We start from the raw sequence: 48,282 nt of genomic DNA on the forward strand, positions 1-48,282 counted from the left end.
GCGCGGGTCATCGCCTTTTCGATGGTCTCGCCCAGCACGAAATTGCGGCCCATTTCCTTCATCGCGCGGGAGACGGCGGTGCGGATCACCGGCTCGCCCAGCCGTTTCACAGCGGCGCGGAGGTGGCCGACGATACCTTGATCAGTGTCGTCCAGCACCTTGCCGGTCAGCATCAAGGCCCAGGTCGAGGCGTTGACCAGGCTGGAGGCGGAGCGGCCCAGATGGCGGCCCCAGTCTGACGGGGCGATCTTGTCTTCGATCAGCGCATCCATGGTTTCGGCGTCGGGCACCCGCAAGAGCGCCTCAGCCAGACACATCAGTGCTACGCCCTCGTCGGTCGACAGCCCGTATTCGGCAAGGAACACCTCCATCAGGCCGGGCTTGGCGCTGCTGCGGATCCGGCGGACCAGATCGGCGCCCGAGGCGGTGATGCGGGCGCGGGCCGGGCCGTCGAGGGCGGCTTCAGCGATCAGGCGATGGATCAGCGTCGCCTCATCGGCAAGGCTGCCGGCTTCGATGACGGACCAGGACGTGTCTTGCAGATTGCGCGGCATCGAAAGCTCCTCTTTTGGCCAGCATACACTGGTTCTGCCGGGCTGTTTTCCTGATTGAAGCGTGATATGCGGGCGGAATGCTGTGAATTACGGGGGTTGGCATGGCGATTAATCTGGACAGGTTTGATCTGGCGATCCTGCGGGTGCTGGCCACCGAAGGGCGGATTAGCGCGGTAGAACTGGCACGGCGCATCGGGCTGTCGAAATCGCCGGCACAGGCCCGGATGAAACGACTGGAGGAGGCCGGGGTGATCGCCGGTTACCGTGCGATCATCGACCGGGTTCGGCTGGGCGAGGCGCATGTGGCTTTTGTCGAAGTGCGCCTTTCAGACACCCGCGAGGCGGCGCTGCAGTCGTTCAACAAGGCGGTGCTGGGGGTGGCAGAGGTGGAGCAATGCCACATGATGGCGTCAAGCTTTGACTACCTGCTGAAGGTGCGCACCGCGGATATTCAGGCGTACCGGCGGGTGCTGGGCGAAGTGATCAGCACCCTGCCGCATGTCGCCTCCACGTCAACTTATGTGGCGATGGAGGCGGTGAAGGAGGTGTTCTGAGCCTTAGTCCTTCGGCTTGCCGGCGGAGATTGTCACCTTGGCATTGGTCGAGGCCACGGAAACCGACGGTTTCGCCGCCTCTTTCTTTGGTTTCTTCACTTCCTTGCGTTTGTTCATGCCCTTGGCCATGACCGTATTCCTTCTGGCTGACGGCCCGTGCTGGGCCTTGGGGGCAGTTTAGGCGATTGTCGGGGCCTTTGCACGGCAAATGCGGGGGGTCGTCTGGGGCTTGCGACAGCGACCTCGGGCGCCGGACGATTTCACCGTAGGGATGCCCCCTGCGCGACGATCCGGGCAGGTTGGAACGCCGGTAGCGCGGGCCTGGATCAGCCCTTTGCATTCCCGGTCCATGGTCGTGGCGCGATGGCCGATCTCGACTGCGACGTGTCATGCGGGAAAGCAGCTCCAGCACGATGCAGTTGAGAAACAGCGGTGATTCAATGCCGCCTTGGGCGGATTTGCGCACCGGGTCCGTCCGGCGCACGGGCGATGCCAAGATGTGTCGGCGCCTGCCCCTACGGTAAGCGCCTTTCAATGTCAGCACTTGATGCTTACACCGACAAACGTGGCGGTGGAGATGAAGGCTGGGCCAGACCAGCGGGCGCCGCTTTGCTTCAGATAAGCGTTCGGAAAATCAGATACGTAAATGCCGCCTTCGACCTTCGGCTTGTGGTTATCGGGCGTGCCGTTCAACTGCCCCTCGGTCAAGACCTGCGACGGGGCTGCTGCAGCGATTGCTGCCACGCCAAGGGATATGGTCGAGGCAAGGGTGGTGCCCGCGGCCGGACTTGAACCGGCACGGCCTTACGGCCAAGGGATTTTAAGTCCCCAGTGTCTACCATTTCACCACGCGGGCGCGTCGGCGGGCTGTGGCTGCAAGCATAGCGGTTTTGCGGAGGGCTGAAAGGGCCACACGACAGCCGCAGAAGGTTATGGCGAACAGAGAATTGACCAAAGGCTGCGCCGAGCGGCACAGTGCGGCGAGCTTACATAAGGGAACAGCGCATGGGCGACCTTCACCCGACTGCCGACGCTTTAGCGGCAGAGATTGTCACCCTCAGCTTTTCCCATCTGGCGGGTCTGGTGCGCCCCAATGGACGATTTGTCTATGCGCACCCGGCGGGCCACCCTGAGACGCCACTGGATGGCTACAACATGCTGCGCCATTGCGGGACGCTGTGGTTCATGTTGCGGGCGGTCAACGATCTTGGGCTCGATCCGGGGCCAGTTGGGTTGCGGGCGCTGGAACGCGCAGTGCGTTATGCGGGTGGCAAGTTGGATCGCCCTCACTGGATCGCCACGCCAAGCCTTGCCATTGTCACGCGCGGCGCTGTCAAGACCGGTGGCGTCGGGCTGATGCTGGTGATGCTGTCGGAGTACCGCCTGGCCTTGCCCACGGGCTTGTCGCCCGATGTCATGCCGCTGCCGTTTGATGATACCATCGCAGCGCTGCAGGCCTATGCTCTGGCGCAGATCGAGGGCGACGACTTTCTTCACAAGCGCGGCTTTGCGGACGGCGCTGTCCTGCCGTTCCGCAGCGATTACTACACCGGAGAGCTGCTTTTGGGGCTGTTTGCCACTGGTTGCACCGATCCCGCCGTGCTGCGGGTGGCAGAGGCGCTGATGGCGCGCGGCTATGGGATTGCCGAACAAAGCCACTGGATGGCCTATGCCGCCTGCGAAGCCGCTGAGCGGGGTTTGACCGATCCGGCCATGGTGCGGGGCTACATAATACGGCTGATGACCGACATCGTCACCAACGATGCCTACCGCGCACGCCGCCATTCCACCCCCATTGCCTGCCGCAGCGAGGCGTTGACCCGGTTCCTGATGCTTAACACCCGCCAACCCGGCCACTTTGACCCTGCCCTGGTGACCGCCTGCAAAACCGCCCTTCACCAGAACCTTGCGCTGCAACTGGGCTGGTATTCCGACGGCCAGTTCTGGAAAGGCGACGAAGATGACAAGGTGCAGATCGATTACATCCAGCACAATGCAACCGCGTTCCTGAACCAGTGGCTTGCCCAAGGGGGAAAACCGTCCGCGGTGCCGCGCCGCGGCAATTGACTTCCCCCGCCGCCGTTGCCCATATGACGCCACATGTCAGATGACACTGCACCCGGGGGGCACATGCACAAGGTCTATCCATCCGCAACCGCAGCGCTTGAAGGTATCTTGCATGACGGGATGCTGATCGCCTCGGGCGGCTTTGGCCTTTGCGGCATTCCCGACCTGCTGATCACCGCGATCCGCGATGCGGGAACCAAAGATCTGACGGTTGCATCCAACAACGCGGGTGTCGACGGCGCCGGTCTGGGGATCTTGCTGGAAAGCCGTCAGGTGAAAAAGATGATGTCGTCCTATGTCGGCGAGAACGCCGAATTCATGCGCCAGTATCTGAGCGGCGAGTTGGAGCTGGAGTTCAACCCGCAAGGCACGCTGGCCGAACGGATGCGGGCGGGTGGCGCGGGCATTCCCGGCTTTTACACCAAGACCGGCGTCGGCACGGTGATCGCCGAGGGCAAGGAACATCACGATTTCGACGGCCAGACCTATATCCTTGAACGCGGCATTGTCGCCGACCTTGCCATCGTCAAGGCATGGCGGGCCGACCCGTCGGGCAACCTGGTCTTCCGCAAGACCGCGCGCAATTTCAACGGCCCCGCCGCGACTTGCGGGCGGATCTGCGTGGCCGAGGTGGAAGAGATCGTGCCCTTGGGCAGCCTTGACCCCGACAAGATCCATGTACCGGGGATCTATGTGCACCGTCTGATCGGCGGGGCGCAGGAAAACCGGATCGAGAACCGAACCGTGCGCAAGCGGGAGAATGCATGATGTGGGACCGCAACCAGATCGCCGCACGCGCGGCCAAGGAGCTGCAGGACGGCACCTATGTCAACCTTGGCATCGGCATTCCGACGCTGGTGTCGAACTACATCCCCAAGGGGGTGAACGTGACCCTGCAGTCGGAAAACGGGATGCTGGGGATGGGGCCTTTCCCCTTTGAGGGCGAGGAAGACCCCGACCTGATCAATGCGGGCAAGCAGACGATCACCGAACTGCCGCAGACCGCGTACTTCGATTCCGCGCAGTCTTTCGCGATGATCCGCGGCGGCAAGATCGCCATGGCCATCCTTGGCGCGATGGAGGTTTCCGAAACCGGCGATCTGGCGAACTGGATGATTCCGGGCAAGCTGGTCAAGGGCATGGGCGGCGCGATGGACCTTGTCGCAGGCGTCGGCCGGGTGGTGGTGGTGATGGACCACACCTCCAAGCACGGCGAATCCAAGGTGCTGCGCGCCTGCACCCTGCCGCTGACCGGCAAGGCCGTGGTGGACCGGATCATCACCAACCTTGGCGTGCTTGACGTGGTACCCAGCGGGTTGCGCATCGTTGAACTGGCTGACGGCGTGACCGAGGCCGACCTGCGCGCGGCAACCGAGGCGACGATTGTCTGACTTCGTCATCACCCGCGACCATGGGGAAACCCGGGGCCGCTATGTGATCCGCCACAATGGTGCAGAGGCGGAGCTGACCTATTCGGTCACCACCCCGACGCTGATCATCGCCGATCACACCGGCGTGCCAGACAGCCTGCGCGGCACCGGGGCCGGTCTTGCACTGGTGACGCGAATGGTGGCGGACGCGCGTAGCGAAGGCGTCAAGATCATGCCGCTCTGTCCCTTCGTCAACGCTACCCGCAAACGCCACCCTGAATGGGCAGACGTGTTCGCCGTCTGACAGGCCGCTGGCTTTGCGCCACCACATGGCCTATGCGCGCAGGCTCAGGGGGCCGATACTGGCGCCGAGCGAGGCCGCAATGCAGATCATCTCCCGCCAGATCAAACCTGTCATGCTGATCGCGGGGGTGCTGACCTTCACGATGATCTATGCCGTCTTCGCACCGCAAGCAGCCCTTCAGGGCATGTTCGGCGAAACGCTGTCCGGCCCGCTGGCCGAAATCGTGGTGCGCAACTGGGCCGCCCTGATTGCAACCGGCGGCGCGATGCTGGTCTGGGGCGCGTTCCATCCGCCGGTTCAGGGGCTGGTTCTGGTGGCGGTTGGGGCCAGTAAGCTGGTGTTCATCGCGCTGGTGCTGATCTACGGGCGCGCCTACCTTGGCGGGCAAGCGGGCGTGGTCATCGCTATGGATGCCGTCTGGGTGGCCCTGTTTGCCGCCTGCCTTGCCGGCCGGCGGGCCAGCTTGGCCGTCTGATCAGCCGCCAGCGGCAATCACCCGGAACACGCAGGGATCGGTCACCAGTTGCGGCGGGCTTTGGCACAGGCCCTGCGCCACCTGCCATGCCGCCAGCACCTTGGGCACATAATCGCGGGTTTCGGCGTAGGGCGGCACGCCGGCGTTGGCTTTCACCGCCCCTTCGCCGGCATTGTAGGCGGCCAGCACCATGATCGGGTCGTTGTCAAACTCGCCCATCAGCCAGTCCAGATAGGCGACCCCGCCCTTGATGTTGTCCACCGGGTCAGTGGAATCCTTGACACCAAACCGCGCTGCAGTGTCCGGGATCAGCTGCATCAGACCCACGGCACCTGCCGAACTGACCGCCGTCTTGTTGCCGGCACTTTCAATGCCGATCACCGCAAGCACCAGCGCGGGTGACACCTTGGTGCCTAGTGTGGCCTTAAGAATGTCGGTGCCATAGGTTTCGGCCACCTTTTGCATGTGCTGCATCCGCGGGGCCGACACCGACTTGCCGTCCGGCCCCTGCGTCAACGCCGACAATGCCAGATCGAATCGGCCATCGACATCCTTGATGCCCGGCGGCACCGTGTCCCAATACCAGGCGTAGGATGAAGACGGCGGGGCCACGGGGGCTTGCGGGTCAATGGCGGGGGCGTCCTCGGTCCGGTCGCGCACCGGGTTGGGGTCCACCTTGGGCAGGGCAGCCAGCACGCGGGCCTGTTCGGCGGGGTCGATCTGCACGGTGATGCGCTTGCCGGGCAGCGAGTCACCCACCTTGATACGCTTGAACGTAAAGCCATCCTCTGCCGCCGCGGGTAACGGGGCAAGGATGCACAGAATCGCTAGGATCGTGCCTGTGATGTTCCGCATAGGGCGGGTGCCTGCTCTTATTGTTCTTTTGCCTGAACGTTGCAGAGAATCGCCCTTCCGACCAGAGAAATGCATCGCGAATAATGGCATTTCCGCCAGAATTGACCGAAAAAGCACGCCCTATGGCATACTCCTTAAGATTCCGTTGATCTTTTTATCCATTACTTTCAGATAGTTGACCTGAAAAATCGATCCAAGCTGAAAAAAATGAAAAAGGGCCATTTGCCTCCCAACTGCCGCCACGATTGGACGGCTATATAGGGTCATACCGAACGGACCGGGACGGCAATGAGGCCAGACTGGGCAGAAGACCGAAGCGGTTGAGAAGTTTAACAAGCACCTTAGAAAGGGACCATCATGACCATGTTCACCTCCTTCCTGAAAGACGAATCCGGCGCCGTGACGGTTGACTGGGTTGTTCTGACCGCCGCTGTTGTCGGCCTCGGCCTGATCGTTATGGCTGCTGTCCGTCCGGCCGTGTCGAACCTCGCAGCAGACATCGCGACCTCGATCGACGCCGCTCAGAACAACTAAGTTCGTCTGCGCGTCCTTCAGGATGCAACACAAAAGACCGCGCTTCTACGGAAGTGCGGTCTTTCTCTTTGCTGGCTACCCGGCGCAAACACGAAATTGCTGCGGATTGACGGGCCGGACGCCCTGAAATGCCTGAACTTGGCTAAAGTTTCGCCGCAATCTGCTTGGAAACTGGCGCTGATACGAAGCAGGATGCTGCGTGAACTGATTATTGGGAGACGGACAGATGTACCACGGACGGCAATTCCTGTCTGACGAAACCGGCGCAGTCTCGGTTGACTGGGTTGTACTGACTGCCGGGATCGTGGCGATGGCACTGCTGTTCTTCGTGCCAATCCTGTTGTCGCTTGGGGACACTGCGGGGACAATCGGGGTGACGATCAGCGAATATGAAGCCTTTCTCGAGTAAGGCGTTCGACCGACGGCCGAACCACGGCCAGGACTGCCGACTTGCGAGAACGTCCGTCTGGCGTTAACTATAGCCGCGATGTCTTTCCGGGCAGCCACAGGAATTCAAAAGGGAAAAGAAGATGAGAGCAGTCTTCGGTTTGGTCCTTCTGGCCGGTTTGGCACTTGCAGGCGTTGCGGTGTACATGGCCCAGAACTTCATCGGTCAGACGCAAGCAGCGCTGATCAGAGAACGGCAGTTCAACGCCAAAGCGGGCAAGCTCGTCGAGGTGTATGTGTTCAACAAGGCGCTGTCCTATGGCGACCCGCTGGTGGTTGACGACGCGCAACTGATCTACTGGCCGGAAAAAGCCCTGCCGGAAGGCATTTTCCGCGACGCCGCCATTCTGTTTCCAGAAGGTGCCGACGGCCCGCGCTATCTGATGCGTTCTGTCGAAGCCTATGAGCCGATCCTGGCAACGCGCGTCACTGAACCCGGCGAGGTTGCGGGGTTGACCGCCAAGCTGACACCGGGGATGCGGGCTTTTGCGATCAAGGTCGGCGTGGCATCGGGGGTGTCGGGCTTTGTTCAGCCGGATGACTTCATCGATATCTACTGGACCGGCACAACCTCCAACTCCAACGGTGACGTCACCCGGCTGATCGAAAGCAAGATTCAGATCATCGCTGTCGACAATGCATCCGGCGAAGGCCAGTCTTCGGGCAACACGACGGCCCGCACGATCACGGTAGCCGGCACGCCGGAACAGATTGCGCGCCTGGCTCAGGCCCAGGCAACCGGCGGGCTGTCGATGTCGCTGGTCGGCGAGGGGGAAGAAGCCTCTACGGCGCTGGTCGAGGTCGATGGCAATTCGCTGCTTGGGATCGAGGAAAAGGAAGTCGTGCAGGTAGAGGCCGCCGAAGTTTGCACCCGAAAGGAACGCAAAGCCGGTGTGCTTGTCGAAACTCCGGTTCCCTGCAACTAGCCAGACGCGAAAATTCACGGGGCGCGGCCACATCATATGGGGCCGCGCCCTTTTCTTTTCGCCATTGCTTGCGCCCTGTTGCAAGTTATCCACATCAACAAAACCTTCCAACTGATTGATTCTTGCAAATAAAGAACAACTCCGGCATCTTTAGGCAGATATGGGCGAACAAGACCCAAACCGAGGCGTGGTCGAAAGGGCAGATCACATGAGCATGAAACGAATCCTAGTTGCCGGGTACGTCGGCGCCATTCTGGCGTCCACTGCCATGACGCCGGTCTCGGCAGAGGTCTTGCGCGTGATGCAGGGCCAGGCGTCAGAAGCACTGAACGTTCCGATGAACCGGGCCGTTGTGGTCGAGAGCGATGTTCCGTTCGCGGAACTGTCGATTGCAAACCCCGGCATTGCAGACATCTCTACACTGTCTGACCGGTCTATCTATGTCTTGGGCAAGGCACCGGGGCGCACGACGCTGACGCTGTTGTCGCCGGAAGGCAAACTCATCGCCAACGTCGATGTGCACGTCACCCCCGACATTGCGGAATTCAAGGAACGCCTTCAGCAGATCCTGCCGGGCGAAAAGATCGAAGTTCGCACCGCCAACGACGGTATCGTTCTGTCAGGCGTGGTATCCTCGACGGCCAAGCTGGACCGGGCGCTGGATCTGGCGAACCGTTACGCGCCTGATCGCGTATCAAACCTGATGAACGTCGGCGGCACCCAGCAGGTCATGCTGAAAGTGCGGTTCGCGGAAATGAGCCGCAGCGTATCAAAAAGCTTCTCTTCCTCGGTCACCTTCGGGGATGGCGGCAAGCTTAGCGGCGAAACCGGCACCTTGCTGGGCGTTGGCGCAAGCGGCGGTACGTTCACCTACAAAGACGGCATCGTTGGCGGGGTTCAGGCCGGTGGCTCCATCGGTGGTCTGGAATTCGGCGTGCTGCTGGAGGCGCTTGAAGCCAAGGGCATGGTGCGCACGCTGGCAGAGCCCAACCTGACGGCCCTGTCCGGGCAGGAAGCCAAATTCCTGGCAGGCGGCGAGTACCCGGTGCCGGTGGCGCAAGATAACGGCAGCGTCACGGTTGAATTCAAGCCGTTCGGCGTGGAACTGAACTTCACCCCGACGGTGGTGGATGGCGATATCATCAACCTTGCGATCAACGCCGCCGTGTCGTCGATCGACACGACGAACGCCTTCACCAACGGCGATTTTACCATCGACGCGTTCAAGCGGCGCGAAACCTCGACCACGGTGGAAATGCGCGACGGCCAAAGCTTTGCGATTGCCGGCCTGCTGCAGGACGACTTCCGCGATCAAAGCTCGCAACTGCCGTGGATCGGCGATCTGCCGATCCTTGGCGCGCTGTTCCGCAGTGCAGACTATCAGCGTAACCAATCGGAACTGGTGATCATCATCACCCCGCATCTGGTAACGCCGGTCAGCGGCGAGGCTTTGGCCCTGCCAACCGACCGGGTGCGCATCCCGACCGAACGCGAGCTCTTCCTGAACGGCGACGTCGCAGGTGCGCCCACCAGCGGTGCTGCGGGCGAAGTCGCCCGGCAGGATTTCAGCACCTCGTATGGCTATGTGATGGAGTGATGGAGATGACCGGTATGCTTTCGAAGCTGCTTGCTACCTCGGCCCTCCTTGCGCTGGCCGCCTGTAGCGAAACCTCGACCAGCTGGGACAAGGAGCTTGGCTCCGAAGTCGATAAAGGCCAGTTCGGCAACGCCACGATGAACAATACGCTGATCCAGTCGGGTCAGATCGAATACACCGTGGCGCTGGCGCAGCGGTTCGCGGCCGAGGTGCCAGACACGATCAACTTCGCCTTCAACAGTTCCGAGTTGTCCGAAGAGGCGCGCTCGATCCTGAACGTGCAGGCGAACTTCATCAAGCAGTTCCCCGAGGTCCGGTTCCGGGTCTTTGGCCATACTGACCTGGTGGGATCGGCCGGCTACAACCAGCGGCTTGGCTTGCGCCGGGCGCAGGCTGCGGTCAACTATCTGGCATCGCTGGGTATTTCGAAGTCGCGGGTGGAGGCAGTGGTGTCTTATGGCAAGACCCGTCCGATCATCCAGACCGATCAGCCGGAAATGCGCAACCGCCGCACGGTGACCGAGGTGTCGGGCTTCGTCGAATCCCATCCACTGGTGCTGAACGGAAAGTACGCGGCGATCATCTGGCGCGAATACGTGATTGGCCTCGGCGGCGCGGTTCGCCCGCACCCGCCAAACACCAACATCACGGTGCAGGTCGATCCGGCACAGTAACCTGCCACATCAAAGCGTTTGCAAAGGCCGGGGCGACATCCCGGCCTTTGTCGTTTCCAAATCCGTTAGAAATCCCAGATTTATGCCCTTTTAGCCCCATTATCGCCACCATTCCTGATCATCTTGGCAACTGGATGAAACTGTCAAAGCTGGCGTTAGTGCGATCATACAAGATGCTGGAAAGAAGCCACAATCTGGTGGCACTTCTGGTGACTTGGCACCGAAGTCTGAAAGGGCGAATCGAGAAATGTCGAGTACAGCAACCGTGAAACCGGACTCCGCGCCGATCCTGGCCTGCACGGTCTCGCGCGACGTGCAGCTTTTTGACCTGCTGATCGACGATATGGAGCAGGAACTGGGTGAAGCCTGGGGCGACCTCAACTTCGAGGACGCGCTGATCTTCCTCAAGCAGCCAGATTCGGCGTCGCTTCAGTTCATCGCGATTGCGGTGGATTCGGAAGACGAGGCGGAACTGACCAAGATCAACGATGTGATCAAGGCGGCGAAGGGCAAGAGAGTTAAGGTCGTGCTGATCGCCAACCAGATCAGCCCGGCAGAACTGCACAAGATGCTAAAGCTGGGCGCCGATGATTTCGTGCCCTATCCGCTGCCCGAAGGCGCCTTGCACGAGGTGTTGGAACGCCTGCGCCGGCAGCCTGAGTTGGTGGCGGGCGAACCGGGTGGACCTCATGGCGAACAAGGCACAGCCCCGGCGTTCCGCGCAAAGGGCGACCGCAATGGCGTGATCGTGCCGGTGCATGGCATGGCGGGTGGCAGTGGCGCCTCTACCTTTGCCGCGAACCTTGCCTGGGAACTGGCGATCGTCTCTGCCAACGACGCGCCGCGCGTCTGCCTTCTGGATCTCGATTTCCAGTTCGGCTCGATTGCCACCTATCTTGATCTGCCGCGCCGCGAATCCGTGCTGGAGATCCTGTCCGATACCGCATCTGCCGACAGCGACAGCTTTCTGAAGTCGATGCTGACCTTCAACGACAAACTGCACGTCTTCACCGCGCCGTCGGACATGCTGCCGCTGGATATCGTCACTGGCGAAGATATCGGCCGCATCCTCGACATGGCGCAGAAGAACTTCGATTTTGTGATTGTTGACATGCCGTCGACCGTGGTGGCCTGGACCGAGGCAGTGCTGACCCGGTCGCATGTCTATTTCGCCCTGATGGAACTGGACCTGCGGTCAGCGCAGAACATCCTGCGCTTCGTGCGGGCCCTGAAGGCCGAAGGGCTGCCGCACGAAAAGTTACGCTACGTGCTGAACTATGCGCCGAAATTCACCGACCTTTCCGCTAAAGGCCGGGTGAAACGCATGGCTGAAAGCCTGGATATCACCATTGAAGTGCAGCTTCCCGAAGGGGGCGAACAGGTGACGCAAGCCAATGACAATGGCCTGCCCATCGCCGAAAACTCGCCAAAGAATCCGCTGCGCAAGGAACTGCAGAAGCTTGCCAAGTCCTTGTATGACCTAAACAAAGCTGCCGAAGCTGGCAGAACATGATCTTTTTGATGGGGGTTGCCCGTGTTTAGCCGTTTCAAGAAAGACTCCGCGCCCGGTCGCCCGACAGCGATGGCGCCGGCAAACCAACCGGCTGTTGCCGAAAAGCCCAACCTGACCGGCCGCGCGCCGGTTGCGGCTGCGGTTGGCCGCACCCCTGCCGAAGCGTTGGCCGCCGACAAAGAGAAAAAGCGCCGCGAACGCCTGATGGAACTCAAGCTGGAGATCCACAAGCGCCTGCTGGAAGATCTCAACCTTTCGGCGCTGGAAACGGCGTCCGAGGCCAGCCTGCGCCAGGAAATTTCCAACCTCGCCTCTGAGGCGCTGGACGACATGTCGGTCGCGCTGAACAAGGAAGACCGCCTGTCCCTGACACAAGAGCTGTATGACGAGGTGATGGGCCTTGGCCCGCTGGAGCCGCTGTTGAAGGACGACACCGTCAACGATATTCTGGTGAACGGGCCGAAGCGCATCTTCATCGAACGCGCGGGCAAACTGGAACTCAGCGACATCACCTTCCGCGATGAACGCCACCTGCTCAGGATCATCGACAAGATCGTGTCCGCCGTGGGCCGCCGGGTCGACGAAAGTAACCCCTATTGCGACGCCCGTCTTGCCGATGGATCACGTTTCAACTGCATGGTGCCGCCGGTGGCGGTGGACGGATCGCTGGTCTCGATCCGGAAATTCAAGAAAGACAAACTGCGCATCGACGACCTTGTGCGCTTTGGCGCCTTTACCGACGAAATGGCCGCCTATCTGCAGGCCGCCGTGTCGTGCCGGCTGAACATCATCGTGTCGGGTGGTACGGGTTCGGGTAAAACCACCACGCTCAATGCGCTGTCGTCGTTCATCGACAACCACGAACGCGTGCTGACCATCGAAGACACCGCCGAACTTCAGCTGCAGCAGGTCCATGTCGGCCGGATGGAAAGCCGCCCGGCCAACGTCGAAGGCAAAGGCGCTGTCACCCAGCGCGACTGTTTGCGCAACGCGCTGCGGATGCGCCCTGACCGGATCATCGTGGGGGAAACCCGGGGTGAAGAGGTCATCGACATGCTGCAGGCAATGAACACCGGTCACGACGGATCGATGACCACGATCCACGCCAACAACCCGCGCGACGCGATCAGCCGGTTGGAAAACATGGTTGCGATGGCCGGTATCGATATGCCGCTCAAGGCAGTGCGCAGTCAGGTCGCGTCGGCTGTGAACCTGATCGTGCAGGCCAGCCGTCTGCAGGACGGCACCCGCCGGATGACCTCGGTCACCGAAATCACCGGCATGGAAGGCGAAGTGATCTCGATGCAGGAGGTGTTCCGGTTTGAGCGCCTTGGCATCGAACCGAATGGCCGAATCATTGGCCGCTTCAACGCGACGGGTATACGATCCAGCTATTCTGATCGATTCCGCCAATGGGGCTTTGACCTGCCCGCATCAATTTATGAACCTGTGATCTGAGGCCGCAAATGGAAATCAGCGCTGCCCCGCTAATCTATATTCTGATCTTTGTCGCTGTGCTGGTGCTTGTCGAAGGCATCTACCTGACGGTCTTCGGTAAATCCATCAGCCTCAACAGCCGCGTCAGCCGCCGCCTGATGCTGCTCGAAAAGAACGCGAACCGCGAACAGGTGCTTGAACAGCTCCGCAAGGAGATGAGCCAGCACCTGAATTCCAAGAGTATCCCGCTGTATTCGATCCTCGCCAGCAAGGCGCAAAAGGCCAACATCGCGTTTTCCCCGAAGGCGCTGTTGGGAATCATGGCGCTTCTGGCGGTGTTTTCATTCGTGGCATTGACCGTTGGTACGTCAGCCGCGCCGGTGGTGCGGGCGGTGCTCGCCGTTGGGATGGGCATCGGCGGGGTGTATGTCTGGGTGAACAACAAGGCCAAGAAGCGCATGTCCCTGCTGGAAGAACAGCTGCCCGATTCCATCGAACTGATGGTGCGCAGCCTGCGCGTCGGCCACCCGTTTTCTGCGGCGATCGGCATTGTTGCAAAGGAAGTTCCCGACCCGCTGGGCACTGAATTCGGCGTGATCGCCGACGAGGCCGCCTATGGCCGCGAAGTGACGGAATCGTTGAAGGCCTTTGCCGAACGGATGGACAGCCAGGATTTGCGCTTTCTGGCCGTGGCCGTGACGATCCAGCAGCAGTCCGGCGGCAACCTTGCCGAGATTCTCGATGGCCTGTCCAAGGTGATCCGCGCGCGGTTCAAGCTGTTCCGCAAAGTGAAGGCCATCACCGCCGAGGCCAAATGGTCCGGCATGTTCCTGTCCGCCTTCCCGATTCTGGCGCTGGTGATGATCATCACCATCCAGCCCGACTATTACGATGCCGTGCGCGAAACCGCCGTCTTCATCCCGGCGGCGTTGGTCGTGGCCGTCTTTCTGATCATCAACATCGTCTTCATGAAGATCATGACAAACATCAAAGTGTGAGTGCGACATGAACCCGTTTTCCGCCATCAACACGATGTTGACCGATGCAATGGGCCCGCTTGGCCCGCTGATCGCAGTGGGGCTTTTGGGCTTTCTGCTGATCCTGATCGCGTTGCCGACGATGCTGAAAAAGCAGCGCGACCGGTTCAGCGAACTGAAGGCAAGCCAGCCCGGTGCGTCTGACCGGGGCAACCCGCGTGCCCTGCGGCGCACCGAAAAGGTCGACAAGCTGGAGCGGTTCGCCCAGTATCTGGAACCGCAAAAGGCGGAAGAGCTGTCCGCCGCCAAGCTGCGCCTGCTGCGGGCGGGCTATTCGGCAAAGAATTCTGTCCGGATGTATCATGCCGCGCAATTCGTGCTTGGCATCAGCTTTCTTGCGCTGGGCCTGATCTATGCGCTGATCAAATCCGCGCAGTCCGAGGTCGATACCCAAACCCTGATGATCTACGCGATCCTGCCCGGCGTCGTCGGCTATTACATGCCCAAGTACTGGGTCGACAAGCGGCTCGAGGCCCGCCAGACCCAGATCATCCAGGGCTTCCCCGATGCGCTTGACATGATGCTGGTCTGCGTCGAAGCCGGGCAGTCGCTTGACCAATCGATCATCCGCGTCGGTCGGGAAAGCCGGGCCGGCTATCCGGCGCTGGCCGATGAGTTCGACATGATCAGCCAGGAAGTGAAGGCCGGCAAGGAACGCGTGCAGGTGTTGAAGGACATGTCGATGCGGGTGGGCGTGCCCGATGTCGCGTCTTTCGTCACCACGCTGGTGCAGTCGGCCACCTTCGGCACCTCGGTCGCGGATGCCTTGCGTGTCTATTCTGCCGATATGCGCGACAAAAGGGTGATGCGCGCCGAAGAGAAGGCAAACATGTTGCCCACCAAGCTGACGTTGGGCACTATGCTGTTCACCGTGCCACCCCTGCTGGTCATCTTGATCGGCCCTTCTGTTTACGGCATTGCAACAATGCTGGCGCAGATGCGACCCGGAAGTTAACGGCAGCGGGCAAAGGACAACGTGCGCGCAAAACCTTCAATCGCCCTTCTTCTGACGCTTGCCCTTGCGGCCTGCCAATCCACGGGCGGTGTCAGCCGCGATGGCCGCAATACACCTTACGGCGTGGATGCGCGTGGCGACTCCGTTGATGGCCTGACCGTCGGCCACCGGCTTATGGCGGCGGGCGAGCCGGAACTTGCGCTCAAGGCCTATCTGCGGGCGGCCTCGGAAACCGGCATTACGGTTGACGTGCTGTCGGCCATCGGGTCGGCGAACCTGGCGCTCGGGCGGCTGGGTCAGGCCGAACAACTGCTCCGCCGGGCGCTGGAGGTCGATCCGACCTTCGTGCCTGCGATCAACAACCTTGGCGTGGTGCTGATGGAACGCGGCAAGGCTGGCGAGGCGCGGGTCGTGTTTCAGCAAGCCTTCGCGCAGGATAGTGGCCAAACGGACTCCATTCGTGAAAATCTGAAGCTGGCTATCGCGCGGACCGAATCAACCGTGTATGATTCCCCCGAGGCAGAAGGCGAGTTCCGTCTGGTGCGGCGTGAAAAGGGCAAATACGTGCTTCTCACGCAGCTATAAGGAACGGGCTCCGAGCAGTAAAAAAGGACGCAAAACATGCGCCACCCAGTTCTTGTTGCCCTGTGCCTTTCCGGCACGGTGGGTCTTGCCGGATGTCAGGGTACATCCGACGCCCAGGTCGAGCGGGCCGTCAAAGACGTGAACGTGATCGACGAATCCAATCTGAACGATGTCATGCTGACGATAGCCGATCCGGCCGAAGCGGTAAGCTATTTCCAGAAAGCGCTGCAAAGCGAACCCGACCGCGTTGATCTGAAGCGCGGCTTGGGCAAATCGCTGGTCCGGGCGCAAAAACCGACCGAGGCTGCACAGATCTGGGGGCAGGTTGTGGCCAGCCCGGAAGGCACTGCCGAAGACCGGGTGATGCTGGCCGATGCGCTGATCCGCTCCAACCAGTGGGATGAGGCGAAGGCGCAACTGAACCAGATCCCCCCCACCCATGAAACCTATGACCGGTATCGGCTTGAGGCGATGGTGGCCGATTCCGACAAGAATTGGAAAAAGGCGGACAGCTTTTATGAAATCGCCGCCGGGTTGACCACCAAGCCGGCCGGCGTTCTGAACAACTGGGGCTTTTCCAAACTGACGCGCGGCGACAGTGCGGGGGCCGAAAAGCTGTTCAACGAGGCGCTGACCTATGATCCCGGCATGTTCACGGTGAAGAACAACCTCGTGCTGGCGCGTGCAGCCCAGCGCAAATACGATCTGCCCGTCGTCACCATGACCCAGACCGAACGCGCCGAGCTGCTGTACACAATGGCGCTGGCGGCGATCAAACAGGGTGATGTGTCGGTGGGCAAGGGCTTGCTGGCGCAGGCCATCGAAACCCACCCGCAGTACTTTGAAGCCGCGGCACGCAGCCTTGAAACCCTTGATGCCAATGTGAAACTTTGATGCTGTCAGCCAATGCTGCACTGATCCTGCTGATCCCCGTTCTGCCGATTGCGGTTTGGGCCGCCTGGTCTGATCTGAAGCGGATGAAAATTCCGAACAAAGCCGTGCTTGCACTTGCGGCGGTTTGGCCGCTGATCGGCTGGTGGCTGGTGCCATTTGATGCCTGGCTCTGGGGCTTTGCGCTGATGGCGATCGTGCTGGTTGCGGGCTATCTTTTGTTCCTGACCGGCACATTTGGCGCAGGCGATGCCAAATACGCTGCGGCGATGGCGCCCATCTTTGTCGGGGCGGATTATGCCACCGTAATGCTTCTGGTGGCGGCCTGCCTGATCGGCGCGTTGATCACGCACCGGATCATGCGCGCGATCCCGGCCGTCCGACGGCTGACCCCGGAATGGGAAAGCTGGACGCAGCGGCGATATTTTCCATTGGGGTTTGCATTGTCGGGGATTGTGGTTTTCTATCTTCTTGCCGCGATCTGGCCGCAAGTCTGACACAACCTCCGTTTACCATTGTTTCGCAAAGGCAGCCTGTCTGCCCGTGACAAGGGGTCTGTTTCGATGAATGTTGCAGCAAACCAACTTTCAGAGGGTTCGGTCACATCAAATGTGACCGCCCCGCCATCGCCGCGCAGTCTTGCCGATACCGGCCTGACGCTGGTGATGATGCGCGACATCCTGTTGAAAACGATGTTTCGCACCAACCTTGATCTTGTCTCAAGCATCTCGCGCTCGATCTGCCTTCCGGTGCCTTTGACCCAGGAACTGGTGGACCTCGCGCGGACCCAGAAGATGATCGAGGCGACCGGCACGCTGCACGCGACCTCGGGCAACGAAATGGGCTACCAGTTGACCGATGGTGGCAAGGCGCGCGCGCTCGATGCGCTCAGCCAGTCGGAATACTATGGGGCGATGCCGCTGCCGCTGGAACAGTACAAGGTGCAGATCAAGCGGCAGTCGGTGCGCGACATCCGCCTGAACAAGGATCAGCTGATGGCAGGGATGGGGCACCTGATCCTGCCACCGGACCTGATCGACAATCTTGGCCCCGCCGTCACCTCAGGCCGCTCGATCCTGCTGTACGGTCCGCCCGGCAACGGTAAATCCTCGATCTCGCACGGCATTCGGGCGGCACTGGGTGACAAGGTCTATGTGCCGCGTTCCATTGAATATTCCGGCCAGATCATCTCGGTCTATGACCCGATCGTGCATTCCGCGGCCGAGGCGAACTTTGATGACCCCTCCGCCCTGCGCCGCACCTCGAACAAGTATGACAACCGCTATGTCTATTGCGAACGCCCTTCGGTCATCACCGGTGGTGAATTGTCGCTCGACATGCTCGACCTCACCTACAACCCCACCGCCCGCACCTATCAGGCGCCTTTGCAGCTGAAGGCAACCGGCGGCATTTTCATCATCGACGACCTTGGCCGTCAGGCCGAACCGCCGCAAAAGATCGTCAACCGCTGGATCGTGCCGCTGGAAGAAAGTCGCGATATTCTGGCGCTGCAGTCGGGCGAGAAATTCACCGTGCCGTTCGACACGCTGGTCATCTTCTCCACCAACTTCCACCCCAACGACATCTTCGACGGCGCGGCCCTGCGGCGGATTTTCTTCAAGATCAAGATCGACGGCCCAAGCCAGGAGAACTTCCTCAAGATCTTCGCCATGGTCGCGCGGAAAAAGAAGATGCCGCTGGATGAACGCGCGCTGATGTACCTGATGAAGGTCAAGTTCCCCACCATCAACGACCTTTATGCCAACTACATGCCGGTCTTCCTGATCGACCAGATGATCTCGGTCTGCGATTTCGAGAACATCCCCTACCAGATGACGCCTGAGCTGATCGACCGCGCCTGGGACAACATGTTCGTGCGCCAGGAACACATCGCACACTGATCAGGACGACGTGAGGTCAGGCGAACAGCCGGACCCCCAGTTCCGTCACAACGGCATCCAGCCGCTGGTCGGTGGCATCGATCGGCACTTCGGCCACCTCCTGCGCGGCAAAGGCGAAGCCCACGGCCAGCACCGGCCCACGCGCCCGCAACCCTTCCAGCGTGCGGTCGTAAAACCCGCCGCCATAGCCCAGCCGGAAGCCGCGCGCGTCGAACGCCAGCAGTGGCACGATCAGCACCGCAGGCTCCACCCAGGCCCCCTCCTCGGGGATCAGCGCCTTGAACGCGCCCTCTATCATCCTGGCCCCCGGTGACCATTCGCGGAACCGCAGCGGCGTGGCCTTGGCAATGATGACCGGCACCCCCACCGCCCCCTGATGCGCGACCATCGCAGGCAAGGGGTCAATCTCGGTGCGCATCGGCATATAGCCTGCCAGCACCTTCCCCGCCTGCCCTGCCAGAAAATCAGCAAGGATTTCCGCCGCTTGCCCCTGCCCTGCCGCAGATGCCGCGTTGCGCGCCGCAAAGGCCGTCGTGCGCGCCAATGCCTTCACATCGCTCATACCAGCAGCACCGAGGCGAGGCCAAGGAACGCAAAGAACCCCATCACATCGGTCAGTGTAGTGACAAACGTGCCAGAGGCCAGCGCCGGGTCCAGCCCCATGCGTTCCAGCGTCAGGGGCACCATCACCCCGCCCAATGCCGCCACGATCTGGTTCACGATCATCGCCATGCCCAGCACCAGACCCAGTTTTGCATCGCCGAAAATCCCCCAGGCGCCAAAGCCCAGGATCAACGCCAGCCCCATCCCGTTCAGCACGCCTGCGCCAAGTTCTCGCATCACCACCCGGCGCGCGTTGGCCTGCGTCAGATCGCGCGTCGCCAGCGCCCGCACCGCCACAGCCAGCGATTGCGTCCCCGCAATCCCCCCGGTTGACGCCACAATCGGCATCAGCGCCGCAAGGATCAGGATCGACGAAATCGTCGCCTCGAACCGGCTGATCACCAGCGCCGACAGCGATGCAGTGAACAGGTTCACCACCAGCCACGGCAGCCGCTGCTTCATCGTGGCAAACGCCCCGTCAGACATGCTGGCCTCGTCGCCCACACCGGCCAGTCGCAGCATGTCCTCGCCGTGCTCCTCGTCCAGCACGTTCATCGCGTCATCGATGGTGATCACGCCCACCAGCCGCCCGCCCGCATCAACCACCGGACAGGAAATCAGGTGATACTGGTTGAAGATATAGGCCACATCGGCCTCGTCATCGGTGGCCTCGACGGTGCGGAAACTGTCTTCGATGATGTCGCGCAGCGCCACCTCGCGCCCCGATGACAGGATGCGCCCCAAGGTGGCATACCCCACCGGGCTCATCACCGGATCGACCAGAATGACATGGTAGAACTGATCCGGCAGATGATCTGATTTCCGCAGAAAATCAATGGCTTCACCCACCGTCCAATGTTCCGGCACAACCACGGTTTCGCGCTGCATCAGGCGCCCGGCAGACCCTTCAGGGAAGGCCATCGCCTGTTCCACGGCCACCCTGTCGGCATCGGCCAGCGCGTCAAGGATCATGCCTTGCTGCGGTGGTTCAAGGTCTTCCAGAATGTCGACCACATCGTCGGATTCCAGATCCCGCACCGCTTCGGCCAGCACTTCGGGCGACAGGCTTTCGATCACCTCTTCGCGGATCGCATCCGAGATTTCCGACAGGATTTCGCCGTCAATCTCGTGCGACCACAGCGCCAGCAGCGCGCGCCGGTCGGACTGGCTGATCTGTTCCAGAAGGTCGGCGATGTCGGCGGCATGCAGCGGTGCCATCAACTCTTCAAGTGTGGTGGCGTCGCCAGCCTCCACCGCCTCCAGCACCGCGTCGATACGGGCCTGGTCCAGCATCTCGTCCTCTGCTTCCGCCAGATGCTCTGCCATACTGCCTCCAGATCGATTGCCACGACCTTAGCGAAAGCTGTTTCAATGAAACAGGGGGCGGAAGGCAAATTTACCCGCTGACGGAAAGTGTCTAGGGTCGCATCGGCAAGAACAGGGGCAATGCAATGGCAGATCTACTTCTGGGGCAGGTGATCCGCTTTGTCGGCGACCCGTTCATCGAAGGCACGGATGCGGCCCGGCACCTGGATCGCGGGGCCGTGCTGGTGGACGGTGGCCGCATTGCAGCGGTAGGTGACGCCGCCAGTCTGCGCCTGCAAGCCCCTGCCGCACGGGTGCATGACTATGGCCGCGCGCTGATCTCGGCCGGTTTTGTCGATGCGCATGTGCATTATCCGCAGACGGCGATCATCGCGTCATGGGGAAAGCAGCTGATCGACTGGCTGAACACCTACACATTCCCCGAAGAGATGCGCTTTGCTGACCGCAGCTATGCTGATGATATCGCAGGCAGATATCTGGATTTCGTGCTGGCGCGCGGCACCACCACGGTGTGCAGCTATGCCACCATTCATCCCGAAAGCGTGGACGCGATCTTTACCGCCGCCCAGGCGCGCGGGATGCGGGTCTATGCCGGCAAGACCTGCATGGACCGCAACGCCCCCGAAGGCCTGCGCGACACCGCGCAATCGGCCTATGACGATTCAAAACGCCTCTTGCAGAAATGGCACGGCGTCGACCGGCTGTCTTATGTGATCACACCGCGCTTTTCGCCCACCTCCACGCCCGAACAGCTTGCAGCCCTTGGGGCGTTGTGGCGCGAATTTCCCAACTGTCTGATGCAGACGCATCTGTCCGAACAACTGGCCGAAATCGCCTGGGTCAAGGACCTGTTCCCCCAGTCGCGCGACTATCTGGATACCTATGAGGCGCAAGGCCTGCTGCGCGAAGGTGCCTTGTTCGGCCATGCGATCCACCTGACCGCGCGCGAAAAGGCCCGATTGATCGAGGCTGGTGCCAGCCTGATCCACTGCCCCACGTCGAACACCTTCATCGGCTCGGGCCTGTTCGATATGGGGCTGGCCCAGCACCTGCGCGTCGGGCTGGCCACTGATACCGGCGGTGGATCGTCATTCTCGATGCTGCGCACGATGGCTGGCGCCTATGAGGTGGCACAACTGCGCGGCCAGTCGTTGCACCCGGCCCAGCTGTGGTGGCTGGCGACCCAAGGGTCGGCGCGCGCGCTGCACGCCGAGGGTCAGATCGGCAACATCGCGGTGGGGATGGAGGCGGATCTTGCGGTGGTCAACCTGGCATCCACCCCCGCCATCGCGCAGGCGGCAGCGCGGGCCGGGGATTTGTGGCAGGCGTTGTTCCCGACGATCATGATGGGCGACGACCGCGCGATTGAGGCGGTCTGGGTTGGCGGGGCGAAAGTTAACAAGTCTTGAATCCGAAATCGTAAGTATTTGATATCTAACGGGAGGCGCCTTTGTCCACGCGTGGACAACGGGTTATTCGGCCAGTTCCCAGCCGTCCGGATAGAAGTCATGCTTCAACGCGATCGAGGTCGCGATCCTCTCGTAATTCCAGATCTCCTCGGCCGTCACCGGGATCGGCCCGATCGACGCGATCAGGGTCTCCCCATCGGTTGCCCGCCGCGTCTGAAACCCCTCCAGCCGCAAGGCACGTTCCAGCGCAGGCCAGCTCGCATCCAGCTCCTCGATGAAGAACAGATACTCCACCACCGCCGTCTTGGGCAGACTGACCCCCTTGGACTGCGTGAAAGTGTCGTAAGTTTCGCGTCGCTGGGTCTCGTAATTGTGGGACATGGCCGCCTCCTGCCGGTTCTTCTAGCGCAAGGCAGCCCGCAGTGCCACTACCCCCGCTCAGTCGTCTTGCGGGCAATATCCCCGATCAAACGCCGCCGAATAGGTCCACTCCGAAGCATTCTGCGCTTCAAAATCCATCGGCGGCAGGTCAGACGTCACGCCGTTCACGGTGACCTTTCCGTTACGCAGGTCAACCTCACATTCATAGGGCTTCTGATCAAAGTAGCGCAGGTCGCGGTGGTAGTAGCCAATGACGGTGAACTGGTTGTCGATGTATTGGATCTGAACAACTGACCGGCCCGCATACTCTTCATCGGCAAATTCGTTCACCACCTGCAGAATGCTGCCGCTGCCGGTGTCCAGAACCTCCAGCCGGGGAAAGCCATCAGTGGCGTAGGCCATCAACATGATCTTGCCGTTGTCGAACTGAACGCCGCTATTCGCGGCCGGGATGCCGCCCAGATCGTTCCAGATTTTCAATTGCGCGGCCTCACCCTCGAAGGACAGGGCGGCACGGAAGTAGAACCCCTGATTGGACGCTCCCGCCCAGTTTCCGGTGGCCTCAGACAGGGTGTCGGCTGCGGCGGGGGCAGCAAGAAGGCAAAGGCCAAGGGCAAACGCGCGCATCTGTTGTTCCTGTGTTTGTTTTACTGGACCATGCCGCCAAATTTGCACTGAGGAAAGGACCGGAATTCCGCACCTTAAATCGCAAGGCGCAACGCCAGCGCGCGCTGCCGTTCAATTGCGCGCGACAAATCGATCGTGGCAATGTGGCCATCCCTGACGACCTGCCGGCCCTCGACGAAAAGGTCGCGTACCCGGGTTGGACCGCACAGGATAAGGGCTGCCACCGGATCCCACGCGCCCGCCGCCTCGATGCCGCGCATGTCCCACACGGCGATGTCGGCGCGCTTTCCAACCTCGAGCGAGCCGACATCACCGCGGCCAAGGACCTGCGCACCGCCTAGTGTCGCGATCTCCAGAATCTCGCGGGCCGACATGGCATTGGCCCCACGATCCACGCGCTGTAGCAGCAGGGCCATCCGGGCTTCAGCGATCAGATTTCCTGCATCATTCGAGGCAGATCCGTCAACGCCAAGCGCGACTTTGGCGCCTGCGTCGCGCATTGCGCGCACCGGGGCGATGCCAGACCCCAAACGACAATTCGAACATGGGCAATGCGAAATCCCGGTGAACGACCGCGCGAACAGCGCTATTTCCGAACTATTCAGCTTTACACAATGCGCGTGCCAGACATCTGCCCCGGTCCAGCCCAGATCCTCGGCATATTGCCCCGGACGACAACCGAACTGCGCGAGGGAATAGGCAATGTCTTCGTCATTCTCGGCCAGATGGGTATGCAGCATCACCCCCTTGTCCCGCGCCAGAAGCGCGGTTTCGCGCATCAGATCGCGGCTGACGGAGAACGGCGAACAAGGGGCAAGGCCAACGCGGCATATCGACCCTTCGCTGGGATCATGGAAGGCGTCGACCACGCGGATCATATCCTCAAGAATCGCCGGTTCCCTTTCAACCAAGCTGTCCGGAGGGAGACCGCCAGCACTTTGGCCAATGCTCATCGCGCCGCGTGTCGGGTGAAAACGCAGGCCCAGATCGGCGGCCGCATGGATGGTGTCTTCAAGCCGCGCGCCGTTTGGGTAGAGGTATAGGTGGTCTGAGGTCAGCGTGCAGCCCGACAAGGCCAGTTCCGCCAGCCCGATCTGGGCAGATACGAACATTTCCTCGGGGCCAAAGCGGGCCCAGATCGGGTAGAGCGTTTTCAGCCAGCCAAACAGCAGCGCGTCCTGTCCGCCCGGTACCGCCCGAGTGAGGCTCTGGTACAGGTGATGGTGTGTGTTGACGAGGCCGGGGGTGACGACGCAACCCTGCGCATCGACGACCTCGGCCTGTGGGGCGTGCAAGTCCTGCCCCACTGCAGCGATCACGCCGCCGCGAATCAACACATCTGCAGCAGTGATTTCACGGCGGGATGCGTCCATCGTGACGATGGTTTGCGCATTTCGGATGAGAATTTCGGACATGGTGCTCCCTTAAGCACCCTTCGGTTCATCACCGGGCGGCCGACAGAAGGGAGAAGGACTCGGGTTCCGCTACATCAAGATAAACCGAGGCTGCGCTGACCGGCAATCAACTTCTGCGCGAAATTGAATTAACCATTGAGGAGCCGAAGTGCCTCGCCATGGATCACCGGATTGGCGGCTGCCAGAACTTGGCCGCCGTCATGACAGGGGCGGCCCTGCCAATCCGTCACCAGTCCGCCAGCGGCTTCGATCACCGCGATCGGGGCCTGCACGTCATAGGCTTGCAGACCGGCCTCAATGACCAGATCGATCTGCCCGGCGGCGATGAGCGCGTAGGCATAGCAGTCCATTCCATACCGGACGAGTTTGGCCTTTGCTGCCACGCGGCGGAAGGCGGCACCTTCGCCCGCGGTCCCAACTTCGGGGAAGGTGGTGAACAGGATAGCCTCGGCCAGCGGCCGGGCGGGCCGTGTGGCAAGGGCGGACTGGCCCATGGGACCGATGACCTGCGCCAGACCCAAGCCACCCTCAAACCGTTCGCGGATGTAGGGTTGGTCGATGATGCCATAGATCGGGCCAGCGGCGTCACGAACCGAAATGAGCACCCCCCAAGTGGGGGTGCCGGACAGATAGCCTCGCGTGCCGTCAATCGGGTCCAGGACCCAAGTCAGGCCAGACGTCCCGGCAACTGGCCCATATTCTTCGCCAAGGATACCGTCGTCGGGTCGCCGCCTTGCCAAGACTTCGCGCATCCGTTGCTCGGACAGGCGATCGGCCACAGTGACCGGGTCAAACCGTTGAATTTCCTTGGTTTCTGCGGACAAGTCCGAGCTTCTGAAATGGGCTAATGTGGCTTCCCTTGCCACATTCGCCAACTCATTCGCCACGGCTATCAGATCCGCTGCTACCGCATTTGTCACCCGCATCGCTGCCTTCCGCCTTGTCCTGACCAGGGGCGCACAAGGCCCTCTCTCCGGGCGCTAAACGCTCGGAGAGATCAGGTCAAGCGGGAGGGGCGACTAAGCTGCTTCGGAAAGCACCCGTGCAAGATCGAAAAGCCGGCGGCGCTGCGCCTCAGGGATCGCATAATAGGAGCGCACCAGTTCGAGTGCTTCCTTGTCCGCCATCATGTCGCCCTGCGCGAGGATGCCTGCCGCCTGGCTTTCGCTCAGGCCTTCGAAAAAGAACGAGATCGACACGCCGAGAGAATCCGCGACATCCCACAGCCGCGAGGCGCTGACCCGGTTCATGCCGGTTTCATATTTCTGGATTTGCTGGAACTTGATCCCAACCTTGTCAGCGAGTTGTTGTTGCGTCATACCCACCATCCAACGACGATGACGGATCCTTTTTCCCACGTGTGCATCAACAGGGTGCTTCATTCTTTACTCCAATACTTCAGTAGTGCCCTCAATAAAGTATAAGCAATTTTCGTGCCAAAAATCAGTCGATCGCACGCGCGGAAAGAAAAAACTGAATCCCCCGCAAAACCTGTCCATTTGGATATGCCCAATTATACAGTTGTGGAAGTCGCGGTGCGGTTGTTTAGGTTAACACCTAAGGGACCCCTATGTGTGTCACTAGTCGCCTTAAACGGGAATCTCATTTAGCTTTTCATTTTGCGACAAATATGCGCGATCGTTGCAAATTGCGATTATACAATCGGACGATTGCGTCCGGACTGTCCACAAGGCAGAAAATGCGGAGTACAATTGGACATTCAGGGTCAAATTCAAGGGGTACCCATGCGCGCGTGGCAAATGACTTCACTGGGAGCGGCCCCTATCCTTGCACGCATCGAACAACCGACGCCTCGCCACGGCGAAGCACTTGTGCGGGTGGCAGCGGCGGGACTGAATTTTGCGGATCTGCTTATGGCAGAGGGGAGGTACCAGAACAGGCCAGTGCTGCCGTTCGTGCCGGGTATGGAATTCTCGGGATGGGTCGAAGGTCTGGGGCCGGATACCAATGGCCCTGCAGTCGGAAGTCGGGTCATCGGGGTTTGCGGGACCGGGGCGTTGGCGGAGTATTTGTGTATGCCCATTGCCCGACTGGCGCAGATGCCGGATGCGATGAGCATGGTGGACGGGGCTGCGTTTCAGATTGCTTTCGGCACCTCGCATCTGGCGCTTGCGCATAAGGCCCGGCTGCAGCCCGGCGAAACGCTGTTTGTTACCGGCGCGGCGGGTGGGGTCGGGCTGACGGCGGTTGCCATCGGCAAACGGATGGGTGCGCGGGTCATCGCATCGGCGCGAGGGGCGGACAAGCTTGGCATCGCGCGTGCGGCAGGGGCAGATATCCTGATCGACAGTGACGCCCCCGATCTGAAAGAGGCACTGCGGGACTTGGGTGGCGTTGATGTTGTGTATGATGCAGTGGGCGGTCCGGCCTTTGACGCAGCACTGCGGGCCTGCAAGCCGGATGGGCGGCTGCTGGCCATCGGCTTTGCCTCAGGCCAGGTGCCGCAGGTTCCCGCCAATCTGCTGCTGGTCAAGAACCTGACAGTAACCGGATTCTGGTATGGCGGGTATCAGGATCATGCGCCGCAGTTGGTGGCCGACAGCATGGCAACCTTGCTGAACTGGTATGTCGACGGTGACCTGCGCCCGCATGTGTCACATGTTCTGCCGTTCGAGAACCTGGTGGAGGGGCTGGATCAGCTTCGCCAGCGCACAGCAAGCGGCAAGGTTGTGATTGCCGTCACCGCCCCGGATGCGACGATCTGACCCTATTCGGCGGCGTCCAGAAGGGCGGTCGCTGCCGACCGGAACCGACCACCTGCGTAAACCCGCCGGATCAGTTCCGCCAAGGCGTCGACTGTCGGGCTACTGCTGGTTCTACCGACATAGAGATTCACCTTCATCCAGCCAAGGTCAGGCAGGGTGCCCCCGTGTTGCACCGGTTCGACGTTCGGTGGCTCAGAACCCGCCAAAATTGCATTCACCGCAAGATCGGCCGAGACCGTTGCCTCGATGGTGCGGGTTGAATCGCTTTCCACCGCCATGACCCAGGGGATGCCGGCAGCATCCAGCGCGGTCAATGCCATTTTGCGAAACCCGCAGACAGGCTCGAACGCGAGCTTCAGCGGCCGGGATTTCCATGCCACCCCGTCTGTTGCCCCAAACCAGACCAGCGGCAGTTCAGCCAGCGTTTCGCTTCCGGTTTCGCTGTTGGGTTCGGTGGTCAGAATGACGTCGCACTCGCCGCGATCGAACTTGTCCCTCAACGCCGTGGTGTAGGACGACAGCAGCGTCACCTTCATCTTGGGGTATTCGCGGGCGAAGCGTTGCAGCACCAGCGGGATCGCCGGATAGACAATGTCATGCGGCACACCCAGCACGATCTCGCCCTCGTGCACGTCGGTGGTCAGCCGCTGGAACGCTTCGTCGTTCAGCGCCAGAATGCGGCGGGCGTAGCCGAGCAGCAGCTCCCCCGTCGGGGTCAGCGCCACCTTGCGGGCCGTGCGATCCAAAAGAACAACATCAAGCGATTCTTCCAGTCGCTTGATCTGCATCGACACCGCCGACTGCGTGAGGTTCAGAAAGCCCGAAGCGCGGGTCACCCCACCCGCGTCGGCCACTGCGATGAAGGACCGGAGCGCGGTCACGTCAAGATTGCGGGGCATATCACATTCCTTGATGCTGGCCGTAACTATCATTCGTTTTACAAATACACACGAGTCGCACAGAAGTATCAAGACATTTGATGATGCCAGTCAAAAATATGAAGGCCCTTGATGATACTCGAAAGGACACAGCATGTACGCCCCGTCTCGTAGCACGATCGCTTCGCCCACGCCTTCCGGCCTGCTGGGCAGGCTACACCACATCGGCCTCTGGGCTGCACGCGTGGTTGCCTACAGCCGTCAACGGCGCGATCTGGCGCGGCTTGATGACCACTTGTTGCACGATATCGGCGTGACCCGCGAACAGATCGACGCCGATCTGGAAAAGCCGATCTGGGATGTGCCGAGCCACTGGAAACAGTGAGTGAAAAAACCATCAGCCTGGGCGAGTGTTTTCTGACGGAAACGCTTGAAATCGACGGCGCGGCTTCCGATATTGTGGGCATGTGGTCACGCCGGCATCCCGGCGTTGCCCTTAGGGACAACATCGGAGGCTTCACATGGCTGAATATGATACAATCCGCACGGTCGGCGTAGGCGCCCGCGCGGCAATTGACGAAGGGCTTCGCGCCCACATGAACAAGGTCTACGGGCTGATGTCCGTGGCAATGCTGGTGACGGCAGGCGTGGCTTGGGGTGTCGGCACCTCGGACCTGCTGAACTTTCTGCGGACGCCCGAGGGCGGGATGACGATCTTTGGCTGGGTGATCATGTTTGCCCCACTGGCGATGATCTTCGCCTTTGGTGCGATGATCAACAAGCTGTCGGCGGCCGGAGCGCAGCTGTTCTTCTACACCTTCGCGGCTGTGATGGGCCTGTCACTGGCCTGGATCTTCAAGGTCTTCACCGGCGTATCGATCGCGCAGACCTTCCTGATCACCTCGATCGCCTTTGCGGGCCTGTCGCTTTATGGCTACGTCACCAAGCGTGACCTTTCGGCCATGGGCACCTTCCTGATGATGGGCCTGATCGGCCTTCTCGTCGCGATGGTGGTGAACATCTTCCTTGCGTCGTCGGCGCTGGCCTTCGCGATCTCGGCCATCGGCCTGCTGATCTTTGCGGGTCTGACTGCTTATGACACGCAGAAGATTAAGAACGACTACATTGCGCATGCGCAGGCGATGGACCAGGAATGGCTGGCAAAGTCGGCGATCATGGGGGCGCTGAACCTGTATCTCGACTTCATCAACATGTTCATGTTCCTGCTGCAGTTCATGGGCAACCGCGAATAAGCCACGTGGTTTGAAGGATAGGGCAAGGGCCGGTCGAAAGACCGGCCCTTTTCCATTGTGGCGCGTTAGATCAACGACAGGTCGGCGATCATCCTGACCGCAGGAAAGACGATGCCGGGGCCTAGTGGCACTTGGATCGGGTGAAGTGCGCGAAAGCCCATAGCCGTATAGAATGGCACCGCCGTAAGCGTGGCCTGACACTCAAGCCAGCGCAGGCCAAAGGCGGCGGCGTCCTGCATGACCCCGGTCATCAGCGCACGTCCGATGCCGCGGCGGGCCATATCCGGGTCAGTGGCCACGTGGCGCACCTGCCCGGTGCGATCAGCTGGACCCCTGCCATCGGGCCGACCAGTGCTCCAGCCACCGCAGGCCAGCACCCGCCCTGCCCCGTCTTCAGCCAGAAAGTAACGCCCGGAGGCCAACAGTTCCGGGCGGGCGCGCGAGATGATCGGAATGGCCAAAACCATGATCGATGGCGGATAGTCGGCCGCCAGAAGCTTTGGATAGCTGCGCGACAGCAACTGATCGACCGCAGAAAGATCTGCAGGAACCGCGCGACGGATGGTGACGATCTGATCCATGATCGGGAAATTGGCATGCCGACCGAAAAAGAAAAGGGGTGTCCGCTATACGACCGCGCCCAAAAGCTTGCCGACCAGCGCTGTGACCGCCATTGCAATCGCACCCCAGAAGGTAACCCGGAACACCGCCCGCAGGATGGGGGCGCCGCCAGCCTTTGCCCCGACGGCCCCCAGCACCGCCAGAAACAACAGCGACAGTGCCGTGACCCACAGGCTGATCGCCGCCTCAGGCACCAAGGCCGCGGTGGCCAATGGCAATGCGGCCCCCAGCGAAAACATCAGCGCAGAGGCCATGGCCGCGACCAGCGGACGCGCCTCGGTATGCTCGGAAATGCCAAGCTCGTCGCGGATGTGCGCGCCCAGCGCATCGGTCTTGTGCAAGGCTGCAGCCACCTTTGCCGCAAGGTCAGGCGGGACGCCGCGCCGCTCGTAGATGCCGGCGAGGGCGCGTTCTTCTTCCGCCGGATCGGCGCTGATCTCGGCCGTTTCGCGCGCGATGTCGGCCCGTTCGGTATCGGCCTGCGAGCTGACCGAGACATACTCGCCCGCCGCCATCGACAAGGCCCCGGCGGCCAGTCCGGCGGCCCCGGCGATCAGCACCTCGGCCCGCCCCGATGCGGCAGCGACGCCGACAATCAGCGATGCGGTTGAGACAATGCCGTCATTTGCCCCGAGGACGGCGGCGCGCAGCCAGCCGATCCGCGCGACGAAATGTTCTTCGTAGTGATTGCGTTCCATTGCCGGCACCTCTTGCAAGGCGACCGTTCGCACGGTCTTTCAGATCCTGGCTTGATCCAAAACAAGACGAGTGCCGGTCAGCACGCGGGCAGGCCTGCCAGACATGCGCGCGCTGCAGATAGTCCGCCAGCAACACCAGTGGCCGAAAGCGCGCGGGCGAGAGTGCTCTTCCCCGAACCGGGGCTGCCAAGGCTCAACCCGCGCTGCAAGGGACATCTCCAATGCAAAAGGCCGCCCCCGAAGGTGCGGCCCAAACAATGCAAGCTGGCGCAGATCTTACTTGATCTTGCCTTCCTTGTATTCCACATGCTCCCGCTTGACGGGATCGTACTTCTTCACGACCATCTTTTCGGTCATGGTGCGGGCGTTCTTCTTGGTCACATAGAAGTGCCCGGTGCCCGCCGTCGAGTTCAGGCGGATCTTGATGGTCGCCGGTTTTGCCATTTTCGTTTCTCCTGCGTCAGGGAAACCACGGCCCCCTGCGAAAATCCTGAAGTCCGCCTTTTACGCATGGTGGGGGCGGAGTCAACAGCAAAGCACCCAAAAGCTGCGGGAGCTTGGCATCTACGCAGACCGTTCTTCCGCAGTGGCGTCTGGGACCGGAAACCGCGCGCGAAACCAAGACCATGCAGCGGCCTCTGCCTCGATCACGCCGGGGACTGAGCGCAGCCTTTGTTCCCACCGCCTTATCCTGCGGCGCAGGGCCACAAGCGACTTGGACTCGGCTTCATTGCGGTTTGCATGGAGGTAGAAGTCGCTTCCGATCACCCGCTTGGCGTTGTTGCGCCCATTGGCGTCGCCCCGAGAGTGTTTCAAGATGTGCAGGTCGTCGGATTTCACGTGGTGATGATGCAAACAAGCGTTCAGCCAAGTGACCTGATGCTGCTCCACCGCGTAGCCAGACCCGGTATGCGAAAAAAGTTTCGCGACAGGCATGTCGACCCCGGCAGTGTTTACAACTTTCGGCAACACTCCCGGGCGCGGATACTTTGGCGAATGGATCGACATCGCGCCGAATTTTCGTGGCTGGAACAGGGTCTTGAAGTTCGCCAGCTGCCCCTTAGCCACATCGGGCAATGTGCCTTCGCAGCGGGTGAAGCTTTCGATGATTGAAGCGCCGTCCCAGGTAGCTTTGCCCGCCGACCCGAAGTGGCGCCACATGATCGCGATGGCGTCAGCATCGGGATGAAGTCCGATCAGATCATCAACGCTGCGCATGCCGATCGTCACGTTGAGGTATTCGTCGGCATCAATGTGCAAGACCCAACCTGCGTTGTGAACTTGCGGCAGCAGATAGGCGCGGTGCAAGGCATGGCGCTGGATCGTGCCGCCAAATTCATAGGGGCCGGGGTTATCAAAGTGCTGCACCCAGCGGGTCTGGGAAAGCAACCCAAGGATCGTGTCGGTGCCATCATCGCAGTCGTTGGTATAGACGATGATGCGATTGAACCCCGATGCCAGATGATGCGCGAGCCATTCGACCACAAAAAGCGCCTCGTTCCGCATGCAGGCGACAATGACTTTCCTAGGCTTTGCCATCCACGTTTTCCTGCCCAAGATGCGCGCCGTGACCCCGATGCTCGCGAAGGGAACCACAGCCGTTTGATCGAGACAATGGGCGAAAGTTGCGCGGATGGCCTGTAAGCCGGATTTTGTCCCGGCGGTTGCCCGCCATGGATGACCATTCCTCTGCCAACCGTGTTACCACGGCGGTCAAGCTGCCAACCCGGGCCTCTCGGGCGAGTGCATCCCTGCGGCGGTATCCGGGCTTACGCCTGGACCAGCCCCGCGCGAGGCCCCTATTTGGCATTGCTCCGGGTGGGGCTTGCCTTGCCGTCCCGGTTGCCCGGTCCGCGGTGGGCTCTTACCCCACCGTTTCACCTTTTCCCCTGTCTTGCAGAAGGCGAACCTTCTCAAACGACAGGGGTAGTCTCTTCTCTGTGGCGCTTTCCCTGGGGTTGCCCCCGCCGGGGATTACCCGGCACCCTTGCCTTCTGGAGTCCGGACTTTCCTCGAAGCTTGCGCCCCGCGGTCATCCAGCCATCCGCGCAAGGGACGGGGTAAGCCCTGACGGGCCCCGCGTCAATCCGTGGCAGCCGCCGTCATCGCCTCTAGGCCGGGTTGAGCATGCCGAACACATGCGCATCGGTACCATCCGCCTCGGCCCGCCGCAGGAATTGCACGCGCTCCACACAGATTTCGGGCGGTGTCGGCGTGCGGGCCAGCAGACCCATGACTTCGGAGATGTAGTCGGCCAGCGGCATGCCCATCGGGTTGGTCGCCTGCCCCGGCATCAGCTCGGTCTGCACCATTGGTGGCGCCAATTCCAGCACCTCGACCACCGCGCCGCGCAACTGGTGGCGCAGCGACTGGGTATAGGAATGCAGTGCCGCCTTGGTGGCCGAGTAGGTCGGCGTGATCGCCAGCGGCATGAAGGCAAGGCCGGATGTGACGTTGATGACCGCTGCCTTTTCCCGCGCCCGAAGCTGCGGCAACAAAGCGGCGGTCAACCGGATCGGACCGAGGAGGTTGGTCGCAATGGTGGCTTCGGCATCGACAGTCGCGACGCTTTCGGCGGCCAGATTTTCCGCCCGCATGATGCCGGCGTTGTTGATCAGCACGTTCAGGGCCGGATGCGCTTGGGTGATCCGTGTCGCAAAGGCCGTTATGGCCGCAGCGTCTTCGACGTCCAGGACATAGGCGGCCAAGCCCGGATGTGCCGCAACCGCCGCATCCAGCGCCGACTGCCTCCGCCCGGCGATGATGACCTCGTTTCCCACCGCCAGAAATGCCTCGGCCAAAGCAAGGCCGATGCCAGACGCGCCGCCCGTGATCAGAATCGTGTTGCCTGTCGTGTCCATGGTCGGTCCCTTCTTGATGATGCCTGTCTCTCCTTGCAGCATCTAGCAAATCGCTTACGATGGGAAAGAAGGCACCCAAAAGATTTATACTCACCTGAAAGAGAGTGCTCCCATGACCGCCGAACTTGTTTGCCAAGTCACCGGCTCTTCGTCCGATCCGCGGGTCGAGGCGCTGGTGAATGACCTGATCGGTCGCGTCGCCGACAAGTGGACGATGTTGATCCTCGAGGCGCTGGCCGCAGGTGGCACCTTGCGCTTCACCCGTGTGGCCGAAGCGGTTCCAGGCATCAGCCAGAAGATGCTGACCCAGACCCTGCGTCAGATGGAACGCGACGGGCTGGTCACGCGGACGGTTTACCCCGTGGTGCCGCCAAAGGTTGAATATGCCCTGACGGCGCTCGGCCATGGCCTCGGCGAAGCGTTCTGCGGCGTTTGGTTCTGGGCCGAAGCGAACCTCGACGCGATCGAGACCGCACGGCAGCGGTTTGACGGGCTTAGATCAAGCGCCGCCGGTTGAGTTGGTAGCAGGGAACCGGGTCGCCAGATCGGCAGCCAGCGCGGCGTCAGTGTCATCCAGCGGACCTTTTGCCCACGGGCGAAAGCGCAGCCGGAACGCAGCCAGCAGCGCTTCGGGGACCAGATCGGGATAACCGAAATGCCGCACGTCGGCGAAGAAGTTACCGGGCGGCGCCGGTTCGGGCCAGACCGACTGCCCCTGCAAGGCCAGCCTCCGCCAATCGAACCTCGGCCCCGGATCGCCCTTGCGCCCAGGCGCCATGTCGGAATGCCCGATAACCGCCTGCGGCGACAGCGCCCAGCGCGCCAGCACATCAGCCAGCAGCCGCTCCAGCGCGGCGATCTGCGGCTCGGCAAAGGGCTCCGCCCCCCGGTTCACCAGTTCGACCCCGATCGAACGTGAGTTCACGTCACCGCGCCCACCCCAAGACCCCTGCCCCGCATGCCAGGCTCGCATTGCTTCATCGACCAGGCTCAGCACACGGCCATCAGTGTCGATCAAGTAATGCGCTGAAACCTCGGCAGTCGGGTCGCACAGGCGGTCAAGTGCTGCCGCACAGCCGTCCATCGCGGTGTAATGAATGACCACCAATTCTGGCCGCTGGCCACCCCGCCGCTCGCCGAAATTGGGCGAGGGGTGGGTCAGGGTCACTGCAGCGCGGTGCGGAACGGACGCGGATCCCAGGAGCAGGCGAAGCCGTCGCCATCGGGGTCGACGCCCAGACGGTCACGCTCCGGCCCGCCCGCGGCGAGGAATTCGGACTGCGCGATGTCGGGAGAGGTGAACTTGGCGCAGGCTGCGACCGGGTCGCGCTTGCCAAGGCTGCGTCTCTGGTAAAGCTGCACGCCGGGCGCATGGGTCGTGGCCAGAGCGAATTCCACGATGTTCGGTCCTGTAGCGCCGGGCCGCTGCGGCAGGTCGGTCGGTTGCACGACCACATATTCCGACCGGTTCCGGGCGATCCGCTCCTTGTCGCTTTCGATGGTTTCACGGCTGGAGACGGCCGCGAAATCCTGCTCGTCCGAGATGCCGCTGTTATTATGCACCATTTCCCCGGATTCTTCCTTGATCCCGGCAGGTGCCCCGCCCCGCGGGCGCACGCCGTCGGCAACAGGCTGAGTGCCCACATCCGACCCAATGGTGGCAACGGGCGGTACGGCGGGCGGCTGCGTGCCATCGGCGCGATCAATCGCTGCGGCTGCGGCAGCCGGATCAAAGCTGCCCGACGGCGGAGGCACGACCACCGGCCCAGTTGGTACCGGAGGGGCACCACGGATGTAGGAGTTATAGTCCTGAAACCCGACTCCCGCCCCCGAGTCCGGCACCGTTGGGGTGCAGGCTGAAATGGCCAGGGATGTCAGCAGGATGCCAACACCGGGACGATAGGACTTTTTGATCATGTCTGCCTCGACGGTCTGCTTTTCGCGCCCTTTACCACCATTTGTCGGCTTTGGCCACAAAGCCCGCAGCGCGTTCCAGCACATGGGCGTGATTGAGGAGACCCGCTTCCTCCCAAGGACGCCCGATCAACTGCAGGCCAAGCGGCAGGCCCTTGCGATCCAGACCGATGGGAACCGCAATGCCCGGCAGCCCTGCAAGGTTCACGGTCACAGTGAAAACGTCGTTCAGATACATCTCGATCGGGTCCGCATTCGACATCTCGCCCAGGCCAAAGGCCGATGACGGCGTGGCCGGTGTCAGGATTGCATCCACACCTTGGGCGAACACGGTGTCGAAATCGCGCTTTATCAAGGCGCGCACCCGTCGCGCGCGGTTGTAATAGGCATCGTAAAAGCCCGCAGACAGCACGTAGGTGCCCACCATTACCCGGCGCTGCACCTCGGGGCCGAACCCTTCGGCGCGGGTTTTCTCGTACATCTCGGTGATGCCGTCGCCCTGTGCCAGCGTGGCGCGGTGGCCAAAGCGCACCCCGTCATAACGCGCGAGGTTGGAAGACGCCTCAGCCGGCGCGATGACGTAATAGGCCGGCAGCGCGTATTTGGTGTGCGGCAGGCTGATATCGCGGATTTCTGCGCCCGCGTCTTTCATCATCGCAATGCCCTGTTGCCACAGCGCCTCGATCTCTTCGGGCATCCCGTCCATGCGGTATTCGCGCGGAATGCCAATCACCTGACCCCGAATGTCGCCGGTCAGCGCGGCCTCGAAATCTGGCACCGCGATATCGGCGCTGGTGGAATCCAGTGGGTCATGGCCGGCCATTGTGCCAAGCATGATCGCCGCATCGCGCACGGTCTTGGTCATCGGCCCAGCCTGATCAAGACTGGACGCAAAGGCGACAATTCCCCAACGGCTGACGCGGCCATAGGTCGGCTTGATCCCGACAATGCCGGTAAAGGCCGCTGGCTGGCGGATCGATCCGCCGGTATCGGTGCCGGTCGCCGCCAGACAAAGATCCGCCGCCACCGCCGAAGCCGACCCGCCAGAGGATCCGCCCGGTGTCAGCAGCCGCACGTCCACCTTCCATGGGTTGACCGCATTGCCGTAGCAGGACGTTTCGTTGGACGAGCCCATGGCAAACTCGTCCATGTTCAACTTGCCAAGCATCACGGCCCCGGCCGCAAACAACCTGGACGTCACGGTGGATTCGTATTCCGGCTTAAAGCCCTTGAGAATGTTCGACCCGGCCTGTGACAGCACGCCCTTGGTGCAGAACAAATCCTTGATCCCCAAAGGAATGCCGCACATCGCCGGGGCATCGCCTGCGCCCAGCCGGGCATCCGCCGCACGCGCCTGATCAAGCGCGATTTCCGGGGTCTTGTGAACAAAGGCATTCAAGCCATCGCCCGCATCCATTGCGGTCAGGCACGACATGGTCAGATCAACCGCCGTGATCTCGCCCCTGCGCAGCGCATCGCGTGCAGCCGCAATTGTCCAGGTGTTCGGTCCGCTCACGGGCGCGTTCATTCCACCACCTTCGGCACCGCAAAAAAGCCCTCCCGCGCGTCCGGTGCGTTCTTCAGGACGGCCGCTTGCTGGTTGCCATCGGTCACCACATCGGCGCGGCGCTTCAGGCGCATGGGTGTGACGCTGGTCATCGGCTCCACCCCGGTCACGTCAACCTCGTTCAGCTGTTCCATGAACCCGAGGATGCCGGAAAGCTTTGCGGCCAGCGCCGGAAGATCGCTGTCTTCCACGCGAATGCGCGCCAGTTTTGCCACCTTGCGGGCGGTGTCGATATCAATGGCCATGGGGCTCTCCGATCACTTGGCCCCGTTTATCCGGGCTGCATCGGCCCTGCAAGCATATGGCGGCGATAGATCTCGATCATCACCCCGAGCATCACCGCATTCAGCAGATGCCACATGAAATGGGTGCCAAGGGGCCAAATCGGGCACAGCGGCCCATCCAGCGTGCGAAAAATCAGGCTGACCACCAGAATCACCGCGCCCAGCGCCATTCCTTTGGCCGTAGCAGGCGCGCGGTGGCGCAGGGCCAGCGCATAGGCCAGGATCAGCACCGGGATCGGCGCGTAACCGGCAGATGACCCGATCGGCAAAAGGGACGCGAAGACCGGCACGGTCAGCGCCGCGTAGGGAAAGAACGCGATCACGGCCGCCCATGGCCACCATGCCCGCAGCCCCAGAAAATCCCTCGTTGCTGCAAAGACGTAGATCAGTATGAAGCCCAGGATCGGGGCCACATCCAGTATCGCCGTCGCCCGATTCGCATGCGTGTGAAAAAGAAACGAACCAACGCCGATAATGCCCAGGACCATACTCAGGCCCCGCGCCACCGGCAGGCCAGCACTGCGCCGCCACATCAGCAGGGCTACCAGCACAAAGGCCAGATTTGTCAGCGCATTGACCGGTTCGGCCCAATAGGCGGCAGAGGTCCGCTCACAATAGGCATCCATTGGCTGCAACAGCATTGCCATCCCGTCCCTGCACCACAACTGTCCTGTCAAGACATAGGCCAAAGGAGACGCGCGTGAAGATCATCTGGCTTGGCCATTCCGGCTTTCGCATCGAGATCGAGACTGCAGTCCTGCTGATCGACCCCTGGCTGAACGGCAATCCGCTGTTTCCCGCTGCACGCCGTGCCGAAGCGCTGGCCGGGGCCACCCATGTGCTGCTGACACATGCGCATGGCGACCACGCTTCGGACGCCACCGCCATCGCCGCCGAATGTGGCATTCCCATCGCCTGCATCCACGAGGTGTCCGAATGGCTGAACGCCCAAGGCGGCGTGCAAAGTATCGGCTTTGGCAAAGGCGGCACCATCACGCTGGGCGGGGCGCGGGTGACGATGGTCAACGCCAGCCATTCCGCCAGCATCGATTTTGGCGATGGCCCGCTCTTGCCCGCAGGCTCTGCCGCAGGATTCATGATCGCAGGCGACGGCCATGTGATCTATGTCTCGGGCGATACCGACATCATGGCCGACATGGGCTGGATGGCAGAATATCATCAGCCTGACATCGGTATCCTGTCTTGTGGCGGCCATTATACGATGGACATGGACCGCGCCGCCTATGCCGCACGCAAGTATTTCAACTTTCGCACGGTCATTCCCTGCCACTATCGCACCTTTCCAATCCTTGCACAGGACGCATCGGTCCTGCGTGCCGGGCTACCGCCGGGGATCGAGTTGGTGGAACCAGAGGTTCTGGTGCCGATCGGCTTCTAATCCCGCCGAAGCGCGAAGAAGGTCTTTAGCAGGGCCTCAGCCTCGGGCGCTGCGATTCCATCATAAATCTCGGGCACATGGTGGCATTGCGGATGTGCAAAGACCCGCGCGCCTACCGCTACGCCACCGCTTTTCGGGTCTGCGGCGCCATAGTACAGCCGCGCAAGCCGGGCGGCGGATATCGCCGCGGCACACATCGGACAGGGCTCCAGCGTGACATACAGATCATGCCCGCCCAGCCGTTCGCTACCCAAGCTCGCACAGGCTGCACGGATCACCAGCATCTCGGCATGTGCGGTCGGATCATGCAACTCGCGCGTCCGGTTGCCTGACCGCGCCACTACATGGCCCGCCAGCACAATCACCGCCCCCACCGGAACCTCGCCACGCGCACCCGCAGCCCGCGCTTCTTCGAGGGCAATGTCCATGAACGACCGAAAGCCGGTCTCGGCGCGTTGCTCTTTCATCTGTCCTCAAATATCCTCGGGGGTCCGGGGGCGGAAAGCCACCGGGGTTGGCCACCCCGTGCCACAGGATGAAGCTCATGGCCGGAAAAGAAAAGCCCAAGCCCGCGGCAAAGGGCCCGGCCAGCACCGCACCCGAAGGCGAACGCATTGCAAAGGTCCTGTCCCGTGCAGGCGTGTCATCGCGGCGCGAGGCGGAACGGCTGATCGAACTTGGCGAAGTTCAGGTGAATGGCAAGACCATCACCTCGCCCGCGCTGAACGTGACGGCGACCGACAAGATCACCGTGCGCGGCGAACCGGTGGGCGCCCCCGAGCCGCCCCGCCTGTGGCTGTATTACAAGCCCGAGGGTCTGGTCACCTCCACCTCCGACGAAAAGGGCCGCGACACGGTGTTTGACAACCTGCCCGAAGACATGCCGCGCGTGATGTCCATCGGGCGGCTGGACCTGAACTCCGAGGGCCTGCTGCTGCTGACCAACGATGGAGAGATGAAGCGGCGGCTGGAATTGCCATCAACCGGCTGGCTGCGCAAATACCGGGTGCGAGTGAAGGGCAACCCGACCGACCCGGACCTCGAGCCACTGCGCCGCGGGATCACCATCGACGGAGAGCGTTTTCAGCCGATGGAAGTAAAGCTGGACCGGCATCAGGGCGCCAATGCCTGGCTCACGGTTGGCATCCGCGAGGGTCGCAACCGCGAAATTCGCCGCGCGATGGACCATATCGGTGTGACGGTGAACCGGCTGATCCGAGTGTCATACGGCCCCTTCCGGCTGAACGATATGAACCCCGGCGACGTGGAGGAAGTACGCGGCAAAGTGCTGCGCGACCAGCTTGGCCTGTCGGAGGAGGAAGGCAAAGTCCTGACCCGCAAGCCGCGCCCCGCGCCGAAAGCCGCCCCCAAGGCAGATGAAGCAGCAGGGGCGGGCAAAACGCCGTTCAAGCCGAAAAAGCCGCTGAAGCCGGGCGAGGCGCTGAAAACCCTGTCGGAAAGCTGGCAGAAGGCAACTCGCCGTCCGGGCAAACCCGATGCCGCCACTGCACAAAAGCCGACTGCGCAAAAACCCACGGCGCGCAAACCAGCAACGCGGTCGGCGAGCCCCCGCAAACCGCGCAATCCGTAAGCCTCAACCGGACCTGAACCTCAGCCGGGCCGATTTTCGCTTCCAGCGCGCCAAGTGGTCCGGCAGGAAACGCCCGGCGGTGGTCCGTTGCTGTCACTGATCTTGCGGCTGCTCGCGGTCAGATCGATCCGGTGGTCACGGGCGACCGGAGTGTTGGCCTTCGGCTGGTGATAAGTCACCGTCAGGTCCGCCATGCGCGCACCAGGCGCGTTGCATCCTGGAAAGCCGCCCCTTCCCGCCGTCTTGGCAGCGGCTGAGAGCCTTGGCCTCAATTCCTGCATAAGCCGTGAATGAACTCTGAAATACCCGGATGAAAAACTTCCACTAGAATAGAGGACGTCAGGCAGTGCAGCGGGCATGTGGGCGAGTCATGTTCTCTGAACGCGAAACCGGTCTGACCCGGCGGCAAGCGGGAACAATGCCGCGCATTCCCCATGCTCGTCTCTGGCAAGGTTCAGCACCATCGGTTAGAGTTGGTACTGAAGACGCAGCCAGGAGAGACGGCGCATGTCGGAACCCGGGATCAGGACCCTGTCTTTTCTGCTGTTGATCGCGCTGGTCTTCTATGTCGCAGGGTCCGGTGGCATCTGATGGCCCAGCGTTTTGGTGGCAAATTCAGCCCAACTGCCGGCCAGACAGAAGCTGCCAGCGGCCCTCTTGCGGTTCCAAAGCCCAAGGGCATGTGGCGCATAACGGTTCTGTACCTATCGGCTTTTGCGTTTCTGTTTCCGGCCTTTGGCGACGGTCCGCGCGACATGCTGATGGGCTTGGGGGCCGGGGGTCTTTTGATCCTTGGGGCCTGGCTGACCCGCGAGGGGATGCACGCCGAGGCTGCGTTCAACGCGCGCAAGATTGCCCGCCGTCCGGCCTTTCCGCGCAAGGCTGCGGGGGCGCTTTTGACCGGCGCCGCCCTTGCGGTGGGGGGCATGATTGCCGAACCGGGACTGACTTACCCGGCGTTTTTCGCGCTGGTGGGGGCCGGGTTGCACCTGATATCCTTCGGGCTGGACCCGATGGCGGACAAGGGGCTGGAAGGTCTCGACACGTTTCAGATCGACCGCGTCGCCCGTGTGGTGGACGAAGGCGAAAAACACCTTGTGGCGATGAAGGACGCGATCCTGCGCGCTGGTGACCGTCAGTTGGAGGCCCGGGTTGACCGTTTCGCCACGGCCGTGCGCGGGCTGTTTCGCACGGTCGAAGGCGATCCTGGTGATCTGACGGCGGCGCGAAAGTATCTGTCGGTCTATCTGATGGGCGCGCGCGACGCGACGATCAAGTTCGCCGACCATTACGCCCAGACCCGCGACCCGCAGGCCCGCACGGATTATGAAGCGCTGCTGACCGATCTTGAAACCACGTTTGCCAGCCGCACCAAGGCACTTTTGTCCAACAACCGTACCGATCTTGACGTTGAAATCGCCGTGTTACGCGACCGGCTGAAGCTTGACCTCTGATCGCCCCAGTAAAAGTGAGACCGACGCAATGTCTGACACCGTGCAAACCAACGCCGCCGCCCTGCTGAGTGAAGTCGAGAAGGTCACCGCAGTGATCCTGCCTGAACCAATGGGCGAGGTCGTGCCCTTGGAAGACGCCCCCGCCGACAAGGCCGAGGCGATCCGCAAGCGCATGGCGGAGGTCGATCTGGCCAACACTCAATCGATCATTTCGTTCGGGTCTGGTGCGCAATCGGAATTGCAGGTCATCAGCCAGGCGATGTTGCAAGATGTAAAGAACAAGGATGTCGGCCCCGCCGGCGACAGCTTGCGCAAGATCGTGACCACGATCCGCGGCTTTGCGGTGGACGAACTGGATCTGCGCCGCGAATCCAGCTGGTGGGAAAAGTTGCTAGGCCGCGCCGCGCCCTTTGCCGAATTCGTGGCACAATACGAGGAGGTGCAAGGCCAGATCGACCGCATCACCGAAGAACTGCTGACCCACGAGCATACGCTGCTGAAGGACATCAAAAGCCTTGATATGCTTTACGAAAAGACCCTCGATTTCTACAACGAACTGGGCCTGTACATCGCTGCCGGAACCGCGAAATTGGCCGAAGTGGATGGCACCACGATCCCTGCCAAAGAGGCTTCGGTCGCGGCGGCTGCCGAGGTGGATCAAGTGATCCGCGCCCAGGAACTGCGTGACATGCGCGCCGCGCGCGATGACCTGGAGCGTCGGGTGCATGACCTGAAACTGACGCGGCAGGTCACGATGCAATCGCTGCCGTCGATCCGTCTGGTGCAGGAAAATGACAAAAGCCTTGTCACCAAGATCAACTCCACGCTGGTGAATACGGTGCCGCTGTGGGAAACCCAACTGGCGCAGGCAGTGACGATCCAGCGGTCAAAGGAAGCCGCCGTTGCGGTGCGCGAAGCGTCCGACCTGACCAATGACTTGCTGAAAGCCAACGCCGAGAACCTGCAATCTGCCAACAAGGTGGTGCGCGAGGAGATGGAGCGTGGCGTCTTTGACATCGACACAGTGAAGAACGCCAACGCGACGCTGATCGCCACGATCAACGAAAGTCTGGCGATCGCAGACGAAGGCAAGCTGCGCCGCGCCAATGCTGAGCTGGAACTGGTCAAGATGGAGGCAGAACTGCGCGACGCGCTGGCCGCTGCGCGCGCGCGTACGATCGCTCCCTCCACCCCTGCATAAGGATCAGGCAACCGGATGCCACAGGCACATATCTTGAAGACGTTTATCGCGGGGGCGGCATGTGCAGCCCTCGCCGCCTGTGACATGCCCGCCCCGATTGACATGCCAGACCCGGCCCCCGCGCCGATCACCGCGCCCGACACGCCCAAAAGTGCCTCCGCGCGAGCCTATTACGGCCAAGTGCAGACGGCGCTGCTGTCGCAAGGTCTCATGCGCACGGATGGTGGTGGCAAAGACACGCCGTTTGACAACCGCATGCTGGCCGACAATTTCATCCGCGTCGCTCTGTTCGACGAATACGCCCGCGAAAGCGGTGCTTTTGTCCGGCAGGAAACCGCCAGCAAGCTGCGCCGCTGGGAGGTGCCGATCATTGTGGGCATTCGCTTTGGCGCGTCGGTGCCCCTCGACAAGCAGGCCACCGACCGGGCGAGGATTGCAAGCTATCTGGCCCGGCTTTCCGCAATCACCGGCCACTCGATGCGGGTGGACGACGGGGTCCCGAATTTCTGGATCTATATCGTTTCCGAAGATGAGCGTGAGGCGCTGGGTCCGAAAATCAGAGCCGCTTTGCCGAACCTTTCGGCCACGGACGTTGCCGGCATTACCGCTATGCCACGATCCACCTATTGCCTTGTTTATGCGCTGTCAGAAGGCAATTCCGGCGCCTACACCCGCGCGTTTGCCGTGATCCGCGCCGAACACCCGGACCTTTTGCGCCTGTCCTGCTTGCACGAGGAAATCGCCCAAGGTCTGGGGCTCGCCAATGACAGCCCCCGCGCCCGCCCGTCGATCTTCAACGACGACGAGGAGTTCGCAATGCTGACGGACCAGGACGAATTGATGTTGCGCATGCTGTATGATCCGTCACTGCGCCCCGGCATGACGTTGACCCAGGCCCGCCCGATTGTCGAAGCCCTGGCCACCCGGTTGATCGGTGGCGACAGTTGACCCCTTTCTGAACGGAGCAAACCACATGGTTTTCGATTTCCTCAAAGGCGAATTCATCGACGTCATCTCTTGGCTGGATGACACCCGCGACACCATGGTCTGGCGATTTGACCGCCGCGATCAGGCCATAAAGTACGGGGCCAAACTGACGGTTCGCGAAGGTCAGGCGGCGGTTTTCATCCATGAGGGCCAGTTGGCGGATGTGTTCCAGCCCGGTCTTTACCAGCTTGAAACCAATAACATGCCGATCCTGACCACGCTGCAGCATTGGGACCACGGCTTTTCGTCGCCGTTCAAATCCGAGGTCTATTTCGTCAATACCACCCGGTTCAACGACCAGAAATGGGGTACCAAGAACCCGATCATGGCACGTGACCCGGAGTTTGGCCCGGTCCGCCTGCGCGCCTTTGGCACCTACTCGATGCGGGTGTCGGACCCCGGTCTGTTCATCAAGGAAATCGTCGGTACGGATGGCGAGTTCACCTCGGACGAGGTCAGCTTCCAGATCCGCAACATCATCGTACAAGAGGCGAGCCAGGTGCTGGCGAAATCTGGCATTCCGGTGCTGGACATGGCCGCCAACACTGCTGATCTGGGCAAGATCATCGCCAATGCGATTGCCCCCAAGATCAGTGAATATGGCCTGACGATTCCGGAATTCTACATTGAAAACATCAGCCTGCCGGAAGAGGTTGAAAAGGCGATGGACAAGCGCACCTCGATCGGGGTGGTGGGCGATCTGAACCGGTACATGCAGTTCAACGCCGCCGAAGGCATGGGCCAGCCGGGGTCGGCCATGGGGGCCGCGATGGGCGCCGGAATGGGGGCCGGGATGGGAATGGGGATGGCCCAGTCCATGGGTCCATGGGGGGGCGCGCCCGGCGGTGCCACGCCACCGCCCGCGCCACAGCCAACCGCTGCAGCAAAGCTCTGGCACGTCGCAGAGAACGGCGCGACCAGCGGCCCGTTTGCCGAAAGCGACCTTGCAGCGATGGCTTCTGCTGGCAGACTATCGCGGGCGTCGATGGTGTGGACAGCGGGTCAGGACGGCTGGAAGATGGCGGCCGAAACCGACCTCGCGCGCCTTCTGGATGCCGTGCCGCCGCCAGCGCCAAAGGGCTGACGCGCCATCATGCAAGTTGCCGAAGAACACCGCTGGCCCTGCGCCCAATGCGGAGCGCAATTGCGCTATGCGCCGGGGCAGACGGAACTGACCTGCAGCTTTTGTGGTCATGTTCAAACAATCAATCCGGTCAGCCCGCAACGGCGCTCGCGCGCACTGCAGGAATTGCCCCTTGCGCGGGGCCTTTCGGACGATCTTCCCGAGGCAGTCATGGCCGAGGTCCGCACCACATCCTGCCCTAACTGCGGTGCGCAGGTGGAGCTTTCGGGCGCGACCCATGCAACGGAATGCCCGTTCTGTGCCTCGCCCGTGGTGGTCGACACCGGCAGCCGACGCCGGATCAAACCGCAAGCAGTGCTGCCGTTCGTTCTGACCGAGGATCAGGCCCGAACCGCGATGATCCGTTGGCTGGGCAGCCTGTGGTTCGCGCCGGGTACGCTGCTGGAATACGCCCGCAAGGGTCGTGCCATGACCGGAATCTACGTGCCGTTCTGGACTTTTGATGCCGATACCCGGTCAGATTATTCCGGCGAACGGGGCGAGTATTACTACGAGACCCGCACCGTCATGGTCCGGGTTGATGGCCGAATGCAGCAGCGGCAGGAACAAGTGCGCCATACGCGCTGGTACCCCGCCTCGGGCCAGGTTGCGCGGGATTTCAATGACTTGCTGGTGATGGCGTCAACCAGCCTGCCACCAAGGCTTGGCAATGAATTGACGCCGTGGGACCTGAATGCGCTTGAGGCTTATGCGCCCGAATACCTGGCCGGCTTTCAGGCCGAGGGCTATACGGTTTCTCTGTCAGATGGTAATGCCCGAGCCAAGGACCGGATGGCGGCAATCATTGACCAGGACGTTCGCCATGACATCGGGGGCGATGAGCAGCGGGTGCATCGGGTTGAAACCGACTACTCGGACGAGACGTTCAGGCATGTCCTGCTGCCGGTCTGGATGGCCGCCTACAAGTACAACGGCAAGAGCTTTCGGTTTCTGGTGAACGGCCAGACCGGGGAGGTTCAGGGAGAGCGGCCTTGGTCGATCTGGAAGATCGGTTTCACCGTGTTGCTGGTGGGGGTTCTGATCCTGGGTGCGGTCTATCTGGCCGATCCGGAGGCGCTGGGTCTGCCGGTGCCCGATTGGATGAACCGACCTTAGCCCTTTGATTTTCCTTTGAAAAACAGCATCCACGCGGCGTAGGCGGCGGCGGCGAGGAAGATGATGCCCCACCCTGGGCTGCCGATCCGGAAGAATTCGACCAGCGACCATGCGAAGGGGGCGGCCACCGTCACCACCCGCACCCATGTCTTGCCGAAGAACGGATCGTCGGGATCCAGAAACTTCATCGCCATCCCCCGATTCTGTGCCATGCTATCCCCGTCAAAGGGAGGCCGACATGCCAGAAATTGTCAAGGATTTCCAAGGACAAACCGTCATCACCACCTTCGAGATGACCCCTGCCACCGCATTTGATCTGATGGAGGCGCTGGAAGATGCCTATCGCGATTGCATCCGCCACCAGCCGGGGTTTCTGGGCGCGGGGCTGCACATGAACGACGCGCGGACGCGGATCTGCAACTATTCCAAATGGCGCGCCCGCGAGGATTATCAGGCGATGCTGCGCACGCCCGAGATGCGCGAGCGCAACCGCAAGATCAACGATCTGTGCCGGGGGTTCGAGCCGGTGATGTACGAGGTCACGGGGGTGTTCTGAGGGGTGGCCGTTCTGATCGTTAATTCAGGGGGTTACGGCGTTTTTTGGTGTCTTCTTTTCGTCTTCGCTGCGTCTTCCTTGCGTCTACACGCGCGGCAGACGAAGGCGGCGTTAACCATGAGGTGCGAATCGGGGGGTGAACGGGCGGTCGGTGGAGGAGTCGGGGCGCGACCGGACCTCCACGACGCGAGGATTATCAGGCGATGCTGCGAACCCCGGAAATGCGCGAGCGGAACCGCAAGATCAACGACCTCAGCCGCGTGTTCGAGCCGGTGATGTACGAGGTGACGGGGGTGTTCTGAGGGGGGTGACTTTTCGCACGACACTATAAGTCGGTGTCGCCAGGAAAATCTTCGGCGTGCTCAATATACTCATTCTTTCGCCCAGCGAGAAAATTAATCTTCCTTGCGCTAGCCTCGAAGGCAGCGTCAAGTCTCTGAAAATGTTCTGCAAACACCTCAATTTCAATCGCGATGTAGTTGTATTCTGGTTCGGAGTTGTTCCACTTGCGTAGGCGGGCATGGGAGGGACAAAGAGCGTAGTGTTCGACGGACATTCCCTCGCCTGCCTTGTCTGCATAGTCTTCTCCCCAAGCCTGCGTCACATACCCGTGGGCGAGATCATTTCGTCGCGCTGCCCACTCAACGTATGCCGTTAGGTGGCGGGATACTTCTTTCTTGGTTCTTTGCGCGTCAGGTGACTGAATTCTTTCGATTTTAGCAAAAAATTCTGCGCTGAGTATTCGCAGTTTCTTGGCCCTCTCGTGAACGTTTTGGATTTCTGAGAAGCTCCAAGTTGCATTATTGTCCGCATCTTCGTTGCCGCAAAATGACAAAGCGCGGTACAAATTTGATGCGGCAACATGGACACCTTCCCAAGCAGAAACAGCCTTTCCTAGTGCCAGAAAGATCCCATTTGGTTCTCTGTCGCCAAAGCGGTTTGGCATTCCGCTGTACAGCGGACGACTCCATGGATGTCGCTTGGGTGCCTTCCAGTTCAAATCCTTTAGCACTGACTACCTCCCCCGGTTGCTCCGCTTCCCACCCCTTTGCCCCGGACGCCCCCCTGTACTCCGCCCCGCCATCTTCACCGCCTCCTCGACCGCCTCTTCCACCACCGACTGCCGGGCCAAGGGATCGTCGGCGATGGCCAGTTCTACCGCCTCCAGCCGCTTCACCTCGTCGCGCAGGCGGGCGGCTTCTTCGAACTCCAGGTTTTCGGCGGCCTTGCGCATCTGCAGGCGCAGCGCATCCAGATGGGCGGCGAGGTTCTTGCCGACCATCGGTTTGTCGACCTTGGCGGTGATGCGGGCCTGATCGGTGTCGCCCTTCCACAGGCCCGAGAGCACGTCATCGACGTTCTTGCGGATGGTTTCGGGCGTGATGCCATGCGCCGTGTTGTAGGCCACCTGCTTTTCCCGCCGCCGGGTGGTTTCGCCAATCGCGCGTTCCATGCTGCCGGTGATCCGGTCGGCATACATGATCACCCGGCCTTCGGAGTTGCGCGCGGCGCGGCCGATGGTCTGGATGAGGCTGGTTTCGGAGCGCAGGAAGCCCTCCTTGTCGGCGTCGAGAATGGCCACCAGGCCACATTCAGGGATGTCGAGACCTTCGCGC

58 protein-coding genes, 1 tRNA gene, 1 other RNA gene and 2 pseudogenes are annotated in these 48,282 nt (G+C 61.6%); 33 read left to right on the forward strand and 29 right to left on the reverse strand.

Features of this window, described 5'->3' with window-relative positions; translation table 11 throughout:
* Positions 1 to 554, reverse strand: a pseudogene (locus tag RMO18_RS05045) (bifunctional proline dehydrogenase/L-glutamate gamma-semialdehyde dehydrogenase); the annotation flags it as partial.
* A 101-nt stretch (positions 555 to 655) separates the two neighbouring features.
* Here RMO18_RS05045 and RMO18_RS05050 point away from each other — a divergent pair.
* Positions 656 to 1,108, forward strand: a complete 453-nt coding sequence (locus tag RMO18_RS05050) for an Lrp/AsnC ligand binding domain-containing protein (RefSeq protein ID WP_309664321.1) — start codon at positions 656 to 658, stop codon at positions 1,106 to 1,108.
* Positions 1,109 to 1,111: 3 nt separating this feature from the next.
* On the opposite strand, the gene RMO18_RS05055 is transcribed toward RMO18_RS05050, so the two are convergent.
* From RMO18_RS05055 to RMO18_RS05065, 3 genes are all read right to left on the reverse strand, one after another.
* Positions 1,112 to 1,237 carry a hypothetical protein gene (locus RMO18_RS05055; RefSeq protein ID WP_309664323.1) on the reverse strand — a complete coding sequence of 42 codons (126 nt, stop codon included), beginning with the start codon at positions 1,235 to 1,237 and terminating at the stop codon, positions 1,112 to 1,114.
* A 408-nt stretch (positions 1,238 to 1,645) separates the two neighbouring features.
* Positions 1,646 to 1,852, reverse strand: coding sequence for a hypothetical protein (locus tag RMO18_RS05060; RefSeq protein WP_309664324.1), 207 nt, complete (start codon positions 1,850 to 1,852; stop codon positions 1,646 to 1,648).
* A 26-nt stretch (positions 1,853 to 1,878) separates the two neighbouring features.
* Positions 1,879 to 1,964: transfer RNA gene (locus RMO18_RS05065), tRNA-Leu, on the reverse strand.
* A gap of 149 nt (positions 1,965 to 2,113) precedes the next feature.
* Here RMO18_RS05065 and RMO18_RS05070 point away from each other — a divergent pair.
* From RMO18_RS05070 to RMO18_RS05090, 5 genes are all read left to right on the forward strand, one after another.
* A complete protein-coding gene (locus tag RMO18_RS05070) occupies positions 2,114 to 3,175 on the forward strand; it encodes a hypothetical protein (protein WP_309664325.1) in 1,062 nt (353 codons plus the stop codon).
* A gap of 63 nt (positions 3,176 to 3,238) precedes the next feature.
* Positions 3,239 to 3,943 (forward strand): CoA transferase subunit A, encoded by a 705-nt coding sequence (locus RMO18_RS05075; protein WP_309664383.1) that lies wholly within the window; start codon positions 3,239 to 3,241, stop codon positions 3,941 to 3,943.
* Positions 3,940 to 4,566 carry a 3-oxoacid CoA-transferase subunit B gene (locus RMO18_RS05080; RefSeq protein ID WP_309664326.1) on the forward strand — a complete coding sequence of 209 codons (627 nt, stop codon included), beginning with the start codon at positions 3,940 to 3,942 and terminating at the stop codon, positions 4,564 to 4,566. The genes RMO18_RS05075 and RMO18_RS05080 overlap by 4 nt, the downstream gene beginning before the upstream one ends.
* Positions 4,559 to 4,849 carry a GNAT family N-acetyltransferase gene (locus tag RMO18_RS05085; RefSeq protein WP_309664327.1) on the forward strand — a complete coding sequence of 97 codons (291 nt, stop codon included), beginning with the start codon at positions 4,559 to 4,561 and terminating at the stop codon, positions 4,847 to 4,849. The genes RMO18_RS05080 and RMO18_RS05085 overlap by 8 nt, the downstream gene beginning before the upstream one ends.
* Positions 4,850 to 4,928: 79 nt before the next feature.
* On the forward strand, positions 4,929 to 5,324 hold the full coding sequence (locus tag RMO18_RS05090) for a hypothetical protein (RefSeq protein ID WP_309664328.1): 396 nt from the start codon (positions 4,929 to 4,931) through the stop codon (positions 5,322 to 5,324).
* On the opposite strand, the gene RMO18_RS05095 is transcribed toward RMO18_RS05090, so the two are convergent.
* Positions 5,325 to 6,179 (reverse strand): lytic transglycosylase domain-containing protein, encoded by an 855-nt coding sequence (locus tag RMO18_RS05095; protein WP_309664329.1) that lies wholly within the window; start codon positions 6,177 to 6,179, stop codon positions 5,325 to 5,327.
* 357 nt (positions 6,180 to 6,536) lie between these two features.
* Here RMO18_RS05095 and RMO18_RS05100 point away from each other — a divergent pair, with 357 nt between their 5' ends.
* The 13 genes from RMO18_RS05100 (at position 6,537) to RMO18_RS05160 (ending at position 18,676) form a co-directional block, all read left to right on the forward strand.
* Entirely contained in the window at positions 6,537 to 6,713 is a 177-nt protein-coding gene (locus RMO18_RS05100; RefSeq protein WP_405054008.1) for a Flp family type IVb pilin, read from the forward strand.
* Positions 6,714 to 6,939: 226 nt separating this feature from the next.
* The gene (locus RMO18_RS05105) at positions 6,940 to 7,122 is read left to right on the forward strand and encodes a hypothetical protein (protein ID WP_309664330.1); all 183 of its coding nucleotides are present in this window, start codon (positions 6,940 to 6,942) and stop codon (positions 7,120 to 7,122) included.
* A 121-nt stretch (positions 7,123 to 7,243) separates the two neighbouring features.
* Positions 7,244 to 8,086: a Flp pilus assembly protein CpaB gene (gene cpaB, locus RMO18_RS05110; protein ID WP_309664331.1), complete on the forward strand. Its 843-nt coding sequence runs from the start codon at positions 7,244 to 7,246 to the stop codon at positions 8,084 to 8,086.
* A 208-nt stretch (positions 8,087 to 8,294) separates the two neighbouring features.
* Positions 8,295 to 9,683, forward strand: a complete 1,389-nt coding sequence (locus RMO18_RS05115) for a type II and III secretion system protein family protein (RefSeq protein ID WP_309664332.1) — start codon at positions 8,295 to 8,297, stop codon at positions 9,681 to 9,683.
* Between the two features lie 5 nt (positions 9,684 to 9,688).
* The gene (locus RMO18_RS05120; protein ID WP_309664333.1) at positions 9,689 to 10,357 is read left to right on the forward strand and encodes an OmpA family protein; all 669 of its coding nucleotides are present in this window, start codon (positions 9,689 to 9,691) and stop codon (positions 10,355 to 10,357) included.
* Between the two features lie 247 nt (positions 10,358 to 10,604).
* Complete coding sequence (locus RMO18_RS05125; protein ID WP_309664334.1) at positions 10,605 to 11,870, forward strand: AAA family ATPase; 1,266 nt, start codon at positions 10,605 to 10,607, stop codon at positions 11,868 to 11,870.
* Between the two features lie 21 nt (positions 11,871 to 11,891).
* The gene (locus RMO18_RS05130) at positions 11,892 to 13,328 is read left to right on the forward strand and encodes a CpaF family protein (protein WP_309664336.1); all 1,437 of its coding nucleotides are present in this window, start codon (positions 11,892 to 11,894) and stop codon (positions 13,326 to 13,328) included.
* A gap of 8 nt (positions 13,329 to 13,336) precedes the next feature.
* Positions 13,337 to 14,305, forward strand: coding sequence for a type II secretion system F family protein (locus tag RMO18_RS05135; protein ID WP_309664338.1), 969 nt, complete (start codon positions 13,337 to 13,339; stop codon positions 14,303 to 14,305).
* Between the two features lie 7 nt (positions 14,306 to 14,312).
* Positions 14,313 to 15,299, forward strand: a complete 987-nt coding sequence (locus RMO18_RS05140) for a type II secretion system F family protein (RefSeq protein ID WP_309664339.1) — start codon at positions 14,313 to 14,315, stop codon at positions 15,297 to 15,299.
* 21 nt (positions 15,300 to 15,320) lie between these two features.
* On the forward strand, positions 15,321 to 15,884 hold the full coding sequence (locus RMO18_RS05145; protein ID WP_405054009.1) for a tetratricopeptide repeat protein: 564 nt from the start codon (positions 15,321 to 15,323) through the stop codon (positions 15,882 to 15,884).
* Between the two features lie 36 nt (positions 15,885 to 15,920).
* Positions 15,921 to 16,778, forward strand: a complete 858-nt coding sequence (locus RMO18_RS05150; protein WP_309664341.1) for a tetratricopeptide repeat protein — start codon at positions 15,921 to 15,923, stop codon at positions 16,776 to 16,778.
* Positions 16,778 to 17,272 (forward strand): prepilin peptidase, encoded by a 495-nt coding sequence (locus RMO18_RS05155; RefSeq protein ID WP_309664342.1) that lies wholly within the window; start codon positions 16,778 to 16,780, stop codon positions 17,270 to 17,272. Before RMO18_RS05150 ends, RMO18_RS05155 begins: the two co-directional genes overlap by 1 nt.
* 66 nt (positions 17,273 to 17,338) lie before the next feature.
* A complete protein-coding gene (locus RMO18_RS05160) occupies positions 17,339 to 18,676 on the forward strand; it encodes an ATPase (RefSeq protein WP_309664343.1) in 1,338 nt (445 codons plus the stop codon).
* A 16-nt stretch (positions 18,677 to 18,692) separates the two neighbouring features.
* Here the strand turns inward: RMO18_RS05160 and RMO18_RS05165 are convergent, their stop codons facing one another.
* Positions 18,693 to 19,238 (reverse strand): 5-formyltetrahydrofolate cyclo-ligase, encoded by a 546-nt coding sequence (locus tag RMO18_RS05165; RefSeq protein WP_309664344.1) that lies wholly within the window; start codon positions 19,236 to 19,238, stop codon positions 18,693 to 18,695.
* Positions 19,235 to 20,605: a magnesium transporter gene (gene mgtE, locus RMO18_RS05170; RefSeq protein WP_309664345.1), complete on the reverse strand. Its 1,371-nt coding sequence runs from the start codon at positions 20,603 to 20,605 to the stop codon at positions 19,235 to 19,237. The genes RMO18_RS05165 and mgtE overlap by 4 nt, the downstream gene beginning before the upstream one ends.
* A gap of 125 nt (positions 20,606 to 20,730) precedes the next feature.
* On the opposite strand from mgtE, the gene guaD reads away from it, so the two are divergent.
* Entirely contained in the window at positions 20,731 to 22,014 is a 1,284-nt protein-coding gene (gene guaD, locus RMO18_RS05175; RefSeq protein WP_309664346.1) for a guanine deaminase, read from the forward strand.
* 63 nt (positions 22,015 to 22,077) lie between these two features.
* Here guaD and RMO18_RS05180 read toward each other — a convergent pair whose 3' ends face one another.
* The 5 genes from RMO18_RS05180 to RMO18_RS05200 all read right to left on the reverse strand — a co-directional run bounded on the left by RMO18_RS05180 (position 22,078) and on the right by RMO18_RS05200 (position 25,819).
* A complete protein-coding gene (locus tag RMO18_RS05180) occupies positions 22,078 to 22,395 on the reverse strand; it encodes a ribonuclease E inhibitor RraB (protein ID WP_309664347.1) in 318 nt (105 codons plus the stop codon).
* A gap of 57 nt (positions 22,396 to 22,452) precedes the next feature.
* A complete protein-coding gene (locus RMO18_RS05185; RefSeq protein ID WP_309664349.1) occupies positions 22,453 to 23,022 on the reverse strand; it encodes a hypothetical protein in 570 nt (189 codons plus the stop codon).
* 74 nt (positions 23,023 to 23,096) lie between these two features.
* Positions 23,097 to 24,437 (reverse strand): 8-oxoguanine deaminase, encoded by a 1,341-nt coding sequence (locus RMO18_RS05190; RefSeq protein ID WP_309664350.1) that lies wholly within the window; start codon positions 24,435 to 24,437, stop codon positions 23,097 to 23,099.
* Positions 24,438 to 24,565: 128 nt separating this feature from the next.
* Positions 24,566 to 25,363, reverse strand: coding sequence for an inositol monophosphatase family protein (locus tag RMO18_RS05195; RefSeq protein ID WP_309664351.1), 798 nt, complete (start codon positions 25,361 to 25,363; stop codon positions 24,566 to 24,568).
* A gap of 93 nt (positions 25,364 to 25,456) precedes the next feature.
* Positions 25,457 to 25,819 carry a helix-turn-helix transcriptional regulator gene (locus RMO18_RS05200; protein WP_309664352.1) on the reverse strand — a complete coding sequence of 121 codons (363 nt, stop codon included), beginning with the start codon at positions 25,817 to 25,819 and terminating at the stop codon, positions 25,457 to 25,459.
* A gap of 363 nt (positions 25,820 to 26,182) precedes the next feature.
* Here RMO18_RS05200 and RMO18_RS05205 point away from each other — a divergent pair, with 363 nt between their 5' ends.
* The gene (locus RMO18_RS05205) at positions 26,183 to 27,163 is read left to right on the forward strand and encodes an NADPH:quinone oxidoreductase family protein (RefSeq protein WP_309664353.1); all 981 of its coding nucleotides are present in this window, start codon (positions 26,183 to 26,185) and stop codon (positions 27,161 to 27,163) included.
* 2 nt (positions 27,164 to 27,165) lie between these two features.
* Here the strand turns inward: RMO18_RS05205 and RMO18_RS05210 are convergent, their stop codons facing one another.
* Positions 27,166 to 28,062, reverse strand: a complete 897-nt coding sequence (locus RMO18_RS05210; RefSeq protein ID WP_309664354.1) for a LysR family transcriptional regulator — start codon at positions 28,060 to 28,062, stop codon at positions 27,166 to 27,168.
* A gap of 133 nt (positions 28,063 to 28,195) precedes the next feature.
* On the opposite strand from RMO18_RS05210, the gene RMO18_RS05215 reads away from it, so the two are divergent.
* Complete coding sequence (locus RMO18_RS05215; protein ID WP_309664355.1) at positions 28,196 to 28,426, forward strand: DUF1127 domain-containing protein; 231 nt, start codon at positions 28,196 to 28,198, stop codon at positions 28,424 to 28,426.
* 136 nt (positions 28,427 to 28,562) lie between these two features.
* Positions 28,563 to 29,294, forward strand: a complete 732-nt coding sequence (locus RMO18_RS05220) for a Bax inhibitor-1/YccA family protein (RefSeq protein ID WP_309664356.1) — start codon at positions 28,563 to 28,565, stop codon at positions 29,292 to 29,294.
* A 65-nt stretch (positions 29,295 to 29,359) separates the two neighbouring features.
* On the opposite strand, the gene RMO18_RS05225 is transcribed toward RMO18_RS05220, so the two are convergent.
* The 6 genes from RMO18_RS05225 to RMO18_RS05250 form a co-directional block, all read right to left on the reverse strand.
* Positions 29,360 to 29,875: a GNAT family N-acetyltransferase gene (locus tag RMO18_RS05225; protein WP_309664357.1), complete on the reverse strand. Its 516-nt coding sequence runs from the start codon at positions 29,873 to 29,875 to the stop codon at positions 29,360 to 29,362.
* A gap of 45 nt (positions 29,876 to 29,920) precedes the next feature.
* Positions 29,921 to 30,613 carry a VIT family protein gene (locus RMO18_RS05230; protein ID WP_309664358.1) on the reverse strand — a complete coding sequence of 231 codons (693 nt, stop codon included), beginning with the start codon at positions 30,611 to 30,613 and terminating at the stop codon, positions 29,921 to 29,923.
* A 276-nt stretch (positions 30,614 to 30,889) separates the two neighbouring features.
* On the reverse strand, positions 30,890 to 31,057 hold the full coding sequence (rpmG, locus tag RMO18_RS05235) for a 50S ribosomal protein L33 (RefSeq protein ID WP_008027883.1): 168 nt from the start codon (positions 31,055 to 31,057) through the stop codon (positions 30,890 to 30,892).
* A 120-nt stretch (positions 31,058 to 31,177) separates the two neighbouring features.
* A complete protein-coding gene (locus tag RMO18_RS05240; protein WP_309664359.1) occupies positions 31,178 to 32,152 on the reverse strand; it encodes a glycosyltransferase family 2 protein in 975 nt (324 codons plus the stop codon).
* 86 nt (positions 32,153 to 32,238) lie between these two features.
* Positions 32,239 to 32,661, reverse strand: an RNA gene (gene rnpB / locus RMO18_RS05245) — RNase P RNA component class A.
* 63 nt (positions 32,662 to 32,724) lie between these two features.
* A complete protein-coding gene (locus RMO18_RS05250) occupies positions 32,725 to 33,474 on the reverse strand; it encodes an SDR family oxidoreductase (protein WP_309664360.1) in 750 nt (249 codons plus the stop codon).
* A 112-nt stretch (positions 33,475 to 33,586) separates the two neighbouring features.
* On the opposite strand from RMO18_RS05250, the gene RMO18_RS05255 reads away from it, so the two are divergent.
* The gene (locus tag RMO18_RS05255) at positions 33,587 to 33,991 is read left to right on the forward strand and encodes a helix-turn-helix domain-containing protein (RefSeq protein WP_309664361.1); all 405 of its coding nucleotides are present in this window, start codon (positions 33,587 to 33,589) and stop codon (positions 33,989 to 33,991) included.
* On the opposite strand, the gene RMO18_RS05260 is transcribed toward RMO18_RS05255, so the two are convergent.
* The 5 genes from RMO18_RS05260 to RMO18_RS05280 are packed head-to-tail and all read right to left on the reverse strand — an operon-like array spanning position 33,974 to position 37,880.
* Positions 33,974 to 34,642, reverse strand: coding sequence for an N-acetylmuramoyl-L-alanine amidase (locus tag RMO18_RS05260; RefSeq protein ID WP_309664362.1), 669 nt, complete (start codon positions 34,640 to 34,642; stop codon positions 33,974 to 33,976). The genes RMO18_RS05255 and RMO18_RS05260 overlap by 18 nt on opposite strands.
* Positions 34,639 to 35,391 (reverse strand): hypothetical protein, encoded by a 753-nt coding sequence (locus RMO18_RS05265; protein WP_309664363.1) that lies wholly within the window; start codon positions 35,389 to 35,391, stop codon positions 34,639 to 34,641. The genes RMO18_RS05260 and RMO18_RS05265 overlap by 4 nt, the downstream gene beginning before the upstream one ends.
* A 31-nt stretch (positions 35,392 to 35,422) precedes the next feature.
* Complete coding sequence (gene gatA, locus RMO18_RS05270) at positions 35,423 to 36,916, reverse strand: Asp-tRNA(Asn)/Glu-tRNA(Gln) amidotransferase subunit GatA (protein WP_309664364.1); 1,494 nt, start codon at positions 36,914 to 36,916, stop codon at positions 35,423 to 35,425.
* Positions 36,913 to 37,200 carry an Asp-tRNA(Asn)/Glu-tRNA(Gln) amidotransferase subunit GatC gene (gene gatC / locus RMO18_RS05275; protein ID WP_309664365.1) on the reverse strand — a complete coding sequence of 96 codons (288 nt, stop codon included), beginning with the start codon at positions 37,198 to 37,200 and terminating at the stop codon, positions 36,913 to 36,915. Before gatC ends, gatA begins: the two co-directional genes overlap by 4 nt.
* Before the next feature lie 26 nt (positions 37,201 to 37,226).
* A complete protein-coding gene (locus tag RMO18_RS05280) occupies positions 37,227 to 37,880 on the reverse strand; it encodes a ceramidase domain-containing protein (protein WP_309664366.1) in 654 nt (217 codons plus the stop codon).
* Between the two features lie 59 nt (positions 37,881 to 37,939).
* Between RMO18_RS05280 and RMO18_RS05285 the strand changes: the two genes are divergently transcribed.
* On the forward strand, positions 37,940 to 38,638 hold the full coding sequence (locus RMO18_RS05285; RefSeq protein ID WP_309664367.1) for a metal-dependent hydrolase: 699 nt from the start codon (positions 37,940 to 37,942) through the stop codon (positions 38,636 to 38,638).
* On the opposite strand, the gene RMO18_RS05290 is transcribed toward RMO18_RS05285, so the two are convergent.
* Positions 38,635 to 39,105: a nucleoside deaminase gene (locus RMO18_RS05290; protein ID WP_309664368.1), complete on the reverse strand. Its 471-nt coding sequence runs from the start codon at positions 39,103 to 39,105 to the stop codon at positions 38,635 to 38,637. The genes RMO18_RS05285 and RMO18_RS05290 overlap by 4 nt on opposite strands.
* 77 nt (positions 39,106 to 39,182) lie before the next feature.
* On the opposite strand from RMO18_RS05290, the gene RMO18_RS05295 reads away from it, so the two are divergent.
* The gene (locus RMO18_RS05295; RefSeq protein ID WP_309664369.1) at positions 39,183 to 40,229 is read left to right on the forward strand and encodes a pseudouridine synthase; all 1,047 of its coding nucleotides are present in this window, start codon (positions 39,183 to 39,185) and stop codon (positions 40,227 to 40,229) included.
* Positions 40,230 to 40,249: 20 nt separating this feature from the next.
* Here the strand turns inward: RMO18_RS05295 and RMO18_RS05300 are convergent, their stop codons facing one another.
* Positions 40,250 to 40,423, reverse strand: a complete 174-nt coding sequence (locus RMO18_RS05300) for a hypothetical protein (RefSeq protein WP_309664371.1) — start codon at positions 40,421 to 40,423, stop codon at positions 40,250 to 40,252.
* 396 nt (positions 40,424 to 40,819) lie between these two features.
* Between RMO18_RS05300 and RMO18_RS05305 the strand changes: the two genes are divergently transcribed.
* Genes RMO18_RS05305 through RMO18_RS05325 form a run of 5 tightly spaced genes read left to right on the forward strand, consistent with a single transcriptional unit; the run spans position 40,820 to position 46,110 of the window.
* Entirely contained in the window at positions 40,820 to 41,683 is an 864-nt protein-coding gene (locus RMO18_RS05305; protein ID WP_309664372.1) for a 5-bromo-4-chloroindolyl phosphate hydrolysis family protein, read from the forward strand.
* A gap of 28 nt (positions 41,684 to 41,711) precedes the next feature.
* Entirely contained in the window at positions 41,712 to 42,884 is a 1,173-nt protein-coding gene (locus tag RMO18_RS05310) for a toxic anion resistance protein (RefSeq protein WP_309664373.1), read from the forward strand.
* A gap of 15 nt (positions 42,885 to 42,899) precedes the next feature.
* Positions 42,900 to 43,832, forward strand: coding sequence for a DUF2927 domain-containing protein (locus tag RMO18_RS05315; protein ID WP_405054011.1), 933 nt, complete (start codon positions 42,900 to 42,902; stop codon positions 43,830 to 43,832).
* A 25-nt stretch (positions 43,833 to 43,857) separates the two neighbouring features.
* A complete protein-coding gene (locus tag RMO18_RS05320; protein ID WP_309664376.1) occupies positions 43,858 to 44,955 on the forward strand; it encodes an SPFH domain-containing protein in 1,098 nt (365 codons plus the stop codon).
* A 9-nt stretch (positions 44,956 to 44,964) separates the two neighbouring features.
* The gene (locus RMO18_RS05325) at positions 44,965 to 46,110 is read left to right on the forward strand and encodes a primosomal protein N' (replication factor Y) - superfamily II helicase (RefSeq protein WP_309664377.1); all 1,146 of its coding nucleotides are present in this window, start codon (positions 44,965 to 44,967) and stop codon (positions 46,108 to 46,110) included.
* On the opposite strand, the gene RMO18_RS05330 is transcribed toward RMO18_RS05325, so the two are convergent.
* Positions 46,107 to 46,322 (reverse strand): hypothetical protein, encoded by a 216-nt coding sequence (locus RMO18_RS05330; RefSeq protein ID WP_309664378.1) that lies wholly within the window; start codon positions 46,320 to 46,322, stop codon positions 46,107 to 46,109. The two genes, RMO18_RS05325 and RMO18_RS05330, sit on opposite strands and share 4 nt — an antisense overlap.
* Positions 46,323 to 46,348: 26 nt before the next feature.
* Here RMO18_RS05330 and RMO18_RS05335 point away from each other — a divergent pair, with 26 nt between their 5' ends.
* Together RMO18_RS05335 and RMO18_RS05340 are read left to right on the forward strand one after the other, a co-directional pair.
* Positions 46,349 to 46,666, forward strand: a complete 318-nt coding sequence (locus tag RMO18_RS05335) for an antibiotic biosynthesis monooxygenase family protein (RefSeq protein ID WP_309664380.1) — start codon at positions 46,349 to 46,351, stop codon at positions 46,664 to 46,666.
* A gap of 182 nt (positions 46,667 to 46,848) precedes the next feature.
* Positions 46,849 to 46,968 (forward strand): annotated as a pseudogene (locus RMO18_RS05340) (antibiotic biosynthesis monooxygenase); the annotation flags it as partial.
* Positions 46,969 to 46,991: 23 nt separating this feature from the next.
* Here the strand turns inward: RMO18_RS05340 and RMO18_RS05345 are convergent.
* Complete coding sequence (locus RMO18_RS05345) at positions 46,992 to 47,678, reverse strand: hypothetical protein (RefSeq protein ID WP_309664381.1); 687 nt, start codon at positions 47,676 to 47,678, stop codon at positions 46,992 to 46,994.
* Between the two features lie 3 nt (positions 47,679 to 47,681).
* Positions 47,682 to 48,282: UvrB/UvrC motif-containing protein (locus RMO18_RS05350; protein ID WP_309664382.1), on the reverse strand; the 601-nt coding region annotated here is incomplete at its 5' end.

Origin of the sequence: Tabrizicola sp. (genome assembly GCF_031377265.1) — a bacterium.
Taxonomy (GTDB): Bacteria; Pseudomonadota; Alphaproteobacteria; order Rhodobacterales; family Rhodobacteraceae; genus JAUYQR01.

Excerpts from the sequence above, each read along its gene's own strand:
- RMO18_RS05050 (WP_309664321.1), top strand. The coding sequence starts at position 656 with ATGGCGATTAATCTGGACAGGTTTGATCTGGCGATCCTGCGGGTGCTG.
- RMO18_RS05055 (WP_309664323.1), bottom strand. The coding sequence starts at position 1,237 with ATGGCCAAGGGCATGAACAAACGCAAGGAAGTGAAGAAACCAAAGAAA.
- RMO18_RS05070 (WP_309664325.1), top strand. The coding sequence starts at position 2,114 with ATGGGCGACCTTCACCCGACTGCCGACGCTTTAGCGGCAGAGATTGTC.
- RMO18_RS05075 (WP_309664383.1), top strand. The coding sequence starts at position 3,239 with ATGCACAAGGTCTATCCATCCGCAACCGCAGCGCTTGAAGGTATCTTG.
- RMO18_RS05080 (WP_309664326.1), top strand. The coding sequence starts at position 3,940 with ATGATGTGGGACCGCAACCAGATCGCCGCACGCGCGGCCAAGGAGCTG.
- RMO18_RS05090 (WP_309664328.1), top strand. The coding sequence starts at position 4,929 with ATGCAGATCATCTCCCGCCAGATCAAACCTGTCATGCTGATCGCGGGG.
- RMO18_RS05095 (WP_309664329.1), bottom strand. The coding sequence starts at position 6,179 with ATGCGGAACATCACAGGCACGATCCTAGCGATTCTGTGCATCCTTGCC.
- RMO18_RS05100 (WP_405054008.1), top strand. The coding sequence starts at position 6,537 with ATGACCATGTTCACCTCCTTCCTGAAAGACGAATCCGGCGCCGTGACG.
- RMO18_RS05105 (WP_309664330.1), top strand. The coding sequence starts at position 6,940 with ATGTACCACGGACGGCAATTCCTGTCTGACGAAACCGGCGCAGTCTCG.
- cpaB (WP_309664331.1), top strand. The coding sequence starts at position 7,244 with ATGAGAGCAGTCTTCGGTTTGGTCCTTCTGGCCGGTTTGGCACTTGCA.
- RMO18_RS05115 (WP_309664332.1), top strand. The coding sequence starts at position 8,295 with ATGAGCATGAAACGAATCCTAGTTGCCGGGTACGTCGGCGCCATTCTG.
- RMO18_RS05120 (WP_309664333.1), top strand. The coding sequence starts at position 9,689 with ATGACCGGTATGCTTTCGAAGCTGCTTGCTACCTCGGCCCTCCTTGCG.
- RMO18_RS05125 (WP_309664334.1), top strand. The coding sequence starts at position 10,605 with ATGTCGAGTACAGCAACCGTGAAACCGGACTCCGCGCCGATCCTGGCC.
- RMO18_RS05135 (WP_309664338.1), top strand. The coding sequence starts at position 13,337 with ATGGAAATCAGCGCTGCCCCGCTAATCTATATTCTGATCTTTGTCGCT.
- RMO18_RS05140 (WP_309664339.1), top strand. The coding sequence starts at position 14,313 with ATGAACCCGTTTTCCGCCATCAACACGATGTTGACCGATGCAATGGGC.
- RMO18_RS05150 (WP_309664341.1), top strand. The coding sequence starts at position 15,921 with ATGCGCCACCCAGTTCTTGTTGCCCTGTGCCTTTCCGGCACGGTGGGT.
- RMO18_RS05155 (WP_309664342.1), top strand. The coding sequence starts at position 16,778 with ATGCTGTCAGCCAATGCTGCACTGATCCTGCTGATCCCCGTTCTGCCG.
- RMO18_RS05160 (WP_309664343.1), top strand. The coding sequence starts at position 17,339 with ATGAATGTTGCAGCAAACCAACTTTCAGAGGGTTCGGTCACATCAAAT.
- RMO18_RS05165 (WP_309664344.1), bottom strand. The coding sequence starts at position 19,238 with ATGAGCGATGTGAAGGCATTGGCGCGCACGACGGCCTTTGCGGCGCGC.
- mgtE (WP_309664345.1), bottom strand. The coding sequence starts at position 20,605 with ATGGCAGAGCATCTGGCGGAAGCAGAGGACGAGATGCTGGACCAGGCC.
- guaD (WP_309664346.1), top strand. The coding sequence starts at position 20,731 with ATGGCAGATCTACTTCTGGGGCAGGTGATCCGCTTTGTCGGCGACCCG.
- RMO18_RS05180 (WP_309664347.1), bottom strand. The coding sequence starts at position 22,395 with ATGTCCCACAATTACGAGACCCAGCGACGCGAAACTTACGACACTTTC.
- RMO18_RS05185 (WP_309664349.1), bottom strand. The coding sequence starts at position 23,022 with ATGCGCGCGTTTGCCCTTGGCCTTTGCCTTCTTGCTGCCCCCGCCGCA.
- RMO18_RS05190 (WP_309664350.1), bottom strand. The coding sequence starts at position 24,437 with ATGTCCGAAATTCTCATCCGAAATGCGCAAACCATCGTCACGATGGAC.
- RMO18_RS05195 (WP_309664351.1), bottom strand. The coding sequence starts at position 25,363 with ATGCGGGTGACAAATGCGGTAGCAGCGGATCTGATAGCCGTGGCGAAT.
- RMO18_RS05200 (WP_309664352.1), bottom strand. The coding sequence starts at position 25,819 with ATGAAGCACCCTGTTGATGCACACGTGGGAAAAAGGATCCGTCATCGT.
- RMO18_RS05205 (WP_309664353.1), top strand. The coding sequence starts at position 26,183 with ATGCGCGCGTGGCAAATGACTTCACTGGGAGCGGCCCCTATCCTTGCA.
- RMO18_RS05210 (WP_309664354.1), bottom strand. The coding sequence starts at position 28,062 with ATGCCCCGCAATCTTGACGTGACCGCGCTCCGGTCCTTCATCGCAGTG.
- RMO18_RS05215 (WP_309664355.1), top strand. The coding sequence starts at position 28,196 with ATGTACGCCCCGTCTCGTAGCACGATCGCTTCGCCCACGCCTTCCGGC.
- RMO18_RS05220 (WP_309664356.1), top strand. The coding sequence starts at position 28,563 with ATGGCTGAATATGATACAATCCGCACGGTCGGCGTAGGCGCCCGCGCG.
- RMO18_RS05225 (WP_309664357.1), bottom strand. The coding sequence starts at position 29,875 with ATGGATCAGATCGTCACCATCCGTCGCGCGGTTCCTGCAGATCTTTCT.
- RMO18_RS05230 (WP_309664358.1), bottom strand. The coding sequence starts at position 30,613 with ATGGAACGCAATCACTACGAAGAACATTTCGTCGCGCGGATCGGCTGG.
- rpmG (WP_008027883.1), bottom strand. The coding sequence starts at position 31,057 with ATGGCAAAACCGGCGACCATCAAGATCCGCCTGAACTCGACGGCGGGC.
- RMO18_RS05240 (WP_309664359.1), bottom strand. The coding sequence starts at position 32,152 with ATGGCAAAGCCTAGGAAAGTCATTGTCGCCTGCATGCGGAACGAGGCG.
- RMO18_RS05250 (WP_309664360.1), bottom strand. The coding sequence starts at position 33,474 with ATGGACACGACAGGCAACACGATTCTGATCACGGGCGGCGCGTCTGGC.
- RMO18_RS05255 (WP_309664361.1), top strand. The coding sequence starts at position 33,587 with ATGACCGCCGAACTTGTTTGCCAAGTCACCGGCTCTTCGTCCGATCCG.
- RMO18_RS05265 (WP_309664363.1), bottom strand. The coding sequence starts at position 35,391 with ATGATCAAAAAGTCCTATCGTCCCGGTGTTGGCATCCTGCTGACATCC.
- gatA (WP_309664364.1), bottom strand. The coding sequence starts at position 36,916 with ATGAACGCGCCCGTGAGCGGACCGAACACCTGGACAATTGCGGCTGCA.
- gatC (WP_309664365.1), bottom strand. The coding sequence starts at position 37,200 with ATGGCCATTGATATCGACACCGCCCGCAAGGTGGCAAAACTGGCGCGC.
- RMO18_RS05280 (WP_309664366.1), bottom strand. The coding sequence starts at position 37,880 with ATGCTGTTGCAGCCAATGGATGCCTATTGTGAGCGGACCTCTGCCGCC.
- RMO18_RS05290 (WP_309664368.1), bottom strand. The coding sequence starts at position 39,105 with ATGAAAGAGCAACGCGCCGAGACCGGCTTTCGGTCGTTCATGGACATT.
- RMO18_RS05295 (WP_309664369.1), top strand. The coding sequence starts at position 39,183 with ATGGCCGGAAAAGAAAAGCCCAAGCCCGCGGCAAAGGGCCCGGCCAGC.
- RMO18_RS05300 (WP_309664371.1), bottom strand. The coding sequence starts at position 40,423 with ATGGCGGACCTGACGGTGACTTATCACCAGCCGAAGGCCAACACTCCG.
- RMO18_RS05305 (WP_309664372.1), top strand. The coding sequence starts at position 40,820 with ATGGCCCAGCGTTTTGGTGGCAAATTCAGCCCAACTGCCGGCCAGACA.
- RMO18_RS05310 (WP_309664373.1), top strand. The coding sequence starts at position 41,712 with ATGTCTGACACCGTGCAAACCAACGCCGCCGCCCTGCTGAGTGAAGTC.
- RMO18_RS05315 (WP_405054011.1), top strand. The coding sequence starts at position 42,900 with ATGCCACAGGCACATATCTTGAAGACGTTTATCGCGGGGGCGGCATGT.
- RMO18_RS05320 (WP_309664376.1), top strand. The coding sequence starts at position 43,858 with ATGGTTTTCGATTTCCTCAAAGGCGAATTCATCGACGTCATCTCTTGG.
- RMO18_RS05325 (WP_309664377.1), top strand. The coding sequence starts at position 44,965 with ATGCAAGTTGCCGAAGAACACCGCTGGCCCTGCGCCCAATGCGGAGCG.
- RMO18_RS05330 (WP_309664378.1), bottom strand. The coding sequence starts at position 46,322 with ATGGCACAGAATCGGGGGATGGCGATGAAGTTTCTGGATCCCGACGAT.
- RMO18_RS05335 (WP_309664380.1), top strand. The coding sequence starts at position 46,349 with ATGCCAGAAATTGTCAAGGATTTCCAAGGACAAACCGTCATCACCACC.